Genomic DNA, 57,026 nt, shown 5'->3' on the forward strand with positions numbered 1-57,026 from the left:
GAAGACCAGCAGATGATTTGGAAGAAGGAAAGACAAGAGTAGTACAAGAAGGACAAGTTGGAAAGCAAACTAGAAAGTCAACAACTATAGTAAATAGCGAAACAGGAAAGACTATATCAGGCCCAACATATACAAACTGGACTACAACAACACAACCAAAGGATAGAATAATTGAATACGGTAGAGGAGCTGATATTCCAAGTACAGGTACAACGGGTATGTTAATGCCTTTAACTGGAGGAATTGTATTATTAGGATATTCTATATTGTCTAAACGTAAGAAATTTAAATAAAAATGCAAATATTTTTAAGAAATAGTTTTATAGACTTTAATAATATTTAATATTTTATCCAGAATTAGAAGACTAGCAAGAAAATTGTTGCTAGTCTTTCTTTTATAGGTACAACTACTAGAAACAAACATTTGTGTGGGGTTTATTTTTCCGATATTTATCTATTATAAAAAAAAGAAAAAGGAGAAATGTTATGAAGAAATTAAAAAGAATGTTTATATTGGTTTTATTGAGTATTTTATTTTCTATTCAAACAATTACTTTTGCTGGATCGGAAAATAGAATATCAGGAAGGGATAGGTTTGAATTAGCAGTCAATATGTCGAAAGAATTTGAAGGTTCGGATGAATGTATATTGATAAATTATCAAGCGTGGTCTGATTGTATTGTTGCTAGCCAGATATCTAATGGTAAAATGCCCGTATATTTCACATATTCTAATTCGATAGAAAGTCAAACACTAAATAGATTGAAAGAAAAAAGATACAGAAAAATATATTTAGTTGGAGGAACAAATTCAATATCTTCGAAGGTTGAAAATCAATTAAAAAGAATGTCTACAGTTGAAAGAATTTCGGGTAGAAACAGATACGATTCTAATTATAAGATTTTAAAAGGAAATGAACGAACTCTGATTATAGCAAGTGGCGAAAATTTTGCAGATGGGTTAGTTTCTTCAACTTTAGCACAACAAAAAAATGCAAAAATCGTATTAAACCCCTCAACATTTTTAACAAACGAATTGAAAAATTATATTAAGAACAATTCAAATTTAAAGATGGTATATATAGTAGGTGGGGTAAATTCAATTAGTAAAGATGTTGAAAGAAGTATTAATAGACTTACAAACTCTGCTAGGATAAAAGGTGCCTCTAGATATGAAGTATCGGAGGTGTTGGCAACATCAATTAAAGCAAAGTCATATATTGTTGCAAGTGGTGAAAATTTTGCAGATGGTTTGTTGTCAGCAAATTTGTCATATAAGAACAATAGTCCTATCTTATTAACAACATCTAAATATCATAGAAGTGAATTAAAAAATATTTTGAGGGGTAAAGAGTATGTAATTGTTGGTGGAGAAAAGTCTGTCTCTGATATATTTTCTGATGATATAGCGATGAAAAATATTAACAATAAAGAAATCGTAAAAAATGATTCGGATTTAAAAAATATATTTAACAAGTTGACGGATAGTAAAAAATCTAGTATTCAATTTGCTTATTCAAAGGATTATAGTTTAAAAGAATTAGTATTTTCAAAGAATGATATTAAATACGAGTTGTTTAATATTAAAGTGAATAAAATTAATGAAGATAACTCGTTTAATTACGCAGAAATTAGATTAATTCCAAAAAGAAATTACGGTTCTATTCAGGATATTTATAATTATATAGATAAGTTAGATAACTTATCTAAGAGAGTAAAAGGAAATACTGACTTAGAATTGTTAAAGAATTTATTTAATATAGCTTGTAAAGAATATTCATATGATTACTCTTATAAAAACAATACAGCAGTTTCATTATTGAGGGATAATAAGGGTATTTGTGTATCTTTTTCGGATTTAATAAGAGATTTGTGTACTTTAAACAATATTGAAGCTGAAACATGGTTAGTATCTACAAAGAGAGTTAGAAATGGTAAAGATTTAACTCTGGAAGAAAAAGTCAATTTATACAATCACCAATTAAATAGAGTTTGTATAGATGGTAAATGGTATTTTGCGGATTTAAATAGAGCAATACAAAACAATGAACGTGATTTTAATAAATGTATGCTAATGTCTGAATTAACAAAATCTGAATATGAGCCAGCAATTGAGCCAATAATGGTACAAAGTGGTTTTAATGATAGAGTAAAATCTATTAATTTTGATAAAGACAAAACATATTCGAACCTAGGATTAGAATGGGTAGAATAAACACTTATAGAAACCTTATATAAACCTTATAGAGCACCTTGTGTAATACGGGGTGCTTTACATAAAGCCCCAGAAAGTCCCCCGACTTTAGTCGTGGGGAGTAGTCAGAAACAGGCTGGTAATTCAGTTGTCGTTCCAGTAATAACAAGAATTGCAGAAAATATTATGAAAAGTATAAAAAAATGTAATAAAAAAGAAGTTCAGAGAGAAACAGCCAGATGTTAATATTCTGGTTGTTTTTTTGTTACCAATATTTCGTGAAATTTTTTCTAAAATTTCCAACATCACTTATTTGTGGGTATAACAAGAGTGAAAATACAAGAATAAGGAGATTTTTATGGTAATTATAGGTTTATTTCTAATAATGTTGGCGGGATTAATAACAGGATATCCAATTGTGCTTATCAAAAAAGGTGAGCAAGGTAGGGTTACGGATATGTTTATGGAGAAAAAACTTTACTTTATAATAACATCAGCAGTATTAGCATTATTAGGTATTGCATTAATTGTAGTGTTTTTTGTAAAAGCACCAAATGATAAGGATAAAGAGATAGAAAGAATAAAGCAAGAACAAAAGCTTGAAAAAGACGGAAAGTCAAATCAAACAGATGAAGAACTTGAAAATCAAGATAAGACAAAGATATCTGATAGATTAAAAAAAAGAGATGTTGAAGAAGATGATAGTTTAGAGACAACAGAAATGACTAAACAAGAAAAAGAAAAGGCTGATATGATAAGCAATGCTGATGAAAATAGCTTAGCTGATTCTATATCATCAGACCCTTCTAAAAAGTTCTTTGTTGTAGAAACTAAGCTAATGCCTTATGAAAACTATAAGGAAATTCAAAGCTTTACAGAAAAAGAGCCAAAACGTCAAATGAGTTATGGTAAAGGTATTTGGAAAGGAACGTTGAGCTATTTTGTTAAAGAAATAAGTCCAGCAGGAGATTCCCAAATTAAGATTTATCCCGCTAATTATGTGTCTGTTAAATCCGATCTTACAAAAGATATGGAGGCTTCTATTATTAAATATTACGAAGTAGTACAAACAGGTATAAAAGATAATGAGCCAATCTTAATGAAAAAATTGAGAAAGCTTCAATTGAATGTTCCAAATGATACGAAGATTATAGATATGGATTTAGATAACGGACAAATCCAGAACACTAATACTAAAGATACAAAGCAAAAAGAAGAAAAGGTAAAATCAGGAGATAATAAAATTGAAAATAAAGAAAATGCTAAAAAGTAAATTTATTAAAGAAAATTTATCGAAGATTCTATTAAGTATTTTTGTTATATCATTGATGTTATCTTTAGGTATTATAACTAATTCAAAAGCTTTAGATAAAAATGAGGTAGTAACTCAAAAAATAGAAAACAAACAGTATAGAATAATCAATGACTTAAATAATATAAAGATTAAGGGAAGAGAAAACTCTAACGCTTTTAAATTATATAAATACAATATTCAGTTAAAAGAGCTTTATAGTAACTTAAAAGAATACAAAGAATCGATAGAAAACATTACGAAAAAGAAGTTTACTATCACAACTGATGAGAATAGTTTAAAAGATATTGACATGAAAAAATCTGAAATTGAAAGTTTAACTGAAAAAGAGATTTCAGAATATATAGAATTGAGAGAAAATGCTATAAAAACTATGAACAAAGATTACGAAAATCTAATGAGTTATTTTAAAGAATACTTGAAAGAGAACAACATAAAATCAAATACAAATGAGATAGGGAGATAAAAATGTTTGAAATAAATGTATATACAACAAATGATGATCCTTTATACGAAAAAACTATTGAGTGTATAAAAGATGTGTTAGGAGAAGAAGACTACAATACTTATGTGAGGGTTTTAAACATATCTAAAAACGAAATATCAAGAGAATTTCTTTTAGAAAATAAAATTAATTGTGTTCCAGTTGTAAGATGTAACAATTATTTAGTTGTTGGCTATGATCCAGAAAAGATTGAAAAATATATTAATAAAGGCTTTGAGGAATATATGCAAAACAGAAAGTAGAAAAATAGCAATACAAGAATCGTCTCTTTAGGGGGCGGTTTTTTATTTGGGAGATATCAAATGCAATTTATTCTGTCACATATTTCACCTTTTAAAAGGGTAAAACAAAAGAGAACGTACATTGAAATGGTTGTTTTTCAACGTTCCTATAAGCGTTATTAAGTTATATTAATCCAGACAAAAAGATATATTTTTAACATTATAAATTAACTAATTTATAGCCCATATAATGAAATCAAATAGGAGGATCAAAATATGGGAGAATATATAAAATTTGAAAATTACGAAGAAAGTAATTTAAATGACGAACTAAAAAATCTTATATCAAGCGTTGAAGAAATATCAGATTTTTATGTAGATTTTAAAAATGAGTATAATGAGGACAGTTTAACTTATCAAACCACAGAAGACCAAACAAAAGTAGTACTTACTCAATACTTAGATAAATTAAAGGAAGCAAATATATCACCGATTGAAATGGATAAATCTATAAGTGATCTTGTTGGTGACGGATATATAAAAAAAGAAGAAAAGGTTAATACTCTAGGCAAGAAAAACAGTTTATTAAACGATTTAAACCTAAATGATACAAAAGAAGATAGAGAAAAAGCTAGTAAAGTATTAAATAAATTTTTTGATCTAGATACTATTTCAAAAGAGGTGTTCTTAGGATTAAGAAAAGGCGAAAAGCGTTCAAATATAGATTATGGTTCTTATGTAGAAAATCCTAGTATATTCTATAAGGTTAATAAAGATGTTAGAGCTTCTAATATTGGAATGGAGCCAGAAGATGTTATTTCAGATCTTTGTCAACGTGTATATTCAAGAATTAAAGATGGGTTAAACTTGAATTTATTAAATAAATCTTTTCAAGATGGAACAACTAATGTAGAAGAAAACACAAAGAAAGATACATTAAAGTTTAGCAAAGAGGAAATAGAAGAAATAGAAAAGCTTGCAAGTGATTTTGCGAATAATAAGATAAAATTAAATGATTTAACACCAGAACAAAGTAATTTAAGACAATCTTTTATAAACTCTATAGCAAGATATACTAGAAGTTCTTCATTAGCTGAAATTGGAACGGTAATAAGTAGAAGTGAAGAAACAAGAATAAATAGTAGAATTTCTTCAACATTAGCTGATAGTCAACAATACATTAAACAAGCAATGAGTGTTTTAAAGGAACAAAACAAAGAGATTAATCAAGAAAATGTTAAAACGGTAGCTAATGAAATATGTTCTGATAAGGGTATAAAACTAAAAATATCCGATAGAACCGTTAATGAATACTTTACTAAAGAAGAAATAAATAGAAACACAAAGAGTATTAATGATACAGTAACAAATGAATCAGATTCAGTAGAATTAAGTGAACGTATTGAAAACAGCAAATATCCATCACCTAGTGAAACGTTAATGCAAAGTTGTGATAGAGCTGAAAAGTTTATGTTTATGGCGAACAAAAACATGCTTGCTTATCAAATAGCTGAATATTTCAAAGACAACATGAAAACGAACGGTAATGAGGCTGGACTTACTAAAGATCACGTCTTAGAACAATTAAAAATAGATTTAGGAATTAACAAAGTAGAATACAACGAAAAGACACAACAAGAAGAATTAGTAATTCCTAATGAAAAGTTGAATAAAGACTTCGACAATCTTATAAACGCTTCTTTAGAGGATTTCAAAACAATTAAAGAAGAGTTTCAAGTAGAACATGAAAAACAATTAAAAGATTTAACTAATAAACTAGACGATATGTATTTAACATCTGATAGAGGCAAAATAGATTATATAACATTTAATCAAAATTATATAAATATCGTAAAAGAAAGAAACGAGCAAACAATAGCTGATGTTATAAATGAATATAATCAAACATCTGTAGAAGGTTTAACAGCTAGTGATTTAGCAGATCAAATTAACATGAAGCTTAAAGATAATATAAACCACGATACATCAAAGTGTAAAGATGTTTATATTTCACATTCAATGAAAAACTACGAACAAGCAATAAAATCACAAGATACTTATATATCTCAACGTTCATTACCGGATATTATACAAGCAACAACTGGTAATTACGAAGTTAAGGTTAATAGCAATGATTTTTCAGAAAACTCATTAGAGGCTGTATCAAAACTAGATAGGTTTGTGGATTTCAGAGATGAAAATAACGAGTTGACAGCCTTGGCTATGGATATATATGGTAATAATACAAGCTTCGATAATATTAAACAAGCATTTGAAAAAGAAAATGTTGTATGCTATATAGCTGAAACAGAAGAAAACATGTTAAAAGATAAGGTAGATAACGAAAATCTTGAAAATCATTACAAGGTTATTATTCCGCTTGATAAGCCTGTTGAAATTGGCTATAACAACTCTAAGGTTGGTTGTAATGAAAGAAATAAAATAGAGTTATTCGTTAGCGATATTATGGATAAAGTAGAAAATCTATCACAAAAAAATGAAGGGAAAATAACTAGCGTTAATATATCGCATGTTAATACTTCAGAACTTTATAAAGCTAATACATTTTTAGATGATGGCTTTAAAAATAATAGACAGGATTTTCTAATTCAATCTCAAAAGCAATTTAATCCAACAGAATACTGTAAAAAACACGATTATCTAAAAGACGATGGCTTTGTTAATACGATAGCTGATATTAAAGAAAGTTCTTTAAGTAATCCTAAAGATCTATACAATAACTTACTATCTAACATGACAAAGAACTTATCTATAGAAAAAGAATTAAAGGTTGTTAATAGTGGTTTGAATGAAATCACAAACACAATCAAGAATAAAATGATTGAATTACAAGAAAATGCTAAAGAATCTGTTGAAAATCTTCGAGAAGGTTTAGACCATGATTCTTATGATGATAGAAATTTATCTGACAATATAAAAAGAGATCAAGATGGATTCGAAATGGCCTAAAAGCTATATCCGATAGAGAATCCGTTTCATAATATACTCTCAAAAGGATAGCATTGCCCTCAACTTTTGTTGAGGGTCATTTGCTGTCTAGAAATAGAATATATGGTATACTTAAAATATAAGTTTGCGGTACATATATTAGAAAAATCGATATATTTATGTGTGGGAATTTTCCCGATATTAAGAACACAAAACAAGATACAATAATTAAAATGGGTGGTGAATTAAGTGAGCGTAGATTTAGCAACAGAATTAAGAGAATATACAAAACTAGATTATAAGGGTAATAATTGCTATAAAATAAGAGCTAGATTAATCAGACAATTAAAAGAAGGTAAAGATATAGAAAAGGATAATATATTGGATTCTGAAAGAACTGGCAATGGTTTATATCTTAAACCTGCTTTTCTTAGTAATATGGCATTTAAGGTCAATTACAAAGAAATAAACAGAGCATTAGAAACTGATGATAAAGTTCAGGACTATCAAGCTGTTGAACTAAAAGTACAGCCTAAATATGCCACAGTAAAAGCTATTATTAAAGGAGAAACTAAAGAAGATCAAAGAGCTATAAATTCTATTAGCACATATGAAAAATATAACGTTGGATTTAATTCTAATTTTGACAGGGGAAATTCTCTATTAAAGTTAGAGTTTTTTGATAAATCAATAAACGAAAACGACAAGGATATTGACGATAGAGTTCTTTTTGCTATTTACTTAGTTCCTGTAAAAGAGAATCTAATTTCACAATCAAAGGTTGGATTTTTTAAGTATGTTAAGACTATGGAATTTGTATTTGCGATGAGAGTAGACTTCTCATTGGTTAGCGAAAAGGTAGAAAATAGTGATGGGATTATTTACAAGACAGAGTTAAAGGCTGTTAAGGATATAAACCAACAAAAAAATAAAGATAAGGAGCTTGAAAAAGATATGACAGGTCTTGATATTTACGAAGGTTCTCAAAACCCAGAAGAAACGCTTAATTCTTTAATTGGATTAGGAGAAGTAAAAACACAAATAGAGACGTTTAAAAATAGAATAATGTTCCAAAACAAGATGAAACAACTAGGTAACGATCAACTTACTTCAGGCTTTAATAACCACATGATATTTTACGGAGAACCAGGTACTGGTAAAACAACAGTTGCTAGAATTATAGCAGGTTTATTATACAAATTAGGCATAACTAGAAAAAATAGATGCGTTCAAGTTAATGGTGAATCTTTAAAAGCTGAATATGTAGGTCAAACAGCACCAAAAGTACAAAAGGTTATTGATGCAGCAGTAGGTGGGGTATTATTTATAGACGAAGCTTACGCACTAAATGACATTCACTACGGTAAGGAAGCTGTAAATGTTCTTTTGCAAAACATGGAAGATAAAAAAGATGATTTAGTAATTATTTTAGCAGGTTATGAAAATGATATGAAAAACCTTATGAATGTTAACCCGGGTTTGAAATCAAGAATAGGTTATTGGATTAAGTTTGAAAGCTATAACGCCAATGAGCTTCTTGATATATTCAAGTTTTCACTTAAAAAGAAAGGCCTTGGTCTAAGTAGTGACTGTGAAAAGCCATTATTATATGTATTAGATCAATATCACAAGATGGGTAAAACAACAGGGGTTGCAGGTAATGCAAGATTTATAAATAAAATGGTTAATGATATCATTGACAATCACGCTAAAAATTGTATGTCAGGCGTTATTCCTGAAAGTGGATTTATGGACATTCAATTAGTAGATCTAAAGGATTATATGCAATAATCATTGTATATAACAAAGTAGTGGTCGATAATTAAACGGCCACTACTTTGTATAATCGGAGGGTAATTTATATGTTTCAAAAATCTTTTTTTTGATTTTTAAAATATTTTTATTAGCTGTTTTAAATTCTGATAGAAGTTCTTCTTCAAGGTTGTCGAGTTTTTCGATAACCTCTTTTTTTATTTCTAGGTAATCTTCTTTAGAAAGGTTGCCTTCTTCTAATTTTTTTGAATAAAAGTTTTTTATTTCATTTTTTATTTCATTAGTATTATTTAAAAGTTCACTAAATTCAAAAGAATCTATTATTTCATTATTTTTAATCGAGTTACTGCTGCCTAAATTAACTTTAAATATTATAGGGTTTGCTAAACGATATTGTAAATATTTAGTGAAAGACGGAATAATGTCTTTTACGTTTTTGTGATGTTCTTTTAAAATCTTTTCTTGTTCTTCATTAAGTGTTACTTGAAATCTTTTAGTCATTTTTTTCTCCACTTTTTTCCAAATTTTATTATCCTACTTTTGTTATACCCGAAAACGCCTGTAGTTTTGCTATCTTTTTTGCTACTTTATATTATGTTTTGCAAATCATTTCTCTAAACTTAGCCAAAACTTGTGTATTCGTGGGTATAACAAGAAAGACGAGAGTAGGGGTGATTTATTGTCTAAGAACGCAATAGAAATTAGAGAACATTCATATAACGGTTTCAAAAGAGTTTATTTAAATATTGATACTGAAAATTTTTTAAAAGAATTAAATGAAGATAGAGAAAAGTTATTCGAGACTATAAAAGACGAGTTTTTGTACGGTGATGGGTTAGAGGAATTATCGGACAATTTTAATGAACACTTATTTAATAATTTAATAATTTTAGTCAAAGCTTGTAGTCTTAAAGATGAAATATATGACAGGTCAACTTTGAAGTTGAGAATAAAAGACTTAATGGAATCTGATAAGATGATTTATTTAATAAAACAGATTCCGAAGATGAAAAAACTATTTGAATAAGGAGATTTTTATGGAAAATAAAGAGAATTATGAAGAACAGCTAGAAGAAAACATTAGATATAATTCGATTAATAATAAGGAAAATATTGAGCTGGGAACTATACAAAAGATAATAAAAGTAGAGCTTGTAACTAACACATTTAATCAAAAGACAGGTCAAATTAATACAAAGCGTAATATATACACCGACAATGCAGGTTTTGAAAAAGCCAAAATCTTAATTTCAAAAATACTAAATGACATTAAGAAAAAAGGAATTAAAGCCAATACATACATTGATTCTTTAAGCATATTCGTAGATATAAAAGAGCGTTCTAATCAACTAAAAATATCTTTGATAGAAAATTCTGGAACAATACCAGCAAATCAAGGTGTTTTAGAACTTTTTTTGAGCAATTACTATCTTATAGAAGACAAAAAGATAGACTATCAAGTTGTTAGAAGAGGAGAAATTGAATACTTAGTAGAAGTAATAAAAAATGCTGATGAATATATTGACGAACTGGATCGTGAAGAAAAAAGAAAAATTGCTATGAAAAGAAACACAAAATTAATTGTTGTTGGGTTTATTTTACTTTTATTAGGTTTTGCGATTTGGATTTTAAGTATTAGGTAGTTTTCATGGAAGTTAGTAAAAGATTGGATAAGATTTTGAAATATACTTTTGTAATTGTTCTATTAATATTTTTAATCAAGATTTTTCTAATAGATATCACAATTGTTAGAGGGTCAAGTATGTTTCCAACGATAATTAAGAATGAAATGTGCTTTTATAAAAAGATAGAACTAGATAAGGCTACACACGATGATATTGCTATTATAAAGGATAATTACACAGATCAGGGTTACGGTTATCTAATAAAAAGGATAATAGCTTGTCCGGGAGATAACCTCGTAATAGAAGACGGAAAGGTAAAGGTGAATGGAGTAGAGAAAAATGAATTTGGCGAAACTTTGATAGAAAATGATATTAAAAAAAAACTGAACTTGAAGATAAGTGAAAATGAGTATTTTGTTATGGGAGATAACCGAAGAAACTCAATGGATTCACGATATTTTGGTTGTGTTAAAGAAGAGGATATTAAAGGATTGTTAATTAATAATTTTTTAGAGAGATAGAAATGATATATTATAGATTATTAGCACTAACAGATTTATTATTCGTTAGTTTTATTTTAAGAGTTGCTCTTGGTGAATTGAAAGTTTTAAACGAAGCAAGTCCTTTGCTTTTCTTAATATTTTTTGTTCTGATATCAGTATTAATGCTTGTTATGATGTTTATTAACAAAAAAGAAAAAACCGTAACATACAAAGGAAAGCAAATCACAATAACAAATGATGATAGAATGTTCATAAAACTTATACGAAAAAGTGGTTATAAAGTTGATAAAAAGATTGAAAAGTTAGTGACAAATCAGGGTGGAAAACTTGCAAAAATGACTTCGTTATTTGCTACAATAGCCCTTTTTATAAGGATTGCACAAATTGTGAATTTGAAAGTAAGTTTAGCACAAAATGTCAAATTAATTATATTAATGATTATTATGGGAGTGATGTTTTTTCTAGGTTTGTCTGCACTTTTTAGCACAAAGGTCATTCAATACAACATAATACTTCCGTATTATAGAAATCTAATGATTCTCGAAACGATAGAAGAACTCGACAAAGATGATGGAATGGGTTATATAAATTTTTTAAAAAAATATTGTGATATTGGATTTGACGAAAATTCTGTAAATGAATTAAGAAAAGAAATTAAAGAAGGCAAAGATAGGGTATCGTTATTAATAGATATTGATCAAAACACAAATTTGTTAAGATAATTTGCTACAAAAATGCCTTAAAATAGGTTTTTCGCCATACAACTTAATAACGGCTATTCTATAAGCATTTTGAGAAATATCCATATAATTCTATGGGAAGAATTAAATAAACCTCGTATAATCGATTATACGAGGTTGTTTTTTAGTTGTTTTGTCTTTTGAATGTAGTTTGAAGTTGCAACGCTATAGCAACATAAAAAGCGTGTCGATCTTTTTTATCAACGTTTTGTATTTGTTCAGAAAAGTTTATATCGTGTTTTTGAAAATCATCAATTAATTGCTTAAAAAAAGTTTCATAATCTGCATCGTTCACCAAAGTTGTAGATAATTCTTCGATAATTTTTTCTTGTGATTGTTTGTCTAGTTTAGAAAACTCACTATTAATTTCTTTGCTTAGTTCCGTAAATCTAATTGGATTTTTTTCCATAACATTCTCCTTAGTATTATATAATATTTGCTATACAATTATATTATATCCATTCTAGAAGATATTGTCGATGAAAAATAGGTTATTAGAAAGACTAATGTGCTTTTATTCTGTTTTCTAACAAATCTCGTAAAAAGGGAATTATTGAATTAATAATAATTGCGGAGGATTTTTTCTCTTGTTTTTCGCTTCTTTTTCTTTTGTTAAACATATCTAATAAAAATTTATAATCATTATATGGATTAAAATCATTATAATTATTTGGAACAAATGCACCAATATTATATAAATATTCCAATAATTTTCTTGAAAATAAATCAGATGATATTGTAATATATTCATTGTTTTCAACAGCATGTAAAAGTTTAAATAAATCTTCTTTTAATTTAGCTTCATTTTTTAATTTATCTACATCAAATTTACTAATACATGAACTCCCGATAGGGTAAATAATGTTATTGTTTATACGATTTTTGATAGTAAAAAGATAACGTAACCCTTCTTTTCCGCATGTACATTGACCTGCACAATCTAGATCTTCTTCTACATCTACTATATCCCATTCTTTAACAGCTTCTTCCCAGTTGTTGGCTTCTGATTTTTCTATGACTGTTTTAATAAGATTTTCTTTATATTCTTCTTTTGTAGGCAAAATGTTCCTCCTTTAACTATAAACTAGCATTATACATAAACATTTTTAAGAACGTCACAAACATTGCTTTGTCTTCTACAGAATTGATTTTTTCTAAAACATCAATGTCGTTAGCATTAAATACATCCTTAACTATTTCTAGAAAATCATTATCGCCTTTTTCCGTAGGTCTACAAATACTTATTCTGTTAACAATATATTGTTGACTGTCTTTGTCTAGTTTTTTAAAATTTTCTGTAATTTCTTCTGCAATCTTTTTTAATTTATTATTGTTATCGATCATTTTTTGTTTCTCCTTTTCTACGGTTGTTTTTATGAATGATATTATTTCGTTTTTCATATCGCTATTATTTCTTTCACATATATCTTTGAATTCATCTTTAAGGTTGTTTTCAATGGTAAAACTAATAGTAGATTTCCCTTTTGCCATTTTGTTTTCTTTGTCTAAGCTTTCTTTTAATTTATTTAATTCATTATTTAAATCCATATGATCCTCCTTATAGTTATATAATACATGCTAGCGTGTCGACTTGTCAACGGGTATAATGAATTACTCACGATTATTTTCGAAAGATAGATAAGAAAAATGGCAAATCCTCGCAAGAGGGAATATGTATAAAAAAATAATCGCACGATTAACGCACGATTATTTTTGTGGTGGTTATATAATTATTTAACTTTTAAGCTTTTTAATAGTTTTTTTATTTTTTCACGTTCAACGTATAGATAGCCTAGAAGACTTGCAAGAGATATACTAAACATAGAAATTAATAAGTTTTTGTTTGATTTTTCGCCTGTTTGAGGAGAATTTCCAGTTTTAGAATTATCAGCATCTTTATTTTTTTCGTTAGCAACATCAGGAGATGTTCTATCAGATGCCACAACTTCAACAGTAAAATCATTTATTGGTGTTTTTCCGCTTACATTTGTAGTATTATTTTTCCAATATACTTCACCAGATATGTTTTTATATTTTCCAACTTTGTTAACATCAATATTATAGAATTTTCCACCAATGATAGAGTAATTATCATTGCAACCGAATATAGAATCCCATTTTATTTTTTGACCTTGATTTATAATAATAGGTTTGTTTTTATACTCGTTTTTCACATATATACCTGGAATTTCTTTTTCGTGTTTTTGTGATTCTTTTTTAGTATCTTCAATAGTAACTCTAGGTTTTACTCTAGTATTTTCGTTGTTTGATGTTTTGTCATCTTCTTTTACATTGTCATTTTTAACTTCTTTAACTGTTAAGAAGATTTCAATAATGTTATTATCCTTTTCAAAGGAAACATTGATCTTATTTTTTTCTTTATCTAATGTTACGCCAGTAGGGGTAGTAGATTTAACGATAGTATATTTACCATTTTCTAAAGTGATAGGCTCATTACAGTCAATAACTATATCTGAACCATCAGGTGACGATTTTGTCATGTGACCGATTAACTTACCATCACTATCTTTTATAACTACATTCAAAGTTGCCTCAAATCCCTTATTCGTATCTTCTTGTGTATCTGAAATTGTAGGGAATTGAACAGCTATTTTATTTTCTTGGTTTTTATATCCGTCAGTAACAGATTTTAAAGAAATTTCATATTCTTTTTTAGGATCAAGTTTTGTGAATTTTACATTTCCATTATCGTCACTTTTTTCTTCTGCTATTATATCTTCTTTGTCTTTTTCTCTAATTGTAAATACAAAATCCTTTAAAAATTCATTATTATTTTTATTGTATACTTTAAATTCAACGCTATTATCAGAATTATATTTAGTTGTACTAAAATCATATTCTAATGTTGTTTTAGATGTTTCAGAATCTTTTTCTAATAATTCCTCTTTTGTTCTTTCTGCTGTGATTTTGTCTAATATGTCTTTTTCGTTATAATCTTTGTTAAAGAATCCTTTGTTATTTTCTACTGCTTTTTTCTCTAAGTTTCTAATTATTTTTGAGTATTTAACATTTGGTGCGATAGTCATTGGCTTTGCAATACCATCACGAATTATCTTAAAGTTAAATAATGTGTCGCCATTCCATACATACGCTAGAACTCTTCCGTATTTATCTGTTTTTTGAATATCGTATTCTAATTCAACATCACGATTTTCTAAGTAACTTTTTGTGTATTTTGAGGCGATTTTTCCTTCAACAGTATTTTTTTCTTTGTTTGGATTAACTGATTCTGGAGTATCAACACCTATTAATCTTACTGTTTGTTCTTTGCCATCTATCATACACTTAAAAGTGTCTCCATCTACTACTCTTAACACCTTTACTTTGACAAGATTAACGGCTTTTAGTTTAATATCTTTGTCATTTTGTTCTTTGACTTCAGCTTTTTCTTCAAGTTTTGTAGGATTTTCATAATCAGCTAATACGTTAACAGGAAATACACTTCCGGCGATTAAACAACATGCTAACAATTTCAACATTCTTTCGTTTTTTTTATTTTTTTTCATCGATTTTATGGGTAAATTAATCCCCAATCTCCTTTCCTTTTTATTCTGTTCTTGTTATACCCATGATTTTATATAGTTTAGATTTTTAATTACAAAGAATACAAAAAAATATCATATCTATGACAGTTTTGCTGTCTTTATGTTTCAAATAATTCTTTTTATAATCATATTCGAGATTTTACGGGTATAACAATAATGTAAATTAGAGATATTCTAAAAGAAACTCTAAAATCACTGAACTTTAGTAGAGAAATAGTTAAAAATGTCAGAAATAACAAATATTTTAGTTTTTGTCATTCTCCAGTTAAATTAATAGACAGAGAAAATATAAAATATATAATACATCTCACAAAGAAAAATAAGTGTAGTCTCTGATAATAATATACAATCTCTCTACTAGAGTAAGTGTTTTAACAATGTAAGCTTGTTAATCCTAAAGTTAGGACTCTTAAATCAACAAAAGCGGGTAATATTGAGGATATAGCTAAGAAGACTATACCAGCAACGAAGATTGAGGATATAGCTAAAAAATTTAATAAAGACACAGAAAAAGAAACTGTTCATGAATCAAAAAAAACTTCACACTTGCCAAAAGCAGGAACAAGTTCAGAAATATTAACATTAGCTATCGGAGCGTTAGCTATGGTAGAAGGTATAAATCTATCTAAGAAACGTAGAAAATAATATTAAGGAAATAGAGGCTAGATTTTTCTAGCTTCTTTTTTTCTGTAGAATGGTACATCAACTAGAACTAATCGTTGTTGTATACTTGTAAATTACGATATTTTAAAGATGTAAATGGAAAATATGAAAAAAGTTTCAAATATTTCCAAATATACCTAATTCGTGGGTATAACAATAGCGTACTGGAATAGCAATAAAATTGCTTGGAAACGAATTTGATTTTAAAAGCATAAATTTTATGCAAAATTTTAAAAAGGAGGAGACAAATTCCAACCTAACACAGGGTTTCCATTGTCAAAGAAATATGAAAAATAGTAAAAAGTTATTGAAAGTAATGTCAGGAGTTACATTAGCTGCAACATTATTAGCACCAATCAACACATTTGCTGATGATTACCTAGGTGAAATTGGAGATCCAGGAGCAGCAGAAAAGTCTTATGAAGATCAAGTAGCTGATTACTGGACTAAGAAAATTGCAGAAGAAGAAAAGGCTGAAAAAGAAGTTAAAGAAAAAGAAGCAAAGGCAAAAGAAACTAAAGAAGAAGTTAAAAAAGATTCTAATTCTTTGGAAGAAGTAAAAAAACAAGCAATTGCTGATTTGAAAGCAAATGGTATTACATCTAAGTTTTTCTTAGATAAAATTGAATCTGCAAAAACTGTAGAAGGTGTTAAAGCTTTAAAAGCTGAATTAATTAAATCTCATAAACAAGAAGATCCAGAAAAAGTATTAGAAAAAGAAGCTAAAGAAAACACTAATAAAGATAAGGATTCTGAAAAAGAATACTTAGATAAAGCTGAAAAAGAATACAATAAACTTTTCAAACAAGAAGAATTAAAGAAAGCTAAAGAACAAGCAATTGCTGAATTGAAAGCAAATGGTATTACTTCTAAATTCTTCATTGACAGAATTAATGCTGGAAAAACTGTAGAAGGTGTTAAAGCTTTAAAAGAAGAATTAATTAAATCTCACAAAGATTCTTCAAAAGATGCTGACAAAAAAGCTTTAGAAGAAGCAGCTAAAGAAGAATATGATAATTGGATTAAAGCTGAACAAGAGTACGAAAAAGCAGTAGAAGATTATTGGACTAAGAAGATTGCAGAAGATGAAAAAGCAGAGGCTGATAAAAAAGATGGCGAAAAAGAATTAGAAAAAGCTTCTAAAGAAGAATATGACAAATGGATCAAGGCAGAACAAGACTACGAAAAAGCAGTAGCTGATTACTGGACTAAAAAAATAGCTGATGATGAAAAAGCAGAAGCCGATAAGAAACAAAAAGAAGAAGAACAAGCTAAAGAAAATGTAGTAGATAAAATTAAAAATCTTGAAAAAGCTTTAGAAGAAGCTACTAAGCAAAAAGAAGAATTAGAAAAAGTTAAGAAAGAAAAAGAAGAACTTTCTAAACAATTAGAAAATTTAAAAGCTCAAATCAAAAAGGGCGAAAAGAAAGATGATAAAAAAGCTGGTAAGGATCAAAAAGCAAATAATCCTAAGAAAGCTAATAAGAATGTAAAAGTACAAAACAGAAAAACTAGATTGCCTAAAGCAGGTAGTGAAGCTGAAGTTGTAACATTGGCAGCAGCTGCTTTAACAAGCGTTGCAGGTGCTTTTATTTCACTTAAAAAACGTAAATAGTTAGTAGACATAATAACCCAAAACAAATATAATAGTAGTAAAAGTAGTTTAAACCTATAAAAAAAGAGTGGAGTCTTAATTGATTCCACTCTTTTTGCTAATTTCTTTTTGAAAATCTATATAAGCATTTAAAGAATTCCCGGATAATATATTAAATAATTCAATGTTAGTATTATCACCGTTAAAAATAGCAGTATAGTCTTCAATTTGGAATTCCCCACAAGAAATTACATAATCATCGTTGCTATTTTTCAAAAATTTAATAGCGACATTTTCAAAAACTACACAGTCTTTTTCATCGGCTATAAATTTCTTTTCTTTATCTTCGTCTTTAAGACGATTTTCGCTGTTTTTTTGTGGTTGGTCTTTAAATAGTTTTTTTTCTAGGTTTTTTTCTGCAATTTCTTGACCTAATGATGTCTTATCTTTAAGATAATTATAGTAATCAGCGTAGGCATTGTAGCTAATGAAATCTACATGCATTACATAGACATCAGGAGGATTTTTATAGTCAAACCTATTATCCTTCTCATCTTTAATGTTAAATTTAACACATCTTAACGGGGAATATAGAGATTGATTAGCAAATGAATAGTATTTGTTAAAGAAATCAGTCATAGTAGATGGATTTTCGAAATTAGCGTTTAAACTATTACTAGAGTTCCAATCATCTATAGCGGTTGTTAATGCTTGTTCTGGAGATATATTTTTAAACTTATCTTTAGCTGTTTTACAAGAGGGAAGAAGTAGAATTAAGAAAAATGTTAGTATTAATGCTATTTTTTTATTCATTTTTTCCTCCTAAATTTTTCAATATATTTGAATAAGTGTTTTTTTCAGCTTTATATACACCACTTTCTCCAAGCATAGCTGATGGTCTATTTTGGTTATTAACTTTGTAGATGATATTATCATTTTCGTCAATACCTAGTTCTATTTGATAAGCTATTGATTTTTCGATCACATAAAAGCTGAAGAAAATGTATTTTTTATCTTTGTTTACCTTATCTTTTAATTCTAAATCTGAAAATATATTTTCTTGTTTTTTTAATTTAATATTATTAAAACTTTCCATAAACTTATTTAAGCTTTTATTAAAAGTTTTTCCTTTTTGTTTTTCTTCGTGAGATATTTCTTTTAAATCTTTAAGCCCTTTGCTTTTTGATGCTTCTATTACATATTCAATAATATTTTCACTTTTAAAAAATAACAAATCTTTTCCTTTTAAATCAGTGTTTACTTCGCTTCTTTTAAGTAATTTATCTTGCTTTTCAATAATTTTATTTACCTCATCTTCTTTTACTTCATCAAGTGATTTATCTTTCATGGTAATTTCTTTTTGTTTTTTTGTGGTTTTGCTTTGTGAGATATCAGGATTGTCGTTGTTACAAGATGAGAGCATTAATAAAGCAAGTAATATTAAAAATATTTTTTTAATCTTCATAAAAACTCCTTAAAAGTTACTTATACCAATTCATAGATGTTTTGGCTAATTCGTTGTTTTTCTGACTTATAAAAAATTTTTTTGCATCATTACCGATACCAAAGCCATACATAATTTCATACTTATGATTAGTTTTAAAACTCATCAAAAACTGATCTTTAGTCATATCGTTATTTTCAAATTTAGTGCCTATATATCGATCTTTTAATACGCTCGATATATTTCTAAACTCTAAATTTATATTGTTTACTGTTACTTTGTATTCGTTTTTATCGTCTTTTATTTTGTTCATACCAAAAAGAGGGCGATTAGATAACATCATTCTCATCATTGCCCCTTCAAAGAATATTTTTATATTACCATCTTGAAAACAAATTTTTCCTTGTATAAGGGGATAATAAGAAGGTGGTAATATGGTATTATCTTTTTTCACTATAATTCCATACATTAGATTATATCCCTTTCGTTTATTTCACAGTATAAATTGTACATTATATCTTTAATTTGTTCGTGCCAATTATCTTTACTACAATAGTTGATATTCATTGCTTCTATTGAATAACCGTTAAAGAATTTACCGTCACTTGATAGATAATTTCTTTTTATTGAATCAGCCACATAATCGATACAGTCCTCTTTTGTCTCAAATGCAAAAGAGTCTCCATAAGGGTTACTATCGTTTGAGTTATACCCAAAAAGATTATTCTTTTCTGTTGCAATTCTGCTATATCCATTACCAGATTCAAGCATTGCTAAAGATATAAGAAAAACACTATTTATACCATAATTTTCTTCTGCTTTATAAAAGCTTTCTCCAAGATTTTCTAAACCAGTATTTTCTAAAAGTTTATTTAATCCGTCAGATGATATGTATGTGATGTGAACAGGGTTATAAATTGGACTACTATACATATCGTTTCTAAAGCTTTCTACATTTTTAATCATTTGTTTTACTTCTTTTTTCCTATATATTTCTTCTTTGCACTTTTCTATTAGCATAGATATTTGACTGTTTTTTAAGTATATTTCATTAACTTCATTACTACATGCAAAAGAGATTTGAGGGATCATTATTGTTGCGATAGTTAATGCTAGTATTTTATTTTTGATTTTCACTTTTAATTCCTCTTTCTTATAGATTTTGATTGAAATTGAGTTTTTAAGGAAAAGAGCCAATATATTATTGGCAGTTTCCTTTAGAAATCGGTGCAATCAATTCGATTTCTCCTGCAAAAAGCAGGTTTAGTAGTATTTATTTATCTTGCATTTTTGTTATACCCACAAAATCGCCAATATCTATCAAATAGGTATAATACTTAGAAAAATGGGCTATTTTTTATCAGAAGTTTTCCGATATATATATAGTAAGAATAAGATTTGTGGTATAGTATAATTAAAGAAAGGTGTGATTTGTGTGACAGATTTAGGAATTTGGGGTAATATTTTATTAATATTTGTGGCATTGGGGATTATATCAATCGTATTTGCAATATTAGGCTTTATATTTAAGCCACTATTTTCAGTAGCAAGAGCAATATTTGAATTTTTTAAGTTCATGTGTTTATGTATTTTGCATTTTTTAACTACAATTTTAGGATTGATACTTGAACCATTCGATAGACGTAAAATGGAAAAGAAGGCAAAATCAATTAAAAAAGATTATATGAAAGAAGATAATAATATGGATGAAACAATAATGACAGATTATTATAAAGTGGAAGAAGATAAAGACGATCCATGGAATTAAAAAAGCAGGCACTATATTGTGCTTGCTTTTTTATATATAAAAAATTATAAGAAAGGTTGAGTTAGTTTTTCCAAAAGCAAAAGATTGCTTTATTTGGAATAAACACTTGGTCTTGTGTGTGATATATTTCAGTTCTGTATATGCTATATGGGTCATTTACGGTATATAAATCATCTTCATAGCCTGTTAAAACGATAAAATGACCACTATCAGTCCAGTAGTTATTAAGTGATGAGTTTTGGCTAAGTATTACAAGACCACCAGTTTTTAAACAATTTCTTGCATCTTCTATACTGTAGCTAAACTGATAATCAAGGCCGTATTTTCTAGCAACAGCAGGGAATAGTTCCCATGATGATCCATTGTTTCCCATGTTATATCCATTAAACATAGCCCAACTTGCTATTTCATTAGGATCTGTGTAGGTTTTAGTTAGTGTACTTACAACCATAGCAGCAGATGTCGGGCCACAGCCTGTGTTTTGAACTATTCCAAAGTCTCCATCACCATATGGGGTATAGGCGAATCTAGGATCTGTTTGATTAAAGTATATAACATCTTGAAAACTCTGTTCTTTTTCATATTTCTCGGAAAGTCTGTGTTTTTTTTCTATTATATTATTGATTAAGAATTTTGTTTTTAGTGATTTATTGTCTAATTCTATTAATTTTTCTGTAATCTCATCATTATCGATGTTCAAGCTGGTACTAGCATAACTATTAGTGTTAACTAAGCATGATAGTAGCAGACAAAGAATTAATATTTTTTTATGTTTTTTAAACATTTTACTAACACCTCAAACAAATTTACATAATTTTATTTAAACAACAACCCAAACATACAAGGTTAAGAATATGTCAGGGCTGTTGTTTTTGCTTTTAGGATAATTTTAACATAACAACTTGATCGGTTTCTAAAATTTCTTATTTATTTTAAAGGAGTCGTGTGAAAAATATTTTTAAAATGTCAAAGAATTACTTATGAGTTGTCTAGTTTTGGAATTAAGTTCCTGAAAGCTAAAAATTTTAGGTGAGAGATGGATGTGTTATGAATCTAAACCAATGAAATTAAACAAATAAAGGAATTTAGCTCATGCTCCATCTCTCAATAGTGTTATACCCAAGATTTTTATAAATTTCAAAAAAATTAAAAAAATTTTATCACTTTTTTAACTTAATGACAGTATTTCTTTCCTTTCCAAAGATATTTATTTTATTTTTCAAATAAATCTCAATTTTCCCAAAGTCCTATTTTTCTCGGGTATAACAAGAACAGAGAAATAAGGGAGACAGTCCTTTTTCAATATATAAAGTTAAAGGAGTAAAAAATGAAAAGGAAAAGGAAAGATATATTTAAGCAAGAAACTATAGATAGCTATAGTAATAAAGTAAAATTACAGGGCTTAATAAGATTAAATTGCGGTGATTCTTCCGAATATAATTCAAAAGTAAAATCATATAGAAATTCAATAACGTTAGAATTGAACGAAAGATTGCCCGATGGAATGTTTGTTTTTTCATCTAAGTTTTTATTAAACCCTGCGGAAATCTATGTTTATGATGAGTCCTGCGAGGATATGTTAATTGATGTTATTAAAGAGCAAATCCTTCCTGTAAAAATGAGAGCAACATATTTGGATTGCAAACGTGTAATAGGCTTAATAAAGGATTTAGAAAAAGATTTGCGACATATTCCAGAAGACATTTTAGATACTAAACTAGATACATTCAAGAAGATGGAATATATAGAAAGAACAGTATTCGAATAATTGGTGAGATAATTTTGGAAAACTTAGATAACGATTTAAAAGAATCATTAAAGAGAATAAAAAAGGGAATAATAGATGTTTTTAAAGAGTTTAATGTGTGTGAAAACCAAGAGCAAGTTGCGGTTTTGAACTATTATATCTCCAAAAACATAGAAGAGGCGACAAAAAGGTATAGAAACACAAAAAAGTTCGAAAATTTAAAGTTTGATAATCTATATACACATCTTATAGAAATAAGCCATGGTGGAAAAGAAAAACAAACAGCACTTCTAAATTACCTATTTTGGATTGGATATGATTCCACAGATTTTAATAATGTTTTTGACGTTTTTCATTCATCTTCTGAAATGTCTGAATATTCTGACATTGTAGATGTAGCTAATAAAATAGAAAGCATATTGGATAACACGTTTATACCATTTTCTTTGCAAGAAGAATACAACAAGATAGATAAATTGAAGTTAAAAAGTATAAGAGAAAGTATGCTTTATTTTCTAAAAGAAAGTAATTATTTAAAAATTGATGAGATTTTAGACAATTTATTTAAAAAGCCCGATTTTATAAAGCTTTTAACCGATAGGTTTAATGATGTGGAAGAATATTTAGATTCCAAGAATTTATTTAAACAAACAAAAAGTTTTTCGAAACTGGATTATAAGGATAAGTCAAAGACGATATTAAATAACAGTTTGAATTATTTATTCGACAAAAACCAATATAAAGTTGATATCGGCTTTGAAATAAACGAATACGATTTTTTAGGTTTTGTTTATTTAATTTATTATGCAGGAAGTTTTCTTAAAGATATTCACAGATATTGTTATAGCGTATTAAATTCAACAAATCAATTGATTTCAGAATATGACTTAGAGGCTTTTCAAAAGCTGGAAAAGAAATATAAAAAAGATAACACAACAATACTTAATACTAGACTAGAGATAGATATTAATACTGCGAATACTGATTATGTAGAGTTTTCTAATCAAGGGAAAGGCGAACTTTTTGAAATAATAGATTTGTTCAAAGATGGTGGTAAAACCAGTAATTTAGAAAATGAAGGTGTAGAGACTATTAATGTGGCTATGGGGGATTTTGAATAATGGATGGATTATTTTTCTATATAACGGATAATACACAAGCTTTTACAAGAGAACACGAGCCTTATGCCTACACTACTAAGATGTTTGAGCAATTGCAAATGCAAGATTATTTTCCATATTTAATACCTAGTAAAATTGTTAGAAAAATGTTCGATAATGAAGATCCGTATAGCAAAGAATTACAATATGCTTTGACAAGAATTCATGAAGATTTTTCGAAAAGAATAGGAAACAATAAATCAGCTATAAATAACAAAGTAGCAATTACGTTTAAGACTAATATAGTCTATTTAACGGGTAAGATTTTATCAGATATTAAGAATTTAACTTTAAATCCAAATGCTGATTTAACTCTTTTTATTAGTTTAAAACCTTTAACTATCACTAACCGTAACATAGAACAGACTATGGCTTTTTGTAACAGATTTAACTTATATAACATTCCTATAGAAAAGTATAAAGAGCTTGTACAAGTTTATATAAATATACAAAAAAAAGATGTTTCATCGTACGGTAATAATTTAATCTATTACGATTTAGTTAATATTACTAATTTAGATTATTTAAACAGTGACTATTTTTTTGAAAAGGTAAAAATGGAAAGGGATTATCAACAAAGAGTGGATAATACAGAACATTTAAATAAGTTTAGAAACATAGTTGGGAAATATAAGGCTGATTTCAAGAATAAAGACTACGGTGGACTATTCTTAGTAGCAACCGATAAAGAGGCGGAATTCAAAAAGATAATAGAAGAAAAAAAGCTTTCAGAAAAAGACTCGATGTATATCAAGATATTACCAAATCAGGAATTGCGTTCAAATGATTTAGGTTTTGTTTTGAGAGACAATAGTTTAATATACTTATCAAAACTTGATAATAACAGGTTTGAAGAAATAAAACAATCGTCAGCTAGGTTTGTATATCTTATTTATGATAGGTTCTATAAATTAACGTATAAAGATATTCAAGACTTATCTTTGAAACAAATAATTGATCCAACAACAAGAGAAAACCACAGTGAAATTATTGAAAATAACGAGGCTAAATATTTGATAAATGGCGAAGTTATAAATACTGATGATAACTCTTTTTCAAGTCGTTTAATAGAAAGATATAAAAACTTATATATTAAAACTAACTTCAATAATGTAATTAAAGATAACAAGATAGACAGAGAAAACTTATTAAGGTTATCATCTAGTCAACAAAATTCGATAAAAATTAATAGTAACTTTTTGAAATGGCAAATATATTATCAACTTCAGTCTAGAGAGGATAATAGAATACAAGATTTTGGAAGTATTGATATATCTTCAAGAATAAATAAAAAGAAATTACAAAATCAGTTTACTGCTGCTTTTGAAATTAAAGATATCGAAAAGATGAAAAACTATGTTTATCCATCAGATATAGATAAGGTTATTTGCCTAATTAGTCTTAAGTTGGATAAGCAAGAATATGAAAAATTGCGTTTAACTGAAAAGAAGCTTGAAGAAAAGATTAAGAATTTCGAAGCGACAAACGATACGAATAATAAAGAAAAGATTAAAGAAGATATCGTAAATATTTTTAAAGATCCTCTAGAAATCATCAGATCGTACAATCTAGTGTTCGAATATGACGGTTTAAATAGAAAGTTTAGAAACTACTGTTCTAACAATAAGATAACTACTAGAAAAAAGATAAACAAGGTTTACGAGGATGAGGTTTTTAAAATATATCCTGTATTCAATCTTTTTAATAACAATATTGTAAAAACTTTTTTAGGCAATTATTCAGATGTTCAAATAGAGGTTTTGAAATCCTTGAAAGAAAATAATGAATTCTTTAGCGATATCTTAATCAAAAAAGAAAACGAAAGAAATATTCTATACGGTTTTAAGGAGTTCTCTTTTAAAGAATTTGTTTGCGAAAATTCCGATTTCTATTTATATCTTGCTACTCAAAAACAAATGAAAAGCATAGAAGATAAAGAGATTTCAAAAGTTAAACAAGATTTGTTAAATCTTCCTATGTATAATAACGGGGTTTGGCAAAATGTAGTTGGTATATCTGATATGAAAGATAAACTAAAAGATAATCTCTTAAATATAAACAATAGAGTAATCAATGACGAGTATAAAATTATATACATTAATAAAATCTTAGAAATAACGGGTGGAAATACTGAACCAATTAGAGATTTCAACAATATGAAATTATCAATACAAAATAAATCACAGGCATATACGAATATTCTTAATGATTATATAAATATTGGTAAATTCTTTATGAAAGATTTTTTAATGAATAATTCCGATATTATAAAGTTTAAGAAGGATTTGGAAAATATTGATAGCAATTTATGTGTGTTCTTCCCAGATTTAGAAAATGTCAAAAAACACATGATAGATAATTTAAAACTAAGCATTTTTGAAAAAAATGGAGTATATGAATCTAATGATAAGCTCGAAGCAGCGGTATTGGATATATCAAAGCAGCTGGAAGAATTAATAGCCACGATATCTACAAGTGATGTATCTACAAATGACATTACTACATTTATTTCGAAAATACGAAATAGTTTTAAAAGCATTGATATGTTGACTAATAATAATTATGACAGATCAATTTTAAAATTTATCGATACATTAGAAAGATATTCTAATTCGAATATCTCAATAAATAGCCTTATAAAGAAATATAAAATATACGAATCGATATTAAGGACTACTAGTTCTCTACAATTAAACTTAAATATCTATGTTGATTTATTAACAAGACAGCAAGACAGTATATTCTACAATATACAATTATATATGAACATAGAAAAAATATTTGAGGAATTTAAAAGATCCGGTATCAGTGGATATTTGGATAGTTATATGGCTCAAAGAAAGGGGATAGTTTAATTGGATTTTAATATTTATGAAGATAAGATTTACTACGAAGATTTTAATGTTAATCTTAAGGATATTTTAATAAATAACGGTTATAAGGTCGAGTATATCGTTGAAGATAATAAGCTATTAAATGAAAGAATGAACTTATCTGAAGCATTAGAAAGAATAGAAAATAAAACGCTAGGTAACAGGGCTTTAAGTTTTCAAGCTAATAATTCCAACATATCGATATTAGTAACCGATAATGAATTAGCATTTGCCGAAAAGAGAGATTTAAGACTTGAAAATAACACTAAAAGAGAGTCTGATTTAACCAGAGAAAATTTCTATAAGAACAACAATCTAGCGACTGATTTAGATACGTTTGAAAAGTTTTCAGAAAAGTATAGAAGTAATTTATTCATTCCTATAGATTTAAAGGATGATTATAAATTCGATGATAGTGAAAATGCAAAAATATATTTTGAATCAGATTTCAAAGATTTTCTATCTACAGTTTTAGAATTTTCTAAAAACAAAGAAAATGCCAATGAAAATACGCTACAAGTTAGAATGTTTAGAGCTTTTGGTATTTATTTCTCCAACACTAACGATAAAAACTTATCTGATAACGAAAACAATAACATTTTACAATCAATGGGTGAAAATAGGTTTTTCTTAGATAAAGATAGGCAAGAATTGACCTGGGTAGAAAATAATAAGAGTGTATATACAAACTCTCTACCATTGATATTTGAGGCAGCAACAGGATATGACTATACAAGTTTTTTTCAATCAATTGAGAAAGATTTAAATATTTCTTTTAAAACATTAGATGATATAGAGAAGAATCAAGATATATTAGCTAAGGCGTTTTCTGATCCTAATAAGTATTTACACAATACAAAAATGGATTATATAAACAATAAAGTTTCAAGCCTATTTAGAGGGGAGTATAGAAATGCTATTGCTGAAAAAACATTAGAAAATCTAGATTCCAACATCTCTAATCAAAGACTTGCACAAACAGATATTAAATCATATATTAAGTTTTTTAATGATAATACAGACATTAAATTAGGTTTAAAAAATTTACCAACAAATGAGAATATAAGCGTTTTAACGGTAAATAACATAATGAGTAATATCTATGTTAGAGATGAAAAGGACATTTATTCATTTGATTTAAGCTCTTATGATAGCTTAAATAACTACACAGAACTTTTTATAGAACTTGCTAATAATACTGTAGATTTGACTAATTCGAAAACATTAAAAAGAATTGATGATAGAGCTTTTTTAAAAGAATTTTCATATTCTTTAAATAAGCTTCAACAATCAACGGGGGTTAATTTAGTAACTTATTCTAACAGTAGTCCTGTAATTAACCTATTAGCTAAGATAGATAAAAATACGCCTTCCCAATCATTCAATAAGAAATTAGACGATATTAAAAATGCGTATATTCCAGATGTATCAAGAATTAACTGGAAAGATAATAATATAACATCTGAAAATGCTATGGCGACTAACCTAAATAACAGTCTTAATAAAAGAACTTCAGATTACGGAACAAAGCGTGTAACAGTTAACACTTATGTAAAATCTAACAAAGATTTCTATGATACTGAAAAATACATTGATAATGCGAGATTTGGCTTAGGTGCTTCGGCATTAAAATCTATTATGAGTAGTTGTACATTAAAAGATGACAGCATTATCTATAACTCAAAAGCAAACCTTTCATATGATTTAAAGAAGTATGTATATAATAATATTTTCCAATTCACAGATACTTACGGAAAATCACCTTTAGATATGTTTAAGGAGATTTACGGTGATGTTTGGGATTATGATAGACATAAAATAGAGCAAGATGTATGGAAATTTGAAAAGACAGGAACGCTATATAACTTTAAAGAGGGCAAAAGAGAGCCTTGGATGAATTCAGCTTTAGGTGTTTATTGTCACAGTAAAGGCATCCAACTAGAAAATATGTTTAGATCAAATGATAAAATGCTAAGCTATTTAGATAATACTAATCCTCAACTAAAAGTAATTTGGGAAAAAGCTATGGAATTTGAAAAAGAAAATGCACAAGCTTTAGAAACATATAACAGTTACAGAAACAAGATAGGGGATTTCAAAAAAATTAGAGAAAATAATCTAGGAACTCAAACTTCTCTCGGCTTTTTCAATGGTAATTTATTAGTTAAAAATATTCAAAAAGAATATGCTAAAAATTCTAAAGTCGTTATTAACAAAGAGAAAGACAATGACTTATTTAGTGCATTGATGAATACAATAGACTTTTATAAAGTAGCTGGAAGTGCAGCTGAAAGAGACAATATAATAAAACAATTACAAGGTAAAACATCACTTCAAGCATTTGACGAGAGACAATTAAATAAAGAAAAGGAATTTAACGAGATCGATGATAAAGTAAACACTTATTTTGATGTAATTGAAAAATATCAAAAGATTACAGAAAGACCATTAACAGATTATCAAATGGGATTATTATTATTGGAGATATCAAAGGTTAGGTCAATGTCTGGTTATAGAATGAGTAACAACGATATGAATTTAACTGTTAATCAAATAAGAACAATTGATACTCGTTCTGGAAGAGATTCTTCTAAAAACTTTAACAAATCCCAACTTTTATATGCAAGAGAAATCGGCTATAGTTCGAGATATTTGTCCGATAAGAATACTGATAGTTTCTTAATGGATTCAGCAACAAAAGCGGTAAAAGACTATTTGGTTGAAAAAAGAAAAATACCAGGAACTATTTTAAAAGAGGTTAATAAAAATAATCCTATAATAAAAGCTAGTATTGATCCAAAGAATAATGAGCCTTATATGATAACAGAGGTTACAGACTTATATAGTAATGTTCAAATGCAACAAGAACAAAGAAACATTTCAAATAAGGTGTATTGCCAAAAATCATATAGAACCAATGACTATAAAAAATATATTAGTTATGATCAATATAATTCTTTAGATGAGGTTAGTAAAAAAGATTATCATCTTTATTTAAGTCCTTTTTCAAAAATTACCGAAAAACAATACAATTCTTTATCTGATAGTGACAAGGAAAGATATCAAATAGGTGCTAAGTCTAAAAAAGAGCAATTTAACAAGAATATAAATAAGAAGATAGATGGATTGAAAGGTTCTAAGGTTAATTCGAAGTTACCATCTGGTGTTGTTAAGTCATGGGTAGGAAATAGTCTAAAGGATTATCCACCAGAAAAAAGAAAAGCCCATGAATACACAATTATAACAGAGGCTACAATAGATGCCCTTAGTGCTTTAAGCTTATGTAAAATTGACAATAGATATGATTACATGAGAGATCTCAATCTAGAGAGTCCAGAAGAAATTAAAGAAAATTTGTATAACCCTTATAGAGACAATCTTCAAAACTCGTTAAAAGATATTGACCTTAAACAAGATAAAGTAAATTTTGTATCAATATTAGGCGTTGGTAATGCTAGAAACTTAGATTTGAGAGATTATTGTTTTCATAATAACATCGATCCTTCGCATGTAATATTAATGCTAGATAATGACCAAGCAGGAACACAAGCCAGATTGAAACTTGAAAATCAGCTTCCAACGGTTAAGTCTATAGTGGTTGATTCTAAAAACGGAATTAAAGATGTTAATGAAATGTTGCAATACAAACTAAAAGAATTGAATGAATCGGGGCTTGATGTTGATTTTGAATCTGGGTTAATAAAAAACAAAAATACTAATGAGGTAGTAAAAACTAACGAAGAGCTTCTATTCAGAATAGGTAAATACGAATTTAACAGTAGTTTACATGATTCAAAAGCGTTACAAAATGAACCAAAAAATATCAGGGATCTGTCTAATAAATTTTTAGCCCAACTATATAACTCAAAAGAATTAAATTTAGAAAGTACGCCAAATCAAATGCAAATGTTAAAGGTTAGAATGGCAATTCTTAAAGAAATTAAAGGTGAATTGTCCGAAATAGAGAAATCTGGAACATATAAATTCCTAGATGAAAATGAAGATAATCTTAAAAACAATGCACTAAAAGAATCGTTAAATAAGATTTTTGATGATGTTCTAAATGAATTTAAAGAAAATAGAGAAGAAAAGGCTAAAGAAAAAGAACAACAAGTTGAAGAAAAGGCAATTGAAGAAAATGTTGAAAATGTAAAAGAAAATATCGATATTGGTAATACAACAGAAAGAGAAGTAGAAGAAGGAATGGAAATGTAATTTTGGTACACACTTTTAGAATAAACCCTATTTTCATATCTTTTTCTATTCGTTATCAAATTAGTAGTAAATTAGGCTTGAGAGGGCTGTTTTATAGTTCTCTCGGCCAATAAAAGGAGATTTATATGATTAAAAATTATTTAAAAAATGGAGAAGATTTATACAATTACACAAAAGATGTTATAGATTTTCCAAAAAACATCATAGACAATGATTATTTGTCTAAATACTTGAAATGCCCTTACATTTATTTTGTAAAAGCATACTATAATTACTCTACAACATTAGAAAATGATTCTGAAATATTATTACCGTCAATGTTGTATTTGAGACTAGAAGATAAAAAATACTTTGATGATATCGTTGGTATTAACTTTAACACTATGAATAAATTTGTTTATTCAAATGATTTAGAAAGTTCAGAAAAGATATATCAAGAATTTAAAGATACATTCTTGACTGATAATCCAGATTTAAAAGAAAGAGCAGAGATTTTGTGCGATGATTTTATGAACAATTTATCAAATGATAGAAAAGATATCATAGAATCTTTAGCAACAGAATCTAAGGAATTAGCTTCTAAGGAAGATTTCTTATTAGAGATAGCTGTATCTTTGTATTTCAAAGATTTAAAGAAAGAAGAATACTATAAAAAGCAAAAAGAACATTCTCAGCTTTATGCTTTTATTAATTTTGATTTCGATTCTACAAGATTTATTCCAACAACTTTTGAAGGAATAGGAAACAAATTAGAATTTGATGATGAAACAATTTCAAATATTGCACCTTTAGATACAGCTTCTATAGAGGCAGCAAGACAATTCTTCCAAATTAATAAAGAAAGCATTTCTAATATTCCAATGAATTTTAAAGATGAGTTTTTCAATATTTTAAAAACAGACCAAGAGGATAATAACAACCTTTTATCATCATCAGGTAGAATTTACGAGAGATTAAGTAATGTTTCTAAAGATAACCTAGTTTACAACAATTTTGACAAGTTCAATATCGCTTCATCTGAAATAGAAGATGTTCAAAGCATAAATAGAGCATCACAAATCAAAGATTGGGAAAAATGGTTTAGCTTTATAGCTAAAAGAATTGATTTTGAAGATGAAAAAACATTTGAAGGTGTTCATCAACTTAGAGAAAAAGAAATCAACTTCTACGATAGAAAAATTGATCTATATCCAACAATTGGATTTACGGTTAACGGTATTTTTGAGACTGACGAAATCTTCAGATACTACTTTACAGATGAACTAGAAGAAATGATTGGATTAGAAAGAGAAAATAAGCTAGGATATGAAGAAATCTTCTATTATCCAATAACAGTAGCATTGGATCAAAATAGAAATGCTAGTCAGGTTAAAGAAACATGGTGTATGTGTGATGTTTCAGAAAATGTAGATGGAAAAGCTAAGTATATCGCAACATTTGTATGGATGTATGACACCCATGAAGTTTCATTTGATAAAAAGGTATATTCAATTTCTAGATTTTTTGCATTTGATAAAGAAGAACTTTATCAAAAACATAAAGATGATTTGGATGTATTAGCTGTTGCTTTTAATAAAAGATACGCTTGGCAAACATTCGCTATGTTCGAATATCCAGGTGAATTAGAAGCAAGATTAGAGATGCAAGATGATCCAGATTATATAAAAGAACAATTAGGTATTAGATATCTCAACAAGAGCGGTGGAACTGAAATTAGAAAGCCATCCGATATTGTTCAAGACGATATAGCAAATACAAAATTTTAAAAAACAAAGGAGAGAAAACAATGGAAAAGAAAACATGGAGATTTTATTTTACTGAAGACGATTACAGACAAATGAGGGCATCTCGTATGAGTGTGGCTCTTCAATTAGCTTTTGATTTCGACTCAAACAAGGACAATAACGACCCTTTAGATAAGTATATTTTAGATAACACAGGCTTAAAGTTATATCATTCAGAAATTGAAGATGTGTTAATTATGAAAATATATATAGTATCAAAGCTTGAAGAAATGTTCGATGATTTAAACAATAAACAATACACAGAAGATGAATTTAAAAAAATATATCAACAAAATTTTTCTGATATTTGTGAAAATATAGTTGCAGATTTTTATATCAACGATAACGCAGGTTCATATTATGAAATAGTTAATCCAATTTTATCGGCTCAAATGGATGCTGCTGATGAATCTTCAAAAGAAATTATCGATAATATAGAAGAAACTATCAATAAAGCACAAGAGGATTCTCTTCCAAAGATTGAGCTTCCTGATGAATTAAAGATAAAGGAAGACAATAATGATGAGGTTTTAAATGAAGATTTAATTGAAGAAGTAGATTTGAATACCGAAGAAGAAACTGACAGCAATACTTCTGAAGAAAAAGAAGAAGAAACCGACAGCAATACTTCTGAAGAAAAAGAAGATGAGTTAGAAAAAGATACAGATGGAGAAGAAAAGTCAGAGGATAACAAAGAAGATGAAGGGCCATCTTCAATTAAAGTAGAAATGTAGGAAATATTTTGAAAAGATTATTAAAGATTTTTATTACAGTGTTTGTGCTTTGTATATGGTTGACTTCTTGTTCAAGTAAAGACAATTCAAATAAGCAAACACTAACATTACAGGAAAAGCAAAATGCAATAAGCGAATACAAATCCAAGTTAATGAAAATAGATAATCAAATAGAAGAATTGCCAACATCTCTTTTGAAATTAAAAGTATGGGTTCTTGAAAATCAACCAACAAAAGGAGAAGAAGGATCCCTTTTAGCATCAACTGTAAATGGGTTAGATGGTGAGTTTAAAGTACTAAAGTATGCAATAGATAAATATGAGGGCTATCCAGAACTTAATAATTGGACTAACTACTCAAAAGAATTATATTCAACTTACAAGCAGTATTCTATAGATTATCTAAGAAATATTATAAATGCTAAGGATAAGGAAGATCAGATAAATAGGATAAATAGAACCATTGAAGCTACAAAGACTCTAAAAGAATATAGCGAAACCATGCAAAAAGATTTATATAAAAAATAAAAAATCGTGTATATATGGTTTCCTTCCAGAAATTCAACTTTTTTTTGCAGGTTTCGTTTATATATTTCTCGCAATGGCGAGAGGTGTGTAAATAATACAAAACAAAGAAAAAAAACAAAGAAAAATCAATTAATTTGTTTTGTATTATCGCATAGATCTAAGCTTTTATTAGTATTTTACCCGCACACGCGGGGGTGTTCCTTTAAAGAATTCATGTGGGCAAAAGCGTTCTTTGTTTTACCCGCACACGCGGGGGTATTCCTGTTAATAAGACCGACTTCTAGAATTAAGCTATATTTTACCCGCACATGCGGGGGTGTCTCTCGACTTACACTCTTTGTGATTATAATATCAACTTTTCTCGCACTTTGCGAGTGTGTCTCAGAAAATTTGGCATAAGTATCCTGTATTTTTTCTCGCACTTTGCGAGTGTATTTCAGATGTTATTGCTGGCACACAAGATACATTTTTTGCAATAGCAAGTGTTTTTCAAATAGCAAGTGTTTTTCATAAGGTATTCACTAACGATGTATAGAGTCAATAATTTCTCGCACATAGCGAGTGATAAATAATGAGGGGGTATTATCAATGAAATTAAACAAAATTAAGAAAATGTTAATCAGAGTTGTTGTTATTGTTGGCTTTTTTCTAACAATGCTTAACAATAATAATCAGGTTTTTGCGAGCAGGACAGATTCAAAATGGTATTATGAAGACAACTTAAATGTGTTGTCAAATGAAACTAAAGATAAAATAAACGAGGCAAATAATAATTTAGAGGATAATGGCGAAATATTTGTTCTAACGGTAAATAATCTTGAATACGATGTTAAGGAATATGCTGATAAAGCGTTTGAGAAATGTGGTTTGGAGAGTTCCAATAATAAAAAAGACGTATTAATATTATTAGCAAAAACTTCTAAAGGCGAACAATACTTAAGGATTATAACTAGTAAAGGGCTTGATGAGATTCTTTCTGATAATAAAGTTAATAGAATTATCGAGGATAAAATGATGCCTTCATTCGAAAATAATAAAGTTGATGAGGGAATAGCTAACGGTTTTACTGAAATATATAAAATTATAGAAAAAAGCGAAAAGAAAGAGAAAGAAAAAGCTGATGATAATATTAATTTATATTTATCAAGTATTATTCCGTTTATGTTTTTTATGTTTTTTATGTTAAGAGATGATTAATAGATTAAGTGGATAAGAAAACAAGAAGAGCTATTATAAGCCCTTCTTGTTTTCTTCGTATAATACATTAAGTGGATTAGTATTAACTGCTTTTTTTAAGTTTTTATCGTAGACATGTGTATATATTTCAGTAGTTTTTGAACTAGCGTGTCCTAGAATTTGCTGAAGGCTTCTTAAATCTACATTTCCATGTTGATACATGAGTGTTGCTGATGTATGTCTAAGTTTATGGGTAGAGAACAACTGATCGTTAAGGTTTGCCTTTCTTAAATATTTTTTAACTACATCTCCAATTCTTTCACAACTAATTCTAGAATATGTGTGTTTGTTTTTTGTTATAAATAAAGCTTTATTATCTTTTGCATCTTTTGGTCTAACTCTTAAATAATCGTTGATTGATTGTTTAGTTAAATCATTTAGATATATTGTTCTTTCTTTTGCACCTTTTCCCATAACTATAATATAATCTTCTTTTATATCTTCAATATTTATAGAACGCAATTCAGAACGTCTTAATGCACAGTTTAATAACATTACAATCATACATTTGTTTCTGGTACATACCCATTTTAGTTTAGATGATTTATGTTGTTCAATATCTTTATCTACTACATTAACTAAAGATACGGCTTCTTCCAACGTAAGATATACGGGTAGATTTTTTTCAGCCTTTGGAATTCTTATATTCTTTACGTTATTTTTTATATCGTAATGTTCTTCGAGATATGAGTAGAATGATTTTAATTGTCTTATCTTAGTAATGACAGAAGATTCTTTTAAATTTCTTTCAAGCTTTAATTCGGCTAAGAAATCATTGACGTGTCTTTTTTCAACTTGTTCATAAAACTTTTCATCAACACTTAAATAATGTTCGTCATATTTTCCTGTTATGATATCATAGTATGGTTTATCGTAAAAAGTTAAAAACATCTTTTTAGTAAATATCGTAATCAGAGAAAAATAATCAATGATAGTATGCTTCGATAGATTGTACATTACATATAAATCTTTAACGTAGTTTGAAATAAATGGGGGAACCTCCGTTACTTCAACTTTTAAAGATTTAGAATTTGTATTTAATATTTTTTCTAAAAGACTATCTCTTTGTTTCATTTTCTATTTCCTTTCTAGAATACCTATAATATCGTTGTATTCATTTTCTGATATATTTATGTCGTTCAATTTCTTTTTTATTTCTTCTATGTCCGTCTTACCGATAAATTTAATAGGTGTTAGAACAATTTCTCCATTAACGACTTTACATTCAAGATTAGTTCCTTTTTCTATGTTTAACTCTTGCATAATTTCTTTTGGAATTGTTATTTGAGATTTTGATTTAATTTCTATAATCATAATATCCTACTTTCTGATTTTCTTCTTTAATTATATTCTGACACAACTACAATCTTTTGTCAATATGCCGGGTGAGACTGAAATAGAATGGTAGGGTAGCTATTTTTTATAAATTTTCTAAAATCCATAAAAAAAGACCTCATATAAGCTCTTATACGAAGGTTTTAATGTTTGAGGTATGTAATTATATGTCTAGAAGATAAAACTGCGTTAACGTGGCATATAATACGATAGACTGTAAAACATGCTTTTAGGATACATTTTTAACAATAATTTGTAAAATTAAGATGAGAAAATAAAACTATATAAGATTTTCGCAAAATTCATTTCAATATTTTCAAAATGATTGTGTTCGTGGGTATAACATAATTAAGGAGTGAGAGTTCTTTGAAAACAAAATATTTTTTTGGAATTTGTAGAGCATTGTAAAATAACATGTTATAATTTTAAGGTGATTTTATTTTTAAGGTGATTTTATGAAACTTAAAAAATAAATAAAAAAAAGCCAATTAATGGCTTTCTTCTATCGTATGTGATATAAAACGTTATATTATTTCCATAATATAAACCTTTAGATATTTCTATAAATTCACGATTTACCCTATTTGTAGATCAAAATTCGAAATAATCCTTACTTAATCCTAGCTCTGTTGCTCTGTTACGCATTTTCTTTAAAGTAGTTGTTATACATTTTTCAACAACGCTTTTTTCAACATTAAACTTATTTGCAATTTGTAACTTTGTAAAGCTAGAATAAAACAGCATTGTCATAGCGTATTCTATCTCTGTTAAATCTTTACAAAGAAGTTTAAAGATTTCATAATTTTCTGAATAAACTTCACTAATATTTGTGCTATCTTTATACAAACTTTGTATTTGTGAATCACTATAATACTCTAAATACATATCTTTATCTTGTGTATCGGTTAATTCATCTAAAGATTTAACTGCAACATAATTGCACTTATCAAATTTAAAATCATTAGCTATACCTTGTTGTTTTGCCTTTTTATAATCTTTTTGAATGTTTTCATAAAGAGTTCTTGTTCCAGTAAAGTATCGTAAATGATGATCTCTGCAATAGTTTCTAATTTTACCTTGTATACAGCTTGAAGCATAAGTCGTAAACCTTATCTTTTTAGATTGATCAAATGTGTCAAAACATCGATACACAGCTGTTAACCCCTCAGAAATAAGATCATCTCTAATTTCTGAAAATTCAAAGTTTTGGTAATTGTTTCTATGACAATAGGAATTAACATATGAATAAACTAATGGCATAAACTCTTTTAAAAATTGATTGGCTAATTTTATTTTACTGTTTTCATCAATATCAGGACTATTATATGCTTTAAAAAAGTTTTCTTCATCCTCTTTTGAAATATGTTTTCTTGTTTCGTTAGATGATATAGGCATTGTTAGTTTTCTAACGATTCCTTTACTCTTTCCCCTAATAATTGTATAATTTATATTTTTCACACTTTTCCTCCTCAATAGTTATTCTATCAAGTATTTTGTCAATTGTGTTAAAATATAAAATATAGGGATAGAAATTCTGTCATATATATAGTCCGACACAATACTATAATATTGTATTTATTTTAAACAATGCCTTATTCATATAATATACATGTTTGTTCAGCGAAAAAAAGAAAAAAATAACCGTAGAAGAAAATCTACGGTTATAATCGCTTATTTATTTTTGAAACTCTTGAAATGCCTTATATTTTTCAACTTCTTCTGGATGGCTTTCTTTATATTCTTTTATCATTGAATTTATTAAACTTACCATCGTATCTTTCTTCCAAATTGATAAGAAATCAATAAAGTTATAATCTTCCTCATATATTCTAATACTCTTTGAATTATCTGTCTTTCTTTCCAAAATATTAGTACTTATAATGTTCTTGTTCTTTTTGTTATTATCGTCTCTATAATCTCTGCTCTTCATAATATTCCCCCCTACATACTTACAGTTCTAGTTAGTGCTTCATCTAAAACATCTTCATACATTTTTAATGTACGCTTGTCATATGGTAAATGGCTTGTTATTCCATTATTAGACCACGATTTTACCCTATCTGAGGCCTTAATCATGTTGCTAAAACAATCTACGTTAAATTCGCTATTATATCTTTGTATATACGTTCTGTCGGTAGATGAATCCCCCACTAAATATGGAACTATTCCTAATAATTCAAATCCATCAAATACTTGATTTGATATTTGTGTTAAAAACATAAAGTATCTGTCTGTGCTATCAAATGCTAGTGGTACTGTTTGTGTTGCTATAATTACATAATCACTTGCTATTATTGCGTTTTGTGTTGACAATCCCGTTGTAGGAGATGTGTCAATAATTATATAATCATAATCATTTCTAACTTCTTCTAGCTTAGTCCTTAAAATAAAAGGAATAGATTGTTCTTTATAAATCTTTCCAACGTTATTTTCGAAGTTTGCCATATCCCAACTACCTACTAGTATGTCTAATGTACTTGTTACGGGTTGAATATAGTTCTTTATACTTTCAGCTGAAAATAAGGCTTGGTATATGTTTTTGTTCTCGTCAAATTTTTTTTCATAAGTTATTTCTAAAAGTTTAGATAAATTTGATTGTTGATCTGTATCAATTACTAATACTTTTTCTTTTCTTAAGTCACTAAGTATATAAGTGAATACAGTGCTAAGTGTCGTTTTTCCAACTCCACCTTTGTTATTCCCTATAGTTATAACCATGTTTTTCTCCTTTACTTGTTATTTGTTACATGTGTTTTGTATTATAGTTACATTATATCATTGTGTTAATGTAATTGCAATACATTTCTATATGTGTTTTAATTACTTGTCGCTTTGTAGTACTATTGTTATTATTTTATCTTTATAATCATATTCTTTTCGTTATCTTGTTTTCTTTTAACTGATTTAATCTATTTACAGATTACAATTAAATTGGTACATGGGCTTGTATGTTTGATTTATTTCAAATGCAACAAATTCTGTCATATACAAAACATAAGGTAAAAGCCAAAGAATATTTTACGTTCTTGTCTTTTAAAACCAAAAATATATTAGAAAGGGGTTAAGACAAAGATTCAGATATACATTGTTGTAATATCTGATCTGTTGCTCAAAAAACACAATGAAAATAGACTATAACAACATTAGACCGCTTGATGAAAGTGATTACAAATTAAAACCGGAACAAGAAATTGCTAAAGAGCTTAAACATATCAGAATCAAACAATTGCATCTATCTCAAAATGATATTGCTAAGCTTTGTGGAATTTCAAGAACTGCTTGGGGTCATTATGAAAAAGGTAGATGTCTTCCATCAAGAGAAAGAATGGCAAAAATAGCAACATTAGCAGATAAATCTGTTCAAGAGATTTTCTATGATGTAAATGCAGAGAAAAAAGTGGATTAAAAAGGACAAACAAATGTATAACGATTACAAAATGCGAATACCGTTAATAAAAATTACTGATAAAGCTAGTCCTCGATCAAATCATTATATAGGTACTAATATTCACGATAGGTTGAGTTTTAGAAATAAAGATCTAGTTTACTCAAATATTCAAAATGGGGATAGTACCCTATTTGATGATAGCGGATATTCTTTTGAAAACGGTGATGTAGAAATGCTTACATTGGCTGATGTTTTGGATATACAAGCAGATATTCTGGACTGTTGCTTTGATAAAAATTATTTAAAGGTTAAAGAAGAACTTATGTCATATTTTGAAAAAATGGGTGCAATTAAAAGAAATAAAGATGAAGAATTACTAAAAAATATATTAGAACAACTATAAGGAGGCTTTTTAGTTGAAGTGGTCGTGTGAAGAAATACAAGTATGTAAAAAAGTGATTCATGATAATCCTAGAGAAAGACTCTCTAAGGTTGCAGAGAAAATATCGAACGAATTAAACAGAACTTATAGTTCCGTTAGATCTTTTCTTATATATAATCTTGAGATTATCGATTTTAGAAAAGAACATGAAATATTTACGAACAAAGAAAGGAGACAAATCATGGATGACAATTTATATGATGAAGATGAATCTGTAATAGATGATGAAGGTAATTTTAAAATTGATTATAAAAAATTTTTTGATAAGGTTAAACACGAAAATAAAGTAGCGGAGAAATTTATCGAAGGTGAAAAATACGCTATTTATGATGTGAACAAAACTAAAGAAAAATTCAGATGTTACGCTACCCTAGTTGATAAAGATGAAAGATTTGCAAGGTTTAAAATCAAATCATTTTGCGAATGTTTTTTGTGGAATGATTATGGCGTAGGCTGGAAAGCAAAAGATAATTAGAGTTTGGGAGGATATATGAAATTTAGGAAATTGAGCAGGAATCCTCGGTGATTCAATTGCCGAGATGAAAGCGGCAGGCGAACATTTGTTTGCTTATTTGATTGAAATATAGTATACTATATGTATGAAAGATAACCTAGTATATTACCGCACTTCGGTGTGCAATATTAACTACCATATTGTATGGTCTGTAAAACATAGAAGAAAAATATTGTCAGCTGAAATTGAGAGCTATCTCAAAGAGTTGGCAATAGAAATTGGCGAAGATAAAGGCTTTACTGTGAAACTGTTTGAGTGTGGAGAAATGGATTATATATATTGTTTCATATCTGCCCCACCTAAATTATCGGTAACAATAATTGTTAAGTATTTAAAGGGAATAACGGGAAGAAAGCTTTTTGAGAAATATCCAGACTTAAGACAAAAGCTATGGAAAGGACAACTATGGAATCATTCGTATTATTGTGAAACCATTGGTTGTGTATCAGAAGAAGATATCAAGAGATATATCGAAAAACAATCTAAAGCATATTAAGGAGGTGAATATATGCTACTAGCACGAAAAACAAGCGTAATTTTGACAAATAAACAATCTAACATTATAGGTCACATGTGCTATGCGGCATATAAGCTTTGGAATGTTTGTAATTATGAAAAACTAAACTACAAAGAATTAAATCTTCCTTGTGATTATCCAAATTGGTATTTTCAAAAGAAATACCATAAAGACGATTTATGGTATAAACAACTTCCATCTCAAACGGCACAAGAAGTTTGTAAACAACTAGATAAATCATGGAAGTCGTTTTATTCTCTATTAAAAAGCAAAAGCCCTAATGTTGTTAATCCAAAACCACCTAAATACAAGTCTGATAATATAGCAATTACTTATATGCAAAATGCGATATCACATAAAGTAGATGAGAATATTATAAGACTTTCTTTATCAAAAAGATTAAAGGAATATATGTATCTTAACTATGGCATTGAAGATAATTACCTTTATCTTGAAAATAAGTTTTTCAAGGACTTTGATGTAATAAAACAGATAAAAATATATCCTCCGATAAATGGTAAGAGCAATATTATCGTAATCTACGAAATTAAAGATATAGATTATCGTGTAGATAATAATTCATATCTAAGTATTGACCTTGGACTTCACAACCTCTTTTCTTGTTTTAACTCTAATACTCATGAGAGTTTTATAATCGGAAGAAAATATCTTGCGATATGTCATAAATACAATAAAGAGATATCAAGAGTGCAATCACAATACAGTAGTATTCAAAATGCTAAAGGAATAAAAAATCCTAAAAGTTCAAAACATATCTCTAGCCTATTTTTAAAGAAGAATAATTGTATAAATGACTACTTGCATAAAACAACAAGAGCCATTGTGAATTACTGTGTAGTTAACAATATCAATACAGTAATAATCGGAGATATTAAAGGAATAAGAAAAGATAATAATATTGGACATGTTAATAATCAAAAATTACATTCCTTGCCATACAATAAAATATATCAAATGCTTGAATATAAGCTAAGATTGGAAGGGATAAGACTAGTTAAACAAAAAGAATCATATTCTAGTCAAACAAGCCCAGTAGCCCCATTTGTAAGTAAAGAGTATGCTAAAAAATCAAACAGAATAAAAAGAGGATTGTATAGAGATGGGGATAATATTTGGAACGCTGATATAATCGGAGCTTACAATATATTAAGATTATATTTGCAAGAAGAAAAAAGGGTTATTAATCTCAATCCTTATGAGATAAAAAGCCCTTATCTATTAAAAGTAGCTGTGTAAAAAGCAGTATAGGTGTTATGGACACACCCCGAATCTGCGATGTATTTGCATCGTATATCGGATGCTCGGTAATTCAATTGCCGAGTAGTTCACATGTTACGCTACCTTAGTTGATAAGGATGATAGGTTTGCAAGATTTAAAATAAAATCATTTAGCGAATGTTTCTTGTGGAATGATTATGGTGTAGGTTGGAAAGCTAAAGAGGAGTAAGACTTATGGATAAAAACAAAACATATTGTTGTAGCCTTTACGGAGATAAAGGAACGTATTTAAATGAGATGTTCGATAGTTTTGATAAAGCAAAAACTGAAGGTCTAAGGGTTTTACGAGAGTTTAACGAAAACATAGATAACTCTGACTATATCCCCAATCAAGATATTTTTGCAGAAGAATTAGTGGAATTAGTGGATTCATGTAATCGTTCTGAGATTATGTTATTGTCAACAATAAAGGAGTTTTGGATAATTGAGTTCGAAAAACCTGAGGTTCCACAAAACTGTGGAGAATGGATTGTTGAAACGATTGATGAAAATTATTGGGATAACATTTATTTTTTAAATGACAAATATAGTTTAGCAGAAAGTCTAGGTAACGAAAAAATAAAAGAACTAAGCAATCTTATTTATAATTTTTTAGATAAAGAAACCGAAGACTACGAATATTCATTAATGTCAGAAAGTTATATCGTGGGCGTAGACTAGACTCTCGCCCATTGTTTTATAGGAGAATATTATGGAAAATACAAGAACAGAAAAAGAAATTCAAGATATTAATATCGATGTGTTTATCAATACGGTAGATCAAATATTAGGGAAAGAATTAAACACAAAACAAGCAAAGAAAATTATTAGACAAATTAAAAGATTGGAAAGAAAAATAAGTGCTCGTGAATCTGGAAAGGTATTAATAACTAATAGTTTATGCGTTATTCTGGGGTGGAAAGAAAATACTGAATATATAGTAGATAACAGAAGATATAAGATCTCAGATAATATCTTATATTATAAAGACCCAATGTTCAATGTTTGGCAAGAAAACAAAGGACAATTATCAAAATTTGATAAATTCTTCAATGCTAAAGAAATTAGTGAAAACTATCACCTATATAACGAAGAATTGGGCGATTACGGATATCTAAATGTCGTTGATTTTAAAAATGATGAAGAAAAGATTTTGTTTGATGGAAACAAAAAGATCTTTGGTATAAGAAATATATTTACTGAAGAAGAGTGTAATTACTTGAAAAATAAATATAAATCAGCTGATTTGTGTAAGATGGAGGGAATCGAATGATAAATATTAAATATGATTTAAATAAATTGGTAACCAAAGTGATTATAGGATCATTGATTATTTTTACTATAACATGTTTAATTCGAGTAAATAATCCAATTTATAGGTATTATTTTCCGGGAATTCAATTCTATGAAAATGTAGTAATAAATGATTTAAAAACATTTCAACAACGAGAAAGAACTAAAGAATTAAAATCTAAGATAGAAGAATCTAAAAGAACTTATACTAATAAACTCAAAGAATTAGAGATTCTAGATGATAATAACACACTTGATACAACAAATGTTTATGCTTATAAGAAGTTTGTGTATGAAAGTGGTTTTATTAATGAGACAATAAAGAACATGTCAACAGAAGATTTGCTGAAATATTATGGTGAAATGAATAATCAAGATAAAGTTTTTGCGGTAATAACTGCAATTAGCCGAGGAGAGAAAGACAAAATATCTGAAGATAAAATTGAGTTTGCAAATTCTATAATTTCTAAAGAAATATCAAAATCAAAATCTGTAATAAAAGACAGCGAAAACGAAATAAAGCAGATGGAGCAATCTATATTAGATTATCAAATCAAGCCAAAAATGGGTTCTGTAAAGATATTTGGATTTATCAGTTCACTTAGTCTAATCGTCTTAACAATAGGTCTAATATTTTTAGTTATTGATGACTCAATATTTTAAAAGGAGGTGTAAATATGGGATTATCGGAAATTCACGATGCGTATAAAGAGATAAAAGAAAATATATATCATAGCGTTCCAGAACCATACGAACTAGATAGAAAATATATGGAATACGAGTATTGTTATCTAGAATCAGAGCTTTATGCAGTTAGAAAAAAAGGAAAAGAAATAATAAGCCTTGTTAAAGCCAGAAGCCCACTTCAAGCGATAACAAAAGTTTTGGAGGAATAATGGAAGAATTAAACAAAAATATATTAAATGTGACACAAGACCTTGGTCTAGATGTAACGATCTCTAATAACATTCTTGCAACTATTGAGAAGTTATCAGATTTGTTAAAAGGCGTGTGCTTAGACGATCTTGACCTAATAAAAGATAGCATTTGCAATGTGTATATAACCCTCGTTGTAGGAAATGAGCTTGATTCTAAAGTCGATTTGGATAAGATTTATACGATTATGCGAGAGTTCAGAAAAGTTTCTAAAAAACCTTGTGAAAGTAAACTAATCATTATAGAACAAATAGCGAAGCTTATTAATTTTATAGTAGGTGTTCAAAATTATAAAAAGCTTGTTGCATCAGGTATTATTGATGTCCTATTAACTGTTGGTGATTATTATAAGATAGACATTATTGATTCTATAAAGCAATCTCCCCATTTATAAAAATGGGGATGTTTTTTGTTCACGTTTGTTTTTATAACCACTTGCATTTTGTGGGTATAACAAGAATAATAGAAAGAGAAGGTGGAATGTGAGATGTCTCAAAGAATAAATAAAACCGATATAGATATCGGATATAACGCATACGATACATTAACAGGTGCAACAGTTGAAATATTAGAAAAAATTAATACTGAATATTTTAACTTTTGGATTTGCAAAAGACTAGATAAAGAGGAAATAATAATATGCGATGAAAATAATTTAAAAGATTTTTACATTTACTAAAATCTGAAAATTCAGATATTTATAACCTATATTTTGGCACAATTAAACTAAAAGGTCAAGATTTTTCTAAAAATCTCCCTTTTTGCCTAATTATATTTCTTAAATATTTGTTGTAAAAAAGCAGGTGCTATATACCTGCTTTTTCTGCCTTATATTAGCTTGTTCATCTCTTCCATCTCTTCTAGCACATCTTTTGCGTAAACAATTTCGCAAGGTTCATCAATCTTATTAAAGGATTGTGGAAGATAATAATCTATTATCGGCTTGTACACTCCCCTATCTTCTCTAACAATAGCTACAAGCTTAGGGCTAAACTCGTGTAAGTCTGCTCTAAATTCTTCCAAAAGATTTTCATAATCATATGAAATATTTATGCCATCGCATAATCTTGATAATATAAAAGCTGTTTGGAGGTCTAGATCTTCGACATTCATCTCCCCTGCTCTTATGCTGTCTATCATTCCTTTGTTAACGCCTGTGCTTTGTTCGATTAGTTCAGATGTGAACGCTTCGTTTTCTAACAATAATTTTATTTTTTCTATATCAATTGATTTTGAACTCATTTTCCCACCTATAATCTAAAACTCATCTTCTGGTTCAACGTAGCAGTACTTTTCCATTTCTTTCAAAGCATCTTCTACTTTTATAACTTCACACTTTTGATTGATTTGCCCGAATTCAGATTGTAGATAATATGAAATGATTGGTTGGTAGCCATATAACTCATAATCTCTTACAATCGCAACATAATCACTGTTTTCGTTAAAAGAGCCAATACCAATATACCCCATCATTTCTCTATAGTCTTCTTTTATACACTCGTTTTCGCCTAACTTAATAAGTTTCATAACCTGTGATATTCTAAGATTTTCGAATTCCATATATCCCATTCGAAGTCCTACAATTAATTCATAGTCTAATCCGGTTTTCTCTGCGATTTCTTCTAGTGGCATTCCAGAACCTAATGCTTCTCGTGCTTTCCAAATTTCTAACTTCCTAATTTCTAAATCCATAAACAAAACTCCTCTACCATGTATTTATCATTATTTTATCACAAAACATTAGAGAAAAAATAAATAAGCCCCTAATAAACTTTTGTTCAATCGTTATAATATTGTCGATTGGAATTATCTAGCTATTTTGTTGTTATAATTTTGGAAACGAATTTGAGTATGGGTACATCTTGTAGTATAACAAATAATTAATATACTTATGATTTGTCGATATATTACATACATAACAAAACAATGAATAAAAAGGAGAATAGATTATGATAACAGTAAAATCAAAACAAGAACTTGTAGGGAAAAACATTTTGATGGATGGAGACTGGTTTTCGGCTGAACATATTGTTCAATACGAGATAGAAAAAATAACTGATGTGGGTAATGATTGGATCCAAACGAGTCAATCTGCTCCATATGGTTCAACTAATAGTACAGATCTTAATAGTTTGGTAAATAATTACGAAACTTTAAAAAAAGATTTATTAGAGCGTTTTGATAGAAAGAAACTTTCGCCCGATACCATAGTAAAGATAGAGTTTTTCGATAATTATAAATGTTTTGTAATGATAGATACTATTAATAGAATTGAAGATATGATATCAGATTTTGTTAATCAAGATTTTATAAATAATGGCTTTTTCGAGAGTGAAAAAATGCTAATAACGAAAATTGTAAATATCGACCTAATAACTAAATTTATTTATGATCGAATTTTATCTGATTGGGCATATAATGTAGATTTAGAGCCTTTATTAGACCCTATAAAAACGAAAAATAAAGATTGTACAGTTATTATTTCTCCATCATCAAGGCTTGATATTAAAAATCAAATAACAATTTTCAAAAATAACGAGCCAATCGGACACATTAATTGCAAAACAAATGAAGAAGTCAAAAGTTGGCTATCAATATTGCAAACAGAATATCAACTATAATTTGAATGAACAATGCCCCGCTACAATATTGTGGGGCAATTTTTTACTCATAGGTAGGTACACCGTATAGCCTAGCGAATAATTCATATACATGTTTCTTGTCGATATATTACATACATAAGAAAACAACAAAGGAGGACAATAATGATAGCTATTGTAGCACAAATCGTACTATTTTTGCTAATAATATGTTTAATTTTTGCGACAAATATTGTATCAAAACATGCGTTAGTATGTGCATATTTAACATCAGCAGATTGTAAGTCATTAAGTTTTATATTAATAATAATGAGCATTTTCTTCTTTTTATTAAACTTCGTATGGCTTAAATTGATATTTATGCTTTTGTGGAACTAGCAAAACAAATAAAAGAAAACAATAAAGGAGTGTATATTATGGGATACAGGATGAGTAACAAATACAGATGTGCTTTGAAAAAAGCAAAAACTATAAAAGACTGCCAAAAAGCTTATGAGGATGAGTGGGATAGAAAATACGAACAATACAACAAAGAAATGACAGAAGAAGAAATAAAAAATGGGGATCCATTTAATAGACTAATTTGCGAAGAGTTTGATATTATAATGAAAGCCGAGAAAAGAGCAGAGGAAATCACGGGAAGAAAATCGTGGAATATGAGAATTATTCCTAAAACTTAATCAGCCCAAAAATAAAAAATATATAAATTAGTCAATATTTCCTTAGAAACACTCCCCCACAATTAATCTTTGTGGGGGTTTTGTTTTTATAAACTGGTACATGTGGTAGAGCGATTAATAATTAGTCTACTTATGATTTGTCGATATATTACATACATAATAAAAAACAAATAAAGGAGAAAATTATGGAAAACACATTATACGAACAAAACGTTCAACTTAACCAAATTATTGAGAGATTAGCAGAGCTTAATCAAATGGTTCCCGAAACAGAAATGGATGAGCATAGAATTAAATTAGAGCGTGAATTATTGCTTGAAAAGTTTAGTGACTCTACCAAATCGCTAGAAGAAAAAGCGAATAATACAGCTGGTTATATAAAGCATTTAGAAAACAACGTCAAAGAGATTGATGAAGAAATTAAAAGGCTTAGAGCAAGAAAAGATAGCTTTAATAATTCTATAAACTTTTTGAAATCGGCTTTATCAACATTGTTTAATCTTTGTGACAAGAAAAAACTTAAAACAGCTTTATATACATTTACACTAGCTAAAGGAAAAGGCAAGGTTGTTATTGAGGATGAAACTAAATTAGCAGAAGAATATTTAGTTCCTCAACCACCTAAGCCTGACAAGCAAAAGTTATATGACGATATAGCTAATCAAGGATTAATAATTGACGGAGTTAAATTAGAATATAATGAATCATTAAGAATTAGATAACATTTTAGGGGAGCTTGGTCTCCCCTATTTTTATATTTATTTGGTACATTGGCGTAGGATTGTTAATTTATTGACCACTGCCCTATCCTCGATATTCTACATATATAATTAATAAAAGGAGATGTAATTATGATTTTATTTCCAGTTTGGTACGATAAATATAATAGAGAGGTTTTTACGAATAATCAGAATATTTTATTCAAAAATAAAAATAGCTTAAAAAAAGCTTCTGAAATGTCTGAAGAAGAATTAAAAGAAAATTTATGTACCCTATTGCAAAACAATTTTGCAGCAGAACCAGACCAACCTATAGCTAATTCATCTGTATATAGAAGAGAAAAGATTGTGTTCAGTCGTTGGCACTAGAGTAAGCAGGAGCTGACGTCAGATAGTCAACTATCCCACGACTAAAGTCGGGTTTGTGTTTATTATAAATATTTACCACTTGTGGATTAATCACAAGTGGATTTTTATATTTTTGCAATGATATGTGTTCTGTGGGTATAACGCCATTAGGTGATGAAATTTGAAAATCGAAAGAATCTGGGCTATGCCGAACAAAAACACATTTTCGATAAAGCCCATCAAAAAACTTATAGAAGAAGAAAAAACACTATGGGTTCACCATTCAAAGAATCTTGCTTGTTCCCCATGGTGGCTGGCACAAAGATACAATCTGTGTTGTAGAAAAAAGAAAGAAGATTAAAAAATGACAGAATATCAAATTTATCAAATTATAGGAATCGTTCTTTATGTATTAATAGTCTTAATTATCTTGTATGATATAAGATCTTTGACTAGATATGGTTATGATATTAGACATCATTTTTTTTAGGGCAACTGTAGCGATGTTGTTAGGAGTTACATTATTTTATGTTTGGAAATGTCTTGATGCAATTGAAGAAGAACAACAAAACGCTAAAATGTTTAATCAACATTTTGAAATCGAAAGACAAGACGACTTAAATAACAGTTTTGCAATTTCCCAAAAACTTATAAAAGAGCCTAGTGGTATAGGAAATCAATGGATTGTAATTAGTTAGAAGTGAGAAAGGATAAAAATAGTCAACTACCCCATGACTAAAGTCTAGGAAGTAGTCAGATTTAAAAAGGAGAGAAAAAATGACAGTATATCAAATTATTATGATAGCCCTTTTTGTAATATTAGTAATAATTCTCGGATATGATATGAAACGTTGCATTTACAGAAATTACAAATATCATTTACTTAGGATATTTGTTGCAATATTGCTAGCAATTGCAATAATTTATGATGCAGTATGTTGGGATAATAGTATAGAGCAAGAAAACGCAAAAAATTTTGAACAACAATTTGAAATAAAAAAACCAAATGAAGAATATATAACAAAATTTCAACAAGAATTTTTGCAAAACATCATAGATGTTAAAATGAAAAATAATAAGTCGAAACAAATAACATTAATGCCATTAAACAACAAAGGATATATCAGTTTAGATATTCAAACTAATCAATTTGAAGAATTAGAAACAAATCACTATTTTAAAAGGAATAAAGAAAAATTTAAAAAATCATTAAAAAATAACCCTATTAAAACAGAAACTTTAATAAAGATATTAAAAAACGACTTAAACGATGATTTTGCAATAACACAAGAAACAATAAAAGAATCTAACGACATCAACAATAAATGGATTGTAATCAGTTGGAATTAAGAAATAAAATGGAAAGACTAATAAGAAAAAGAGATTTGAAGGATAGGAATAATGGAGACGGTAATTAAAATAAATTTAATAAGTATTGTGTGTTTTGTTGTATTATGGTTATTATGTTTGAATTTAACAGATAATATAGACTGGTCAACTAGAAAGGCTATTCAGCCGTGGCTAGATATGTTCTATCCTATTCTCTTAATTGATAGTATTATCATGTTCGTAACAGGTCTATTAGGAATAGCAAAAACAATGGATATTATAACAATAATTCTTTTTATTTGTGTAGTAATAATTAGTTTAGGTATTACATTGTTACAATTGTTTGAATATATAAAATCTACTATAGATTGGTATAGGACATGGAGTATATTTGGACTAATTTTAGTATTGTGGGCTCTTTTGACAGGCTACTGTATATATTTGAAAAATTCACATCCAGAAGTATTAAATCGAATAGGAGGAAACACGCAAGAAGTACAAATGTTTAAACTTGAAAAGCCAAACAAAAAATCTATAAATAGTTTTCAACAAGAATTTTTACAAAATATGATAGACATTGCGACAAAACATAGTGATTCAAATGAAATATTATTGATACCTGTAAATGATAAAGGATATGTTACTTTAGATATCCAAACCGAACAATTAAAAGAATTAGAAAAAGACAATTATTACAAGAAAAATAAAGAAAGGTTTGAAAAATCGTTAAAAAATAACCCTATTGAGGCAAAAACCTTAATAAAAATTTTGCAAAACGATTTAAAAAATAATTTTGAAATATCGCAAAAAATGATAAAAGATGCCAACAATACAGAAAATCAATGGATTGTAATTAGTTGGAAGTAATAAAAATTTTAAACTAAAAGAAAGGTGAACAATTTATGAAATTAGAAAAAACAAGCCTAGATATAGAGAAAATAGAAAATATTTCTATTTTTTCTTATAATGGCTATATCTTAGGATTCACAAATTATGAATCATTAGATGATACATCATTTTTCCCAATCGTTATAAATTCAAAACATTACGATAAAGATAAGCTTAAAACCTATTTTAACTTTATAAACATAATGTCAGATTATAATGGCTATAGTAATTTACCTGAATATAATATTTATTTTAAAGAATACAACAAAGGTTATAATAATCGTGACGAATTTGATGTTATGCAACTAATAGAATTATCTTCAAACGGTGACATTTGCATAACCCCTGAACACACTTCAAATCTAATCGAAATAGTCGAAAGTTTAATGAACACATTTTCTGAAAAAGACGATAAACTTGTTACAAATTTTATAGAAAAAGACAACGTAGCAACAAGAATACTGTCTTTAGATGATGACAATTATATTCAAATAGGTATCAATCGTTTAGAACAACACTTTTTGAGTTATCATAGTACGACAGATGAAATAGACGATATCGTAAAAATATTTGAACATATTTTTGAAATGCTAGACAAAAATTTAAAGCAAAAATAAATAAACAAAAACTAAGAAAGGAAAAAACAATGATAGAAACAAACGCACTAATCTTAGGTTTAACAATAGCTTTAATGATAACATCAAATATGGGGGTAATACAAGCATATAAAAACGTATTTATTTTTCCATCTCCTTATAAACCAATAAACATTGTAACAGCAATAGCAGGCACAGTATTTCTTTTATCAAACATACTATGGTTTAAATTGCTTTTTATGTGTTTCAAAGGAGAAATTTAATAACATAAAAAAAACAAAATAAAGAAAGGAAAATAATTATGTTTAAAAGAATAATCCCTTTATTCATTATTATTGTAGCTGGTTGTGTTTTAATAAGTTGTTCAGAAAGAACAATGGATGACAATATAGACGAAACTATTGTTGAAAAGAAAGGCAATTATGAAAAAGTAAGCACACCAATAGACGGTGTTTCACAAGAAAAAATAATCAAACTAATAAAAGCTAGTGAAGAATACATTAATAAAGAAAATATCAAAAATGAAAAAATTAATAGAATCAAGGGAAATTTATATTTTGAAAAATTAAAAAAATCAAACATCTTAAGAGAAAATGATACAATCGATACTTCAAAACAATTTGACGCTATCAAATTCATTAAAGATAGTAACGTTGTATCAAATATGATAAAAGATATGTCGACAAAAGAATTAATAGATAATTTTAGCCAAATGAACGATCAAGATAGAGTTTCAGCTATTGTGACAATCATAAGTAGAAATGAATTTAAAAATGAATACGCCAATCAACTAGAACTAGCTAATGTAAGTGTGCTAAAAGAAAAAAGTAAAAATACAAAAGAAATAGAAGAAATCGAAAAATCATTCAACGAATGGTTTAACACAAAATTAAAATACGAAATGAACGTTGCAAAACAAATGAGAAAAAATAACCTAATATTCATTGCAATGATAATAGCAATAGCAATTTGGGTTACTATAACAATATTTTTATAAAAGGAGAAAATTAAATGAAATTAATTGGATTAAAAGTTGACGAGAACCCTTTGGTAGTAGAATTTGTGTGGAGCCCTGATAAAAAGAGAGAAGAGAGTTCGATTTATCAGGAACCTTACAATAACATGCTTTTTGAATTAAAGGATCAAGAAAAGATAGGTGAAATTATGGATTATTTTGTAAAAAAGTGTGATGAAGACAAATCACCACAAAGTTTATTTCAATCTAAGGGCATCGATTATAAAACTTTAATGAAATATTTTAAGGACGATAGTGATTTTGATGAAGTCTTAGACCACATGGTAGACTTACTAAATATATCACTATCAGACGAAGATAGAAATTATATAGCTTGTATTGATGTGTCTTTTCCAGAAACATGGAAAGTTGATATTATATAATATCAGATAAAAAACAAAGAAAGGATAATTTTATGAAATATTTTACAGAAAAACATAACTTAAAAGTAGGAACAAAGGACAGTGCAGGAATAGATCTTCCAGCTTGTTTAGATAATACAATCATAGTGTTCAGTAAAAACTATGCAGATATCGACACAAAGATTCATGTTGAAATACCACAAGGTTGCTTCGGAATGGTTGTTCCCCGTTCATCTATCGGAACTAAAAAACACTTAGCTTTACAAAACACTGTAGGGATTATAGATTCTGATTATCGAGGTTCAATCAGACTAAAATTCTTCAACTATGGAAATGAAGATGTTACTATTGATGACGGTGAATATATTGCACAAATGATTATAGTACCATATACTTCAGTTTATTTACAAAAAGTAGATACATTAAATGAATTAAGTGAAACTGAAAGAGGTACTGGTGGATTTGGCAGCACAAATAAATAGAAAGGTGGTAAATTAAATGAAATTAATTGGGTTAAAAATTGATAAAAATCCTTTGACAGTAGATTTCATGTGGAAACCTAATAGAAAAAGAGAAGAAGATTTTTGTTATCAAGAACTTTATAAAGACCTATATTTTAAAATAACTGATCGAAAACAAATAACTGAAATAATGGAATATTTTGTTGAAAAATGTGATGAAGACACTTCCCCACAAGGCTTATGGGAATATAAAGAAATTAATTACCAAACATTAATGAAAGATTTTAAAGAAAATAGTGATTTTGACGAGGTTTTAGATCATATAGCAAAAATATTAGATATATCTTTTTCAGATGAAGATAGAAGTTATATAACTTGTATTGATGTTTCTTATCCAGAAACATGGGAGGTTTAAATAATATGAAATTAAAAGAAAATCAAAATAATTTTGAATATAAAACTATAAACCTTTTAGATCTGGCAAAATGTAAACCTGTAAAAATATTACATGTTACTCTAAAAGATATAGCGGTTAACGTTGCAAGAGAATTTTGCAGATCAAATAAAAAATTTTATTATTTTTTTGATTGTGACAAAGAAACCTGTGTTATTGTAGCTTTAAATAATAAGAATTATATAAAAATACTTATAGATGATTCTAATAATTGGACTGTATCCTACAAATATACATTGTTTAAAAATGAAATAATAAACGCCTCTGAAGATTTAAATTATCTTGTTAGTTCATTAATAAATGATTTAATATTGAGTTGAATCTACCCTACCCTCTCCTTTGTCTATAGTGTTTTGGTACAGTCCACAGGTGTATTAATTACTTGTGGTATTATCATTTGTCGATATATTACATACATAACAAAAACAAAGGAGAGTATATTATGAGTATCGAAACATTAGAAAAAACTTTTGAAAAAACAATAAAAGAATTAAGCAATTTGTCATTAAACGAATTAAGAGAATTGGTTAAAGAAAAACATAACATATTGGATGATATTGAATACGAATTAGCGGTAAAAAAAGCACATGGAAGTTTATCTAAGGTTATTGATTTAGATAAGAATTTCGGTGAATGTTGGCTTGAAAATTTCCAAGATCCATTTTGGGATAACTTATTAGCCAATAAATCACAAAAAGAATTTCAAGAAAGGATATGTAAATTTCAAAAAGATATAAAGAATATTGATAATGTATTTGAGGTTGAAGACTTGCTTGATGTTTTCTATGATGATTTCAAAATGATTCAAGAAAATTGGCTGGAAATGTCATTATGGGATAACATTTCAAACGAGGAAATATTCGATAAAGAAGCTTTGATAAATTTTATAGAAGTGTTAGACAATTATAAAGATTATTTATTGTACGAGGAATAGTTTCCTATCCCCTGTTTTTTGTAACGGAGTGAAATAATAATTAAGAAAAAAGAGGTGATATTATGAGAGACGATATATCAAATACAATATATATTTTTCTTAAAATATTAAAAGATTATGGTTGTAAAATTAAAATAAGAGAAAACGAATTATTAATTGTAGACACCAAAACAAACGAAACTTATAAAGCGGATAATGAAGGTCTAGAAGGGATATATAAAATGATTTAACACTTATTGAGAAAAAAATCCCCCATCCTCTATAGGTGGAGGATTAAGCAAGAAGCCCCCACTTCAAAAGCGTTAAGCTTTAAGTGGGGGTAGTTCACAAGAGGGTAATATTATGAAAAAACATTCAGGTAGAAAAATTAAAAAAAGAAAGCCAAGACCTTCACCACCAAAATCATATTTTTATATTAATGACTACTGTTGGTGGTGTAAAAATACTTCAGGGTGTAACAGTTGTCATATTATAAAAGAATATAGACGAAATTTTAGAGATAAAAAAGCAAAACAAAAAAATAAAGAAATTGATGACTATTTAAATAAATAACTTTTGTCCCGAAACTGACTACTCCCCACGACTAATGTCGGGGGTTCCTTGTTTGATTATTGTAAAAGTATAAAAGGGATATATAAAATGATTTAAAAAGGAGTGAACATTATGCGTTCAAGAAAATTATCAAAAGACACTAAAAAAAACATAATAATAAATAGCATTTGCGTTTTAATAGTATTGTTTTTTGTCTATCAGGGTTTTTTCCCACGTTATAGAATAATCTCATACACAAATGATTTCATAACTCACAACTTAATAACAGAAGACAATAAAATTAATGAAAATGGCAAAATAATGGACTTAAAATATATGAAAGAATCAAATCACGCCTTCAAATACATTGATTCTTATTCTTCAGATGAGTTGTTACAGATTTATCCAAAATTATTATGTCAATACGATAAGATTTGTGTAACAATTTTATTAGTCAGTCGTGGTGAAAACGACAAAATTAAAGAACAAATCAGAGATTGCAATTTATATTTAGATAATAAGCTGCCAATAAGAGATGAAATGCGAATCAATGAACTAAAAAGAAAAATTGCTAATTCAGACACATTTTTTAACAATAATAAAGAACTAGAAGATGAAATATATAAACGAATATCATTAGATCCAGGATATTCGACATTAAAAAAGTAGAAAAAAAATAACCAATACTATCCCCCATGCAATCTTTTTGTTTGGGGGTTTTGTTTTGGTATATATTATAGGTATATCAATTATTTGTGGTGTTGTCACTTGTCGCTATATTACATACATAACAAAGATAAAGGAGAGAAAACATGAAAAGAACAAAGTGGAAAAATGTTAATAGTGGCGTTGTAATAACATCATTAGACTATAGAACGCTACTCGAAAAAGAAGTGCTTAAAGCTTACGAAGAATATTTGCATAATTTTGATTGGGATTATGCAAAAGTTTTGGAAGAAGCTCCACAAACAATTATAGAATTTTCTGAAAAGTTCATTGAGTGTGATAGAGATTTTTACCCAGTTGATGTTAATGGCAATATATTAGATTCAGAAATAGACGAGATAGATTATTGTGCTTTTAACTTGTTTTGTGAAAAAAAATATATAAGATGTGTTAACAAGTTCAATCAAATCTTGATTTCTCATGGATATGACACACAACAACTATAGCCCCTACTCCCCTGCTATTATGTGGCAGGGTTTTTTTGGAGGTACATATGATTGATGAATTAATTATTTGTGGTGTTGTCACTTGTCGATATATTACATATA

The 57,026-nt window shown here is 27.9% G+C and carries 71 protein-coding genes; 54 read left to right on the forward strand and 17 right to left on the reverse strand.

Features of this window, described 5'->3' with window-relative positions; translation table 11 throughout:
* The 7 genes from ABDJ34_RS07845 to ABDJ34_RS07875 form a co-directional block, all read left to right on the forward strand.
* Positions 1-293: G5 domain-containing protein (locus ABDJ34_RS07845; RefSeq protein WP_412701953.1), on the forward strand; the 293-nt coding region annotated here is incomplete at its 5' end.
* A 193-nt stretch (positions 294-486) separates the two neighbouring features.
* Positions 487-2,214 carry a cell wall-binding repeat-containing protein gene (locus tag ABDJ34_RS07850; RefSeq protein WP_412701954.1) on the forward strand — a complete coding sequence of 576 codons (1,728 nt, stop codon included), beginning with the start codon at positions 487-489 and terminating at the stop codon, positions 2,212-2,214.
* A 337-nt stretch (positions 2,215-2,551) separates the two neighbouring features.
* Positions 2,552-3,466 carry a hypothetical protein gene (locus tag ABDJ34_RS07855; protein WP_412701955.1) on the forward strand — a complete coding sequence of 305 codons (915 nt, stop codon included), beginning with the start codon at positions 2,552-2,554 and terminating at the stop codon, positions 3,464-3,466.
* Positions 3,438-3,971 carry a hypothetical protein gene (locus ABDJ34_RS07860; protein ID WP_412701956.1) on the forward strand — a complete coding sequence of 178 codons (534 nt, stop codon included), beginning with the start codon at positions 3,438-3,440 and terminating at the stop codon, positions 3,969-3,971. Before ABDJ34_RS07855 ends, ABDJ34_RS07860 begins: the two co-directional genes overlap by 29 nt.
* A gap of 2 nt (positions 3,972-3,973) precedes the next feature.
* Positions 3,974-4,252, forward strand: a complete 279-nt coding sequence (locus ABDJ34_RS07865; RefSeq protein ID WP_412701957.1) for a thioredoxin domain-containing protein — start codon at positions 3,974-3,976, stop codon at positions 4,250-4,252.
* A 255-nt stretch (positions 4,253-4,507) separates the two neighbouring features.
* Positions 4,508-7,201 carry a hypothetical protein gene (locus tag ABDJ34_RS07870; RefSeq protein ID WP_412701958.1) on the forward strand — a complete coding sequence of 898 codons (2,694 nt, stop codon included), beginning with the start codon at positions 4,508-4,510 and terminating at the stop codon, positions 7,199-7,201.
* A 228-nt stretch (positions 7,202-7,429) separates the two neighbouring features.
* Positions 7,430-8,971, forward strand: a complete 1,542-nt coding sequence (locus ABDJ34_RS07875) for an AAA family ATPase (protein WP_412701959.1) — start codon at positions 7,430-7,432, stop codon at positions 8,969-8,971.
* A 42-nt stretch (positions 8,972-9,013) separates the two neighbouring features.
* Here ABDJ34_RS07875 and ABDJ34_RS07880 read toward each other — a convergent pair whose 3' ends face one another.
* Positions 9,014-9,454: a hypothetical protein gene (locus ABDJ34_RS07880; protein WP_412701960.1), complete on the reverse strand. Its 441-nt coding sequence runs from the start codon at positions 9,452-9,454 to the stop codon at positions 9,014-9,016.
* A gap of 178 nt (positions 9,455-9,632) precedes the next feature.
* Between ABDJ34_RS07880 and ABDJ34_RS07885 the strand changes: the two genes are divergently transcribed.
* The 4 genes from ABDJ34_RS07885 to ABDJ34_RS07900 are packed head-to-tail and all read left to right on the forward strand — an operon-like array spanning position 9,633 to position 11,803.
* Entirely contained in the window at positions 9,633-9,980 is a 348-nt protein-coding gene (locus ABDJ34_RS07885) for a hypothetical protein (protein WP_412701961.1), read from the forward strand.
* A gap of 10 nt (positions 9,981-9,990) precedes the next feature.
* A complete protein-coding gene (locus ABDJ34_RS07890; RefSeq protein WP_412701962.1) occupies positions 9,991-10,596 on the forward strand; it encodes a hypothetical protein in 606 nt (201 codons plus the stop codon).
* 5 nt (positions 10,597-10,601) lie between these two features.
* On the forward strand, positions 10,602-11,099 hold the full coding sequence (gene lepB / locus ABDJ34_RS07895; protein WP_412701963.1) for a signal peptidase I: 498 nt from the start codon (positions 10,602-10,604) through the stop codon (positions 11,097-11,099).
* Between the two features lie 2 nt (positions 11,100-11,101).
* Positions 11,102-11,803, forward strand: a complete 702-nt coding sequence (locus tag ABDJ34_RS07900; RefSeq protein ID WP_412701964.1) for a hypothetical protein — start codon at positions 11,102-11,104, stop codon at positions 11,801-11,803.
* Between the two features lie 142 nt (positions 11,804-11,945).
* Here the strand turns inward: ABDJ34_RS07900 and ABDJ34_RS07905 are convergent, their stop codons facing one another.
* From ABDJ34_RS07905 to ABDJ34_RS07920, 4 genes are all read right to left on the reverse strand, one after another.
* Positions 11,946-12,230 carry a hypothetical protein gene (locus ABDJ34_RS07905; protein ID WP_412701965.1) on the reverse strand — a complete coding sequence of 95 codons (285 nt, stop codon included), beginning with the start codon at positions 12,228-12,230 and terminating at the stop codon, positions 11,946-11,948.
* 94 nt (positions 12,231-12,324) lie between these two features.
* A complete protein-coding gene (locus tag ABDJ34_RS07910) occupies positions 12,325-12,882 on the reverse strand; it encodes a hypothetical protein (protein ID WP_412701966.1) in 558 nt (185 codons plus the stop codon).
* Positions 12,883-12,898: 16 nt separating this feature from the next.
* Positions 12,899-13,369 (reverse strand): hypothetical protein, encoded by a 471-nt coding sequence (locus ABDJ34_RS07915; protein WP_412701967.1) that lies wholly within the window; start codon positions 13,367-13,369, stop codon positions 12,899-12,901.
* A gap of 182 nt (positions 13,370-13,551) precedes the next feature.
* The gene (locus tag ABDJ34_RS07920; RefSeq protein WP_412701968.1) at positions 13,552-15,348 is read right to left on the reverse strand and encodes a thermonuclease family protein; all 1,797 of its coding nucleotides are present in this window, start codon (positions 15,346-15,348) and stop codon (positions 13,552-13,554) included.
* Between the two features lie 519 nt (positions 15,349-15,867).
* On the opposite strand from ABDJ34_RS07920, the gene ABDJ34_RS07925 reads away from it, so the two are divergent.
* Positions 15,868-16,032, forward strand: a complete 165-nt coding sequence (locus ABDJ34_RS07925) for an LPXTG cell wall anchor domain-containing protein (RefSeq protein WP_412702098.1) — start codon at positions 15,868-15,870, stop codon at positions 16,030-16,032.
* 304 nt (positions 16,033-16,336) lie between these two features.
* The gene (locus ABDJ34_RS07930; RefSeq protein ID WP_412701969.1) at positions 16,337-17,665 is read left to right on the forward strand and encodes an albumin-binding GA domain-containing protein; all 1,329 of its coding nucleotides are present in this window, start codon (positions 16,337-16,339) and stop codon (positions 17,663-17,665) included.
* A 75-nt stretch (positions 17,666-17,740) separates the two neighbouring features.
* Here the strand turns inward: ABDJ34_RS07930 and ABDJ34_RS07935 are convergent, their stop codons facing one another.
* Genes ABDJ34_RS07935 through ABDJ34_RS07950 form a run of 4 tightly spaced genes read right to left on the reverse strand, consistent with a single transcriptional unit; the run spans position 17,741 to position 20,225 of the window.
* Positions 17,741-18,457: a hypothetical protein gene (locus ABDJ34_RS07935; RefSeq protein WP_412701970.1), complete on the reverse strand. Its 717-nt coding sequence runs from the start codon at positions 18,455-18,457 to the stop codon at positions 17,741-17,743.
* Positions 18,450-19,109, reverse strand: a complete 660-nt coding sequence (locus ABDJ34_RS07940; protein WP_412701971.1) for a lipoprotein — start codon at positions 19,107-19,109, stop codon at positions 18,450-18,452. Before ABDJ34_RS07940 ends, ABDJ34_RS07935 begins: the two co-directional genes overlap by 8 nt.
* A 16-nt stretch (positions 19,110-19,125) precedes the next feature.
* A complete protein-coding gene (locus ABDJ34_RS07945) occupies positions 19,126-19,557 on the reverse strand; it encodes a hypothetical protein (RefSeq protein ID WP_412701972.1) in 432 nt (143 codons plus the stop codon).
* The gene (locus ABDJ34_RS07950) at positions 19,557-20,225 is read right to left on the reverse strand and encodes a glucosaminidase domain-containing protein (RefSeq protein ID WP_412701973.1); all 669 of its coding nucleotides are present in this window, start codon (positions 20,223-20,225) and stop codon (positions 19,557-19,559) included. Before ABDJ34_RS07950 ends, ABDJ34_RS07945 begins: the two co-directional genes overlap by 1 nt.
* Positions 20,226-20,523: 298 nt before the next feature.
* Between ABDJ34_RS07950 and ABDJ34_RS07955 the strand changes: the two genes are divergently transcribed.
* A complete protein-coding gene (locus ABDJ34_RS07955; RefSeq protein WP_412701974.1) occupies positions 20,524-20,856 on the forward strand; it encodes a hypothetical protein in 333 nt (110 codons plus the stop codon).
* Positions 20,857-20,917: 61 nt separating this feature from the next.
* On the opposite strand, the gene ABDJ34_RS07960 is transcribed toward ABDJ34_RS07955, so the two are convergent.
* Positions 20,918-21,640, reverse strand: coding sequence for a C39 family peptidase (locus tag ABDJ34_RS07960; RefSeq protein WP_412701975.1), 723 nt, complete (start codon positions 21,638-21,640; stop codon positions 20,918-20,920).
* Positions 21,641-22,183: 543 nt separating this feature from the next.
* On the opposite strand from ABDJ34_RS07960, the gene ABDJ34_RS07965 reads away from it, so the two are divergent.
* From ABDJ34_RS07965 to ABDJ34_RS08000, 8 genes are all read left to right on the forward strand, one after another.
* Positions 22,184-22,624: a hypothetical protein gene (locus tag ABDJ34_RS07965; protein ID WP_412701976.1), complete on the forward strand. Its 441-nt coding sequence runs from the start codon at positions 22,184-22,186 to the stop codon at positions 22,622-22,624.
* 14 nt (positions 22,625-22,638) lie between these two features.
* On the forward strand, positions 22,639-23,724 hold the full coding sequence (locus tag ABDJ34_RS07970; protein ID WP_412701977.1) for a hypothetical protein: 1,086 nt from the start codon (positions 22,639-22,641) through the stop codon (positions 23,722-23,724).
* On the forward strand, positions 23,724-26,618 hold the full coding sequence (locus tag ABDJ34_RS07975; RefSeq protein WP_412701978.1) for a serpin family protein: 2,895 nt from the start codon (positions 23,724-23,726) through the stop codon (positions 26,616-26,618). Before ABDJ34_RS07970 ends, ABDJ34_RS07975 begins: the two co-directional genes overlap by 1 nt.
* Positions 26,619-30,851, forward strand: coding sequence for a toprim domain-containing protein (locus ABDJ34_RS07980; protein ID WP_412701979.1), 4,233 nt, complete (start codon positions 26,619-26,621; stop codon positions 30,849-30,851).
* Positions 30,852-30,976: 125 nt separating this feature from the next.
* Positions 30,977-32,617: a hypothetical protein gene (locus tag ABDJ34_RS07985; protein ID WP_412701980.1), complete on the forward strand. Its 1,641-nt coding sequence runs from the start codon at positions 30,977-30,979 to the stop codon at positions 32,615-32,617.
* Between the two features lie 20 nt (positions 32,618-32,637).
* Complete coding sequence (locus ABDJ34_RS07990) at positions 32,638-33,369, forward strand: hypothetical protein (RefSeq protein ID WP_412701981.1); 732 nt, start codon at positions 32,638-32,640, stop codon at positions 33,367-33,369.
* A gap of 8 nt (positions 33,370-33,377) precedes the next feature.
* Entirely contained in the window at positions 33,378-33,896 is a 519-nt protein-coding gene (locus ABDJ34_RS07995; RefSeq protein WP_412701982.1) for a hypothetical protein, read from the forward strand.
* A 588-nt stretch (positions 33,897-34,484) separates the two neighbouring features.
* The gene (locus ABDJ34_RS08000; RefSeq protein ID WP_412701983.1) at positions 34,485-35,093 is read left to right on the forward strand and encodes a TPM domain-containing protein; all 609 of its coding nucleotides are present in this window, start codon (positions 34,485-34,487) and stop codon (positions 35,091-35,093) included.
* Positions 35,094-35,126: 33 nt separating this feature from the next.
* On the opposite strand, the gene ABDJ34_RS08005 is transcribed toward ABDJ34_RS08000, so the two are convergent.
* From ABDJ34_RS08005 to ABDJ34_RS08025, 5 genes are all read right to left on the reverse strand, one after another.
* Positions 35,127-36,206: a tyrosine-type recombinase/integrase gene (locus tag ABDJ34_RS08005; RefSeq protein ID WP_412701984.1), complete on the reverse strand. Its 1,080-nt coding sequence runs from the start codon at positions 36,204-36,206 to the stop codon at positions 35,127-35,129.
* A gap of 3 nt (positions 36,207-36,209) precedes the next feature.
* The gene (locus tag ABDJ34_RS08010; RefSeq protein ID WP_412701985.1) at positions 36,210-36,446 is read right to left on the reverse strand and encodes an AbrB/MazE/SpoVT family DNA-binding domain-containing protein; all 237 of its coding nucleotides are present in this window, start codon (positions 36,444-36,446) and stop codon (positions 36,210-36,212) included.
* Between the two features lie 612 nt (positions 36,447-37,058).
* Entirely contained in the window at positions 37,059-37,925 is an 867-nt protein-coding gene (locus ABDJ34_RS08015; RefSeq protein ID WP_412701986.1) for a sigma-70 family RNA polymerase sigma factor, read from the reverse strand.
* 217 nt (positions 37,926-38,142) lie between these two features.
* Positions 38,143-38,397, reverse strand: a complete 255-nt coding sequence (locus tag ABDJ34_RS08020) for a hypothetical protein (RefSeq protein WP_316517928.1) — start codon at positions 38,395-38,397, stop codon at positions 38,143-38,145.
* Between the two features lie 11 nt (positions 38,398-38,408).
* The gene (locus tag ABDJ34_RS08025; RefSeq protein ID WP_412701987.1) at positions 38,409-39,185 is read right to left on the reverse strand and encodes a ParA family protein; all 777 of its coding nucleotides are present in this window, start codon (positions 39,183-39,185) and stop codon (positions 38,409-38,411) included.
* A gap of 403 nt (positions 39,186-39,588) precedes the next feature.
* Here ABDJ34_RS08025 and ABDJ34_RS08030 point away from each other — a divergent pair, with 403 nt between their 5' ends.
* The 11 genes from ABDJ34_RS08030 to ABDJ34_RS08080 all read left to right on the forward strand — a co-directional run bounded on the left by ABDJ34_RS08030 (position 39,589) and on the right by ABDJ34_RS08080 (position 45,514).
* Complete coding sequence (locus tag ABDJ34_RS08030; protein WP_412701988.1) at positions 39,589-39,873, forward strand: helix-turn-helix transcriptional regulator; 285 nt, start codon at positions 39,589-39,591, stop codon at positions 39,871-39,873.
* A gap of 13 nt (positions 39,874-39,886) precedes the next feature.
* Entirely contained in the window at positions 39,887-40,258 is a 372-nt protein-coding gene (locus tag ABDJ34_RS08035; protein WP_412701989.1) for a hypothetical protein, read from the forward strand.
* A 13-nt stretch (positions 40,259-40,271) separates the two neighbouring features.
* Positions 40,272-40,772, forward strand: a complete 501-nt coding sequence (locus ABDJ34_RS08040; RefSeq protein WP_412701990.1) for a hypothetical protein — start codon at positions 40,272-40,274, stop codon at positions 40,770-40,772.
* Positions 40,773-40,896: 124 nt separating this feature from the next.
* Positions 40,897-41,307, forward strand: a complete 411-nt coding sequence (tnpA, locus tag ABDJ34_RS08045) for an IS200/IS605 family transposase (RefSeq protein ID WP_412701991.1) — start codon at positions 40,897-40,899, stop codon at positions 41,305-41,307.
* Between the two features lie 12 nt (positions 41,308-41,319).
* On the forward strand, positions 41,320-42,585 hold the full coding sequence (locus tag ABDJ34_RS08050; protein ID WP_412701992.1) for an RNA-guided endonuclease InsQ/TnpB family protein: 1,266 nt from the start codon (positions 41,320-41,322) through the stop codon (positions 42,583-42,585).
* A gap of 216 nt (positions 42,586-42,801) precedes the next feature.
* Positions 42,802-43,287, forward strand: coding sequence for a hypothetical protein (locus tag ABDJ34_RS08055; protein ID WP_412701993.1), 486 nt, complete (start codon positions 42,802-42,804; stop codon positions 43,285-43,287).
* A 31-nt stretch (positions 43,288-43,318) separates the two neighbouring features.
* Positions 43,319-43,879: a hypothetical protein gene (locus ABDJ34_RS08060; protein ID WP_412701994.1), complete on the forward strand. Its 561-nt coding sequence runs from the start codon at positions 43,319-43,321 to the stop codon at positions 43,877-43,879.
* On the forward strand, positions 43,876-44,562 hold the full coding sequence (locus ABDJ34_RS08065) for a hypothetical protein (protein WP_412701995.1): 687 nt from the start codon (positions 43,876-43,878) through the stop codon (positions 44,560-44,562). The genes ABDJ34_RS08060 and ABDJ34_RS08065 overlap by 4 nt, the downstream gene beginning before the upstream one ends.
* A 14-nt stretch (positions 44,563-44,576) precedes the next feature.
* A complete protein-coding gene (locus ABDJ34_RS08070; protein WP_412701996.1) occupies positions 44,577-44,795 on the forward strand; it encodes a hypothetical protein in 219 nt (72 codons plus the stop codon).
* Positions 44,795-45,229, forward strand: a complete 435-nt coding sequence (locus tag ABDJ34_RS08075; protein ID WP_412701997.1) for a nucleoside triphosphate pyrophosphohydrolase family protein — start codon at positions 44,795-44,797, stop codon at positions 45,227-45,229. The genes ABDJ34_RS08070 and ABDJ34_RS08075 overlap by 1 nt, the downstream gene beginning before the upstream one ends.
* A 93-nt stretch (positions 45,230-45,322) precedes the next feature.
* Positions 45,323-45,514, forward strand: a complete 192-nt coding sequence (locus ABDJ34_RS08080) for a hypothetical protein (RefSeq protein ID WP_412701998.1) — start codon at positions 45,323-45,325, stop codon at positions 45,512-45,514.
* A 149-nt stretch (positions 45,515-45,663) separates the two neighbouring features.
* Here the strand turns inward: ABDJ34_RS08080 and ABDJ34_RS08085 are convergent, their stop codons facing one another.
* Positions 45,664-46,077: a hypothetical protein gene (locus tag ABDJ34_RS08085; RefSeq protein WP_412701999.1), complete on the reverse strand. Its 414-nt coding sequence runs from the start codon at positions 46,075-46,077 to the stop codon at positions 45,664-45,666.
* Positions 46,078-46,092: 15 nt separating this feature from the next.
* On the reverse strand, positions 46,093-46,527 hold the full coding sequence (locus tag ABDJ34_RS08090; RefSeq protein WP_412702000.1) for a hypothetical protein: 435 nt from the start codon (positions 46,525-46,527) through the stop codon (positions 46,093-46,095).
* A gap of 257 nt (positions 46,528-46,784) precedes the next feature.
* Here ABDJ34_RS08090 and ABDJ34_RS08095 point away from each other — a divergent pair, with 257 nt between their 5' ends.
* The 21 genes from ABDJ34_RS08095 to ABDJ34_RS08195 all read left to right on the forward strand — a co-directional run bounded on the left by ABDJ34_RS08095 (position 46,785) and on the right by ABDJ34_RS08195 (position 56,924).
* Positions 46,785-47,456: a hypothetical protein gene (locus tag ABDJ34_RS08095; protein WP_412702001.1), complete on the forward strand. Its 672-nt coding sequence runs from the start codon at positions 46,785-46,787 to the stop codon at positions 47,454-47,456.
* A 144-nt stretch (positions 47,457-47,600) separates the two neighbouring features.
* Positions 47,601-47,813, forward strand: coding sequence for a hypothetical protein (locus tag ABDJ34_RS08100; RefSeq protein WP_012289895.1), 213 nt, complete (start codon positions 47,601-47,603; stop codon positions 47,811-47,813).
* A 38-nt stretch (positions 47,814-47,851) separates the two neighbouring features.
* Positions 47,852-48,115 carry a hypothetical protein gene (locus tag ABDJ34_RS08105; protein ID WP_392436301.1) on the forward strand — a complete coding sequence of 88 codons (264 nt, stop codon included), beginning with the start codon at positions 47,852-47,854 and terminating at the stop codon, positions 48,113-48,115.
* A gap of 185 nt (positions 48,116-48,300) precedes the next feature.
* Positions 48,301-48,837: a siphovirus Gp157 family protein gene (locus tag ABDJ34_RS08110; protein WP_412702002.1), complete on the forward strand. Its 537-nt coding sequence runs from the start codon at positions 48,301-48,303 to the stop codon at positions 48,835-48,837.
* Positions 48,838-48,966: 129 nt separating this feature from the next.
* On the forward strand, positions 48,967-49,203 hold the full coding sequence (locus ABDJ34_RS08115; RefSeq protein ID WP_412702003.1) for a hypothetical protein: 237 nt from the start codon (positions 48,967-48,969) through the stop codon (positions 49,201-49,203).
* Between the two features lie 160 nt (positions 49,204-49,363).
* On the forward strand, positions 49,364-49,543 hold the full coding sequence (locus ABDJ34_RS08120; RefSeq protein ID WP_412702004.1) for a hypothetical protein: 180 nt from the start codon (positions 49,364-49,366) through the stop codon (positions 49,541-49,543).
* A 103-nt stretch (positions 49,544-49,646) separates the two neighbouring features.
* Positions 49,647-49,880 (forward strand): hypothetical protein, encoded by a 234-nt coding sequence (locus ABDJ34_RS08125; protein WP_412702005.1) that lies wholly within the window; start codon positions 49,647-49,649, stop codon positions 49,878-49,880.
* Positions 49,881-49,959: 79 nt separating this feature from the next.
* Positions 49,960-50,532: a hypothetical protein gene (locus tag ABDJ34_RS08130; RefSeq protein WP_412702006.1), complete on the forward strand. Its 573-nt coding sequence runs from the start codon at positions 49,960-49,962 to the stop codon at positions 50,530-50,532.
* Positions 50,533-50,649: 117 nt separating this feature from the next.
* Positions 50,650-51,378, forward strand: coding sequence for a hypothetical protein (locus ABDJ34_RS08135; protein WP_412702007.1), 729 nt, complete (start codon positions 50,650-50,652; stop codon positions 51,376-51,378).
* Between the two features lie 35 nt (positions 51,379-51,413).
* On the forward strand, positions 51,414-52,016 hold the full coding sequence (locus ABDJ34_RS08140; protein WP_412702008.1) for a hypothetical protein: 603 nt from the start codon (positions 51,414-51,416) through the stop codon (positions 52,014-52,016).
* Between the two features lie 29 nt (positions 52,017-52,045).
* Entirely contained in the window at positions 52,046-52,258 is a 213-nt protein-coding gene (locus tag ABDJ34_RS08145; protein WP_392436292.1) for a hypothetical protein, read from the forward strand.
* Between the two features lie 38 nt (positions 52,259-52,296).
* Positions 52,297-52,992, forward strand: coding sequence for a hypothetical protein (locus ABDJ34_RS08150; RefSeq protein ID WP_412702009.1), 696 nt, complete (start codon positions 52,297-52,299; stop codon positions 52,990-52,992).
* A 14-nt stretch (positions 52,993-53,006) separates the two neighbouring features.
* Entirely contained in the window at positions 53,007-53,393 is a 387-nt protein-coding gene (locus tag ABDJ34_RS08155; protein ID WP_412702010.1) for a hypothetical protein, read from the forward strand.
* 32 nt (positions 53,394-53,425) lie between these two features.
* Complete coding sequence (gene dut / locus ABDJ34_RS08160) at positions 53,426-53,854, forward strand: dUTP diphosphatase (RefSeq protein ID WP_412702011.1); 429 nt, start codon at positions 53,426-53,428, stop codon at positions 53,852-53,854.
* A 16-nt stretch (positions 53,855-53,870) separates the two neighbouring features.
* Complete coding sequence (locus ABDJ34_RS08165; protein ID WP_412702012.1) at positions 53,871-54,248, forward strand: hypothetical protein; 378 nt, start codon at positions 53,871-53,873, stop codon at positions 54,246-54,248.
* Positions 54,249-54,253: 5 nt separating this feature from the next.
* Positions 54,254-54,607 (forward strand): hypothetical protein, encoded by a 354-nt coding sequence (locus ABDJ34_RS08170; RefSeq protein WP_412702013.1) that lies wholly within the window; start codon positions 54,254-54,256, stop codon positions 54,605-54,607.
* A 122-nt stretch (positions 54,608-54,729) separates the two neighbouring features.
* Positions 54,730-55,221 (forward strand): transposase, encoded by a 492-nt coding sequence (locus ABDJ34_RS08175; RefSeq protein ID WP_412702014.1) that lies wholly within the window; start codon positions 54,730-54,732, stop codon positions 55,219-55,221.
* A 62-nt stretch (positions 55,222-55,283) separates the two neighbouring features.
* On the forward strand, positions 55,284-55,451 hold the full coding sequence (locus tag ABDJ34_RS08180) for a hypothetical protein (RefSeq protein ID WP_412702015.1): 168 nt from the start codon (positions 55,284-55,286) through the stop codon (positions 55,449-55,451).
* A gap of 112 nt (positions 55,452-55,563) precedes the next feature.
* Entirely contained in the window at positions 55,564-55,773 is a 210-nt protein-coding gene (locus ABDJ34_RS08185) for a hypothetical protein (protein ID WP_412702016.1), read from the forward strand.
* Positions 55,774-55,884: 111 nt separating this feature from the next.
* Positions 55,885-56,421, forward strand: coding sequence for a hypothetical protein (locus ABDJ34_RS08190; RefSeq protein ID WP_412702017.1), 537 nt, complete (start codon positions 55,885-55,887; stop codon positions 56,419-56,421).
* 143 nt (positions 56,422-56,564) lie between these two features.
* Entirely contained in the window at positions 56,565-56,924 is a 360-nt protein-coding gene (locus ABDJ34_RS08195; RefSeq protein ID WP_412702018.1) for a hypothetical protein, read from the forward strand.
* Positions 56,925-57,026 lie beyond the last annotated feature (102 nt).

The organism is Finegoldia dalianensis (assembly GCF_046255015.1).
Classification (GTDB): domain Bacteria; phylum Bacillota; class Clostridia; order Tissierellales; family Peptoniphilaceae; genus Finegoldia; species Finegoldia magna.

What these genes read in the sequence shown, in the direction of transcription:
- ABDJ34_RS07990 (WP_412701981.1), top strand. Translation starts at nt 32,638, where the DNA reads ATGGAAAAGAAAACATGGAGATTTTATTTTACTGAAGACGATTACAGA.
- ABDJ34_RS08125 (WP_412702005.1), top strand. Translation starts at nt 49,647, where the DNA reads ATGATATTAGACATCATTTTTTTTAGGGCAACTGTAGCGATGTTGTTA.
- ABDJ34_RS08170 (WP_412702013.1), top strand. Translation starts at nt 54,254, where the DNA reads ATGAAATTAAAAGAAAATCAAAATAATTTTGAATATAAAACTATAAAC.
- ABDJ34_RS07965 (WP_412701976.1), top strand. Translation starts at nt 22,184, where the DNA reads ATGAAAAGGAAAAGGAAAGATATATTTAAGCAAGAAACTATAGATAGC.
- ABDJ34_RS08165 (WP_412702012.1), top strand. Translation starts at nt 53,871, where the DNA reads ATGAAATTAATTGGGTTAAAAATTGATAAAAATCCTTTGACAGTAGAT.
- ABDJ34_RS08185 (WP_412702016.1), top strand. Translation starts at nt 55,564, where the DNA reads ATGAAAAAACATTCAGGTAGAAAAATTAAAAAAAGAAAGCCAAGACCT.
- ABDJ34_RS08180 (WP_412702015.1), top strand. Translation starts at nt 55,284, where the DNA reads ATGAGAGACGATATATCAAATACAATATATATTTTTCTTAAAATATTA.
- dut (WP_412702011.1), top strand. Translation starts at nt 53,426, where the DNA reads ATGAAATATTTTACAGAAAAACATAACTTAAAAGTAGGAACAAAGGAC.
- ABDJ34_RS08080 (WP_412701998.1), top strand. Translation starts at nt 45,323, where the DNA reads ATGTCTCAAAGAATAAATAAAACCGATATAGATATCGGATATAACGCA.
- ABDJ34_RS07930 (WP_412701969.1), top strand. Translation starts at nt 16,337, where the DNA reads ATGAAAAATAGTAAAAAGTTATTGAAAGTAATGTCAGGAGTTACATTA.
- ABDJ34_RS07870 (WP_412701958.1), top strand. Translation starts at nt 4,508, where the DNA reads ATGGGAGAATATATAAAATTTGAAAATTACGAAGAAAGTAATTTAAAT.
- ABDJ34_RS08145 (WP_392436292.1), top strand. Translation starts at nt 52,046, where the DNA reads ATGATAGAAACAAACGCACTAATCTTAGGTTTAACAATAGCTTTAATG.
- ABDJ34_RS08020 (WP_316517928.1), bottom strand. Translation starts at nt 38,397, where the DNA reads ATGAAGAGCAGAGATTATAGAGACGATAATAACAAAAAGAACAAGAAC.
- ABDJ34_RS08195 (WP_412702018.1), top strand. Translation starts at nt 56,565, where the DNA reads ATGAAAAGAACAAAGTGGAAAAATGTTAATAGTGGCGTTGTAATAACA.
- ABDJ34_RS07850 (WP_412701954.1), top strand. Translation starts at nt 487, where the DNA reads ATGAAGAAATTAAAAAGAATGTTTATATTGGTTTTATTGAGTATTTTA.
- ABDJ34_RS08115 (WP_412702003.1), top strand. Translation starts at nt 48,967, where the DNA reads ATGATTTTATTTCCAGTTTGGTACGATAAATATAATAGAGAGGTTTTT.
- ABDJ34_RS07890 (WP_412701962.1), top strand. Translation starts at nt 9,991, where the DNA reads ATGGAAAATAAAGAGAATTATGAAGAACAGCTAGAAGAAAACATTAGA.
- ABDJ34_RS07920 (WP_412701968.1), bottom strand. Translation starts at nt 15,348, where the DNA reads ATGAAAAAAAATAAAAAAAACGAAAGAATGTTGAAATTGTTAGCATGT.
- ABDJ34_RS07905 (WP_412701965.1), bottom strand. Translation starts at nt 12,230, where the DNA reads ATGGAAAAAAATCCAATTAGATTTACGGAACTAAGCAAAGAAATTAAT.
- ABDJ34_RS08000 (WP_412701983.1), top strand. Translation starts at nt 34,485, where the DNA reads ATGAAATTAAACAAAATTAAGAAAATGTTAATCAGAGTTGTTGTTATT.
- ABDJ34_RS08030 (WP_412701988.1), top strand. Translation starts at nt 39,589, where the DNA reads ATGAAAATAGACTATAACAACATTAGACCGCTTGATGAAAGTGATTAC.
- ABDJ34_RS07880 (WP_412701960.1), bottom strand. Translation starts at nt 9,454, where the DNA reads ATGACTAAAAGATTTCAAGTAACACTTAATGAAGAACAAGAAAAGATT.
- ABDJ34_RS08065 (WP_412701995.1), top strand. Translation starts at nt 43,876, where the DNA reads ATGATAAATATTAAATATGATTTAAATAAATTGGTAACCAAAGTGATT.
- ABDJ34_RS08095 (WP_412702001.1), top strand. Translation starts at nt 46,785, where the DNA reads ATGATAACAGTAAAATCAAAACAAGAACTTGTAGGGAAAAACATTTTG.
- ABDJ34_RS08090 (WP_412702000.1), bottom strand. Translation starts at nt 46,527, where the DNA reads ATGGATTTAGAAATTAGGAAGTTAGAAATTTGGAAAGCACGAGAAGCA.
- ABDJ34_RS08110 (WP_412702002.1), top strand. Translation starts at nt 48,301, where the DNA reads ATGGAAAACACATTATACGAACAAAACGTTCAACTTAACCAAATTATT.
- ABDJ34_RS07935 (WP_412701970.1), bottom strand. Translation starts at nt 18,457, where the DNA reads ATGAATAAAAAAATAGCATTAATACTAACATTTTTCTTAATTCTACTT.
- ABDJ34_RS08140 (WP_412702008.1), top strand. Translation starts at nt 51,414, where the DNA reads ATGAAATTAGAAAAAACAAGCCTAGATATAGAGAAAATAGAAAATATT.
- ABDJ34_RS08035 (WP_412701989.1), top strand. Translation starts at nt 39,887, where the DNA reads ATGTATAACGATTACAAAATGCGAATACCGTTAATAAAAATTACTGAT.
- ABDJ34_RS08010 (WP_412701985.1), bottom strand. Translation starts at nt 36,446, where the DNA reads ATGATTATAGAAATTAAATCAAAATCTCAAATAACAATTCCAAAAGAA.
- ABDJ34_RS08070 (WP_412701996.1), top strand. Translation starts at nt 44,577, where the DNA reads ATGGGATTATCGGAAATTCACGATGCGTATAAAGAGATAAAAGAAAAT.
- ABDJ34_RS07865 (WP_412701957.1), top strand. Translation starts at nt 3,974, where the DNA reads ATGTTTGAAATAAATGTATATACAACAAATGATGATCCTTTATACGAA.
- ABDJ34_RS08055 (WP_412701993.1), top strand. Translation starts at nt 42,802, where the DNA reads ATGGATAAAAACAAAACATATTGTTGTAGCCTTTACGGAGATAAAGGA.
- tnpA (WP_412701991.1), top strand. Translation starts at nt 40,897, where the DNA reads ATGAAAGATAACCTAGTATATTACCGCACTTCGGTGTGCAATATTAAC.
- ABDJ34_RS08100 (WP_012289895.1), top strand. Translation starts at nt 47,601, where the DNA reads ATGATAGCTATTGTAGCACAAATCGTACTATTTTTGCTAATAATATGT.
- ABDJ34_RS08130 (WP_412702006.1), top strand. Translation starts at nt 49,960, where the DNA reads ATGACAGTATATCAAATTATTATGATAGCCCTTTTTGTAATATTAGTA.
- ABDJ34_RS08050 (WP_412701992.1), top strand. Translation starts at nt 41,320, where the DNA reads ATGCTACTAGCACGAAAAACAAGCGTAATTTTGACAAATAAACAATCT.
- ABDJ34_RS08105 (WP_392436301.1), top strand. Translation starts at nt 47,852, where the DNA reads ATGGGATACAGGATGAGTAACAAATACAGATGTGCTTTGAAAAAAGCA.
- ABDJ34_RS08005 (WP_412701984.1), bottom strand. Translation starts at nt 36,206, where the DNA reads ATGAAACAAAGAGATAGTCTTTTAGAAAAAATATTAAATACAAATTCT.
- ABDJ34_RS07985 (WP_412701980.1), top strand. Translation starts at nt 30,977, where the DNA reads ATGATTAAAAATTATTTAAAAAATGGAGAAGATTTATACAATTACACA.
- ABDJ34_RS07915 (WP_412701967.1), bottom strand. Translation starts at nt 13,369, where the DNA reads ATGGATTTAAATAATGAATTAAATAAATTAAAAGAAAGCTTAGACAAA.
- ABDJ34_RS07855 (WP_412701955.1), top strand. Translation starts at nt 2,552, where the DNA reads ATGGTAATTATAGGTTTATTTCTAATAATGTTGGCGGGATTAATAACA.
- ABDJ34_RS08025 (WP_412701987.1), bottom strand. Translation starts at nt 39,185, where the DNA reads ATGGTTATAACTATAGGGAATAACAAAGGTGGAGTTGGAAAAACGACA.
- ABDJ34_RS07945 (WP_412701972.1), bottom strand. Translation starts at nt 19,557, where the DNA reads ATGTATGGAATTATAGTGAAAAAAGATAATACCATATTACCACCTTCT.
- ABDJ34_RS07940 (WP_412701971.1), bottom strand. Translation starts at nt 19,109, where the DNA reads ATGAAGATTAAAAAAATATTTTTAATATTACTTGCTTTATTAATGCTC.
- ABDJ34_RS07900 (WP_412701964.1), top strand. Translation starts at nt 11,102, where the DNA reads ATGATATATTATAGATTATTAGCACTAACAGATTTATTATTCGTTAGT.
- ABDJ34_RS07975 (WP_412701978.1), top strand. Translation starts at nt 23,724, where the DNA reads ATGGATGGATTATTTTTCTATATAACGGATAATACACAAGCTTTTACA.
- ABDJ34_RS08150 (WP_412702009.1), top strand. Translation starts at nt 52,297, where the DNA reads ATGTTTAAAAGAATAATCCCTTTATTCATTATTATTGTAGCTGGTTGT.
- ABDJ34_RS08175 (WP_412702014.1), top strand. Translation starts at nt 54,730, where the DNA reads ATGAGTATCGAAACATTAGAAAAAACTTTTGAAAAAACAATAAAAGAA.
- ABDJ34_RS08155 (WP_412702010.1), top strand. Translation starts at nt 53,007, where the DNA reads ATGAAATTAATTGGATTAAAAGTTGACGAGAACCCTTTGGTAGTAGAA.
- ABDJ34_RS07960 (WP_412701975.1), bottom strand. Translation starts at nt 21,640, where the DNA reads ATGTTTAAAAAACATAAAAAAATATTAATTCTTTGTCTGCTACTATCA.
- ABDJ34_RS08190 (WP_412702017.1), top strand. Translation starts at nt 55,885, where the DNA reads ATGCGTTCAAGAAAATTATCAAAAGACACTAAAAAAAACATAATAATA.
- ABDJ34_RS08085 (WP_412701999.1), bottom strand. Translation starts at nt 46,077, where the DNA reads ATGAGTTCAAAATCAATTGATATAGAAAAAATAAAATTATTGTTAGAA.
- ABDJ34_RS08060 (WP_412701994.1), top strand. Translation starts at nt 43,319, where the DNA reads ATGGAAAATACAAGAACAGAAAAAGAAATTCAAGATATTAATATCGAT.
- ABDJ34_RS08075 (WP_412701997.1), top strand. Translation starts at nt 44,795, where the DNA reads ATGGAAGAATTAAACAAAAATATATTAAATGTGACACAAGACCTTGGT.
- lepB (WP_412701963.1), top strand. Translation starts at nt 10,602, where the DNA reads ATGGAAGTTAGTAAAAGATTGGATAAGATTTTGAAATATACTTTTGTA.